43 protein-coding genes and 1 pseudogene are annotated in these 49,137 nt (G+C 61.0%); 15 read left to right on the top strand and 29 right to left on the bottom strand.

From position 1 onward, the window contains the following. Window positions 1-3 precede the first annotated feature (3 nt). From lnt to NA647_RS18095, 11 genes are all read right to left on the bottom strand, one after another. The gene (gene lnt, locus NA647_RS18045; RefSeq protein WP_256058931.1) at window positions 4-1,515 is read right to left on the bottom strand and encodes an apolipoprotein N-acyltransferase; all 1,512 of its coding nucleotides are present in this window, start codon (window positions 1,513-1,515) and stop codon (window positions 4-6) included. 158 nt (window positions 1,516-1,673) lie between these two features. After that, a complete protein-coding gene (locus NA647_RS18050; protein WP_256058932.1) occupies window positions 1,674-2,513 on the bottom strand; it encodes an HlyC/CorC family transporter in 840 nt (279 codons plus the stop codon). A 38-nt stretch (window positions 2,514-2,551) separates the two neighbouring features. After that, window positions 2,552-3,004, bottom strand: a complete 453-nt coding sequence (ybeY, locus tag NA647_RS18055; RefSeq protein WP_256058933.1) for an rRNA maturation RNase YbeY — start codon at window positions 3,002-3,004, stop codon at window positions 2,552-2,554. Beyond that, a complete protein-coding gene (locus NA647_RS18060; protein ID WP_256058934.1) occupies window positions 2,997-4,004 on the bottom strand; it encodes a PhoH family protein in 1,008 nt (335 codons plus the stop codon). The genes ybeY and NA647_RS18060 overlap by 8 nt, the downstream gene beginning before the upstream one ends. A 260-nt stretch (window positions 4,005-4,264) precedes the next feature. Next, entirely contained in the window at window positions 4,265-5,593 is a 1,329-nt protein-coding gene (gene miaB, locus NA647_RS18065; RefSeq protein WP_256058935.1) for a tRNA (N6-isopentenyl adenosine(37)-C2)-methylthiotransferase MiaB, read from the bottom strand. Between the two features lie 273 nt (window positions 5,594-5,866). Beyond that, the gene (locus NA647_RS18070; RefSeq protein ID WP_131649707.1) at window positions 5,867-6,391 is read right to left on the bottom strand and encodes a tetratricopeptide repeat protein; all 525 of its coding nucleotides are present in this window, start codon (window positions 6,389-6,391) and stop codon (window positions 5,867-5,869) included. A 121-nt stretch (window positions 6,392-6,512) separates the two neighbouring features. Next, the gene (locus NA647_RS18075; protein ID WP_256058936.1) at window positions 6,513-7,142 is read right to left on the bottom strand and encodes a hypothetical protein; all 630 of its coding nucleotides are present in this window, start codon (window positions 7,140-7,142) and stop codon (window positions 6,513-6,515) included. Window positions 7,143-7,147: 5 nt separating this feature from the next. Continuing rightward, the gene (gene hemL / locus NA647_RS18080; protein WP_256058937.1) at window positions 7,148-8,431 is read right to left on the bottom strand and encodes a glutamate-1-semialdehyde 2,1-aminomutase; all 1,284 of its coding nucleotides are present in this window, start codon (window positions 8,429-8,431) and stop codon (window positions 7,148-7,150) included. 11 nt (window positions 8,432-8,442) lie between these two features. Beyond that, the gene (locus NA647_RS18085) at window positions 8,443-9,069 is read right to left on the bottom strand and encodes a PIN domain-containing protein (protein WP_256058938.1); all 627 of its coding nucleotides are present in this window, start codon (window positions 9,067-9,069) and stop codon (window positions 8,443-8,445) included. Window positions 9,070-9,087: 18 nt separating this feature from the next. Then, window positions 9,088-9,717 (bottom strand): thiamine phosphate synthase, encoded by a 630-nt coding sequence (thiE, locus tag NA647_RS18090; RefSeq protein ID WP_256058939.1) that lies wholly within the window; start codon window positions 9,715-9,717, stop codon window positions 9,088-9,090. A 13-nt stretch (window positions 9,718-9,730) separates the two neighbouring features. Then, the gene (locus NA647_RS18095; protein WP_256058940.1) at window positions 9,731-10,525 is read right to left on the bottom strand and encodes a hydroxymethylpyrimidine/phosphomethylpyrimidine kinase; all 795 of its coding nucleotides are present in this window, start codon (window positions 10,523-10,525) and stop codon (window positions 9,731-9,733) included. 238 nt (window positions 10,526-10,763) lie between these two features. Here NA647_RS18095 and NA647_RS18100 point away from each other — a divergent pair, with 238 nt between their 5' ends. Both NA647_RS18100 and NA647_RS18105 read left to right on the top strand, forming a co-directional pair. Next, window positions 10,764-12,707 (top strand): sensor histidine kinase, encoded by a 1,944-nt coding sequence (locus NA647_RS18100; RefSeq protein ID WP_423836493.1) that lies wholly within the window; start codon window positions 10,764-10,766, stop codon window positions 12,705-12,707. 210 nt (window positions 12,708-12,917) lie between these two features. Beyond that, window positions 12,918-14,567 carry an acyl-CoA dehydrogenase family protein gene (locus tag NA647_RS18105; RefSeq protein WP_256058941.1) on the top strand — a complete coding sequence of 550 codons (1,650 nt, stop codon included), beginning with the start codon at window positions 12,918-12,920 and terminating at the stop codon, window positions 14,565-14,567. A 77-nt stretch (window positions 14,568-14,644) separates the two neighbouring features. Here NA647_RS18105 and NA647_RS18110 read toward each other — a convergent pair whose 3' ends face one another. From NA647_RS18110 to NA647_RS18130, 5 genes are read right to left on the bottom strand one after another with little or no spacing between them, the layout of a single operon-like run. Continuing rightward, a complete protein-coding gene (locus NA647_RS18110; RefSeq protein WP_256058942.1) occupies window positions 14,645-15,361 on the bottom strand; it encodes a M48 family metallopeptidase in 717 nt (238 codons plus the stop codon). Further along, window positions 15,361-18,474 carry a type I restriction endonuclease subunit R gene (locus NA647_RS18115; RefSeq protein ID WP_256058943.1) on the bottom strand — a complete coding sequence of 1,038 codons (3,114 nt, stop codon included), beginning with the start codon at window positions 18,472-18,474 and terminating at the stop codon, window positions 15,361-15,363. The genes NA647_RS18110 and NA647_RS18115 overlap by 1 nt, the downstream gene beginning before the upstream one ends. After that, the gene (locus NA647_RS18120) at window positions 18,471-19,862 is read right to left on the bottom strand and encodes an ATP-binding protein (protein ID WP_256058944.1); all 1,392 of its coding nucleotides are present in this window, start codon (window positions 19,860-19,862) and stop codon (window positions 18,471-18,473) included. Before NA647_RS18120 ends, NA647_RS18115 begins: the two co-directional genes overlap by 4 nt. Further along, window positions 19,859-21,136 (bottom strand): restriction endonuclease subunit S, encoded by a 1,278-nt coding sequence (locus tag NA647_RS18125; protein ID WP_256058945.1) that lies wholly within the window; start codon window positions 21,134-21,136, stop codon window positions 19,859-19,861. The genes NA647_RS18120 and NA647_RS18125 overlap by 4 nt, the downstream gene beginning before the upstream one ends. Continuing rightward, window positions 21,127-23,538 carry a type I restriction-modification system subunit M gene (locus NA647_RS18130; protein WP_256058946.1) on the bottom strand — a complete coding sequence of 804 codons (2,412 nt, stop codon included), beginning with the start codon at window positions 23,536-23,538 and terminating at the stop codon, window positions 21,127-21,129. The genes NA647_RS18125 and NA647_RS18130 overlap by 10 nt, the downstream gene beginning before the upstream one ends. A gap of 232 nt (window positions 23,539-23,770) precedes the next feature. Here NA647_RS18130 and amn point away from each other — a divergent pair, with 232 nt between their 5' ends. Then, window positions 23,771-25,243, top strand: coding sequence for an AMP nucleosidase (amn, locus tag NA647_RS18135; RefSeq protein WP_256058947.1), 1,473 nt, complete (start codon window positions 23,771-23,773; stop codon window positions 25,241-25,243). A gap of 235 nt (window positions 25,244-25,478) precedes the next feature. Here amn and NA647_RS18140 read toward each other — a convergent pair whose 3' ends face one another. Next, entirely contained in the window at window positions 25,479-25,961 is a 483-nt protein-coding gene (locus tag NA647_RS18140; protein WP_256058969.1) for a GNAT family N-acetyltransferase, read from the bottom strand. A 275-nt stretch (window positions 25,962-26,236) separates the two neighbouring features. Here NA647_RS18140 and NA647_RS18145 point away from each other — a divergent pair, with 275 nt between their 5' ends. The 3 genes from NA647_RS18145 (at window position 26,237) to NA647_RS18155 (ending at window position 29,255) form a co-directional block, all read left to right on the top strand. Further along, window positions 26,237-27,109, top strand: coding sequence for a DMT family transporter (locus NA647_RS18145; RefSeq protein WP_256058948.1), 873 nt, complete (start codon window positions 26,237-26,239; stop codon window positions 27,107-27,109). Window positions 27,110-27,203: 94 nt separating this feature from the next. Then, the gene (locus tag NA647_RS18150) at window positions 27,204-28,067 is read left to right on the top strand and encodes an isocitrate lyase/PEP mutase family protein (protein WP_256058949.1); all 864 of its coding nucleotides are present in this window, start codon (window positions 27,204-27,206) and stop codon (window positions 28,065-28,067) included. A 36-nt stretch (window positions 28,068-28,103) separates the two neighbouring features. Further along, on the top strand, window positions 28,104-29,255 hold the full coding sequence (locus tag NA647_RS18155; RefSeq protein ID WP_256058950.1) for an MFS transporter: 1,152 nt from the start codon (window positions 28,104-28,106) through the stop codon (window positions 29,253-29,255). A gap of 19 nt (window positions 29,256-29,274) precedes the next feature. Here the strand turns inward: NA647_RS18155 and NA647_RS18160 are convergent, their stop codons facing one another. After that, window positions 29,275-29,994, bottom strand: coding sequence for a TorF family putative porin (locus NA647_RS18160; RefSeq protein ID WP_256058951.1), 720 nt, complete (start codon window positions 29,992-29,994; stop codon window positions 29,275-29,277). 275 nt (window positions 29,995-30,269) lie between these two features. On the opposite strand from NA647_RS18160, the gene NA647_RS18165 reads away from it, so the two are divergent. Beyond that, complete coding sequence (locus NA647_RS18165) at window positions 30,270-30,536, top strand: DksA/TraR family C4-type zinc finger protein (RefSeq protein WP_256058952.1); 267 nt, start codon at window positions 30,270-30,272, stop codon at window positions 30,534-30,536. A gap of 147 nt (window positions 30,537-30,683) precedes the next feature. Here the strand turns inward: NA647_RS18165 and NA647_RS18170 are convergent, their stop codons facing one another. Together NA647_RS18170 and NA647_RS18175 are read right to left on the bottom strand one after the other, a co-directional pair. Further along, window positions 30,684-31,193, bottom strand: a complete 510-nt coding sequence (locus tag NA647_RS18170; protein ID WP_256058953.1) for a GNAT family N-acetyltransferase — start codon at window positions 31,191-31,193, stop codon at window positions 30,684-30,686. Beyond that, on the bottom strand, window positions 31,180-31,386 hold the full coding sequence (locus NA647_RS18175) for a hypothetical protein (protein WP_256058954.1): 207 nt from the start codon (window positions 31,384-31,386) through the stop codon (window positions 31,180-31,182). Before NA647_RS18175 ends, NA647_RS18170 begins: the two co-directional genes overlap by 14 nt. A gap of 88 nt (window positions 31,387-31,474) precedes the next feature. Between NA647_RS18175 and NA647_RS18180 the strand changes: the two genes are divergently transcribed. From NA647_RS18180 to NA647_RS18190, 3 genes are all read left to right on the top strand, one after another. Continuing rightward, window positions 31,475-33,145, top strand: a complete 1,671-nt coding sequence (locus tag NA647_RS18180) for a methyl-accepting chemotaxis protein (RefSeq protein WP_256058955.1) — start codon at window positions 31,475-31,477, stop codon at window positions 33,143-33,145. Continuing rightward, on the top strand, window positions 33,142-33,468 hold the full coding sequence (locus tag NA647_RS18185) for a hypothetical protein (RefSeq protein WP_256058956.1): 327 nt from the start codon (window positions 33,142-33,144) through the stop codon (window positions 33,466-33,468). The genes NA647_RS18180 and NA647_RS18185 overlap by 4 nt, the downstream gene beginning before the upstream one ends. A 113-nt stretch (window positions 33,469-33,581) precedes the next feature. Then, on the top strand, window positions 33,582-34,205 hold the full coding sequence (locus tag NA647_RS18190; protein WP_272889759.1) for a pseudouridine synthase: 624 nt from the start codon (window positions 33,582-33,584) through the stop codon (window positions 34,203-34,205). 13 nt (window positions 34,206-34,218) lie between these two features. Here the strand turns inward: NA647_RS18190 and NA647_RS18195 are convergent, their stop codons facing one another. Genes NA647_RS18195 through NA647_RS18210 form a run of 4 tightly spaced genes read right to left on the bottom strand, consistent with a single transcriptional unit; the run spans window position 34,219 to window position 37,194 of the window. After that, window positions 34,219-34,932: a DUF4198 domain-containing protein gene (locus NA647_RS18195; protein ID WP_256058957.1), complete on the bottom strand. Its 714-nt coding sequence runs from the start codon at window positions 34,930-34,932 to the stop codon at window positions 34,219-34,221. Window positions 34,933-34,946: 14 nt separating this feature from the next. Then, window positions 34,947-35,270, bottom strand: coding sequence for a DUF3325 domain-containing protein (locus NA647_RS18200; RefSeq protein WP_256058958.1), 324 nt, complete (start codon window positions 35,268-35,270; stop codon window positions 34,947-34,949). Further along, window positions 35,267-36,880 carry a PepSY-associated TM helix domain-containing protein gene (locus tag NA647_RS18205; RefSeq protein WP_256058959.1) on the bottom strand — a complete coding sequence of 538 codons (1,614 nt, stop codon included), beginning with the start codon at window positions 36,878-36,880 and terminating at the stop codon, window positions 35,267-35,269. Before NA647_RS18205 ends, NA647_RS18200 begins: the two co-directional genes overlap by 4 nt. Next, complete coding sequence (locus NA647_RS18210; RefSeq protein ID WP_256058960.1) at window positions 36,877-37,194, bottom strand: hypothetical protein; 318 nt, start codon at window positions 37,192-37,194, stop codon at window positions 36,877-36,879. The genes NA647_RS18205 and NA647_RS18210 overlap by 4 nt, the downstream gene beginning before the upstream one ends. Window positions 37,195-37,348: 154 nt before the next feature. On the opposite strand from NA647_RS18210, the gene NA647_RS18215 reads away from it, so the two are divergent. Beyond that, on the top strand, window positions 37,349-38,029 hold the full coding sequence (locus NA647_RS18215; RefSeq protein ID WP_256058961.1) for a response regulator: 681 nt from the start codon (window positions 37,349-37,351) through the stop codon (window positions 38,027-38,029). An 8-nt stretch (window positions 38,030-38,037) separates the two neighbouring features. Here the strand turns inward: NA647_RS18215 and NA647_RS18220 are convergent, their stop codons facing one another. Then, a complete protein-coding gene (locus NA647_RS18220) occupies window positions 38,038-40,029 on the bottom strand; it encodes a TonB-dependent receptor domain-containing protein (RefSeq protein WP_256058962.1) in 1,992 nt (663 codons plus the stop codon). A 90-nt stretch (window positions 40,030-40,119) separates the two neighbouring features. Between NA647_RS18220 and NA647_RS18225 the strand changes: the two genes are divergently transcribed. Then, window positions 40,120-41,442, top strand: a complete 1,323-nt coding sequence (locus NA647_RS18225; protein WP_256058963.1) for a sensor histidine kinase — start codon at window positions 40,120-40,122, stop codon at window positions 41,440-41,442. 14 nt (window positions 41,443-41,456) lie between these two features. Here NA647_RS18225 and NA647_RS18230 read toward each other — a convergent pair whose 3' ends face one another. The 4 genes from NA647_RS18230 to NA647_RS18245 form a co-directional block, all read right to left on the bottom strand. Then, window positions 41,457-41,675 carry a DUF2788 domain-containing protein gene (locus NA647_RS18230; RefSeq protein ID WP_131649723.1) on the bottom strand — a complete coding sequence of 73 codons (219 nt, stop codon included), beginning with the start codon at window positions 41,673-41,675 and terminating at the stop codon, window positions 41,457-41,459. A 207-nt stretch (window positions 41,676-41,882) separates the two neighbouring features. Then, complete coding sequence (locus NA647_RS18235) at window positions 41,883-42,362, bottom strand: Lrp/AsnC family transcriptional regulator (protein ID WP_256058964.1); 480 nt, start codon at window positions 42,360-42,362, stop codon at window positions 41,883-41,885. A 303-nt stretch (window positions 42,363-42,665) separates the two neighbouring features. After that, window positions 42,666-43,604 (bottom strand): cation diffusion facilitator family transporter, encoded by a 939-nt coding sequence (locus tag NA647_RS18240; RefSeq protein WP_256058965.1) that lies wholly within the window; start codon window positions 43,602-43,604, stop codon window positions 42,666-42,668. Then, complete coding sequence (locus NA647_RS18245; protein ID WP_256058966.1) at window positions 43,604-44,020, bottom strand: polyribonucleotide nucleotidyltransferase; 417 nt, start codon at window positions 44,018-44,020, stop codon at window positions 43,604-43,606. The genes NA647_RS18240 and NA647_RS18245 overlap by 1 nt, the downstream gene beginning before the upstream one ends. Window positions 44,021-44,234: 214 nt before the next feature. Between NA647_RS18245 and hrpB the strand changes: the two genes are divergently transcribed. The 3 genes and pseudogenes from hrpB to NA647_RS18260 all read left to right on the top strand — a co-directional run. Continuing rightward, window positions 44,235-46,733, top strand: coding sequence for an ATP-dependent helicase HrpB (gene hrpB, locus NA647_RS18250; protein WP_256058967.1), 2,499 nt, complete (start codon window positions 44,235-44,237; stop codon window positions 46,731-46,733). Between the two features lie 411 nt (window positions 46,734-47,144). Continuing rightward, entirely contained in the window at window positions 47,145-48,506 is a 1,362-nt protein-coding gene (locus NA647_RS18255; RefSeq protein WP_256058968.1) for a site-specific integrase, read from the top strand. Then, window positions 48,499-49,137, top strand: a pseudogene (locus tag NA647_RS18260) (hypothetical protein); the annotation flags it as partial. The gene NA647_RS18255 and the pseudogene NA647_RS18260, both read left to right, overlap by 8 nt.

Below are 49,137 nucleotides of genomic sequence, written 5' to 3' on the forward strand. Positions count from 1 at the left end.
CTGTTAGCGGCCTCTTCGCCTCAACGACGCGTAGCCCAATAGCAGCACGCAAACGATGATCAGCGGCCACGAGCGCCACTGCAGGTATGGCGTCAGCCCCTGCATAGGCGTGACTTCGCCATAGAGCACAGCTTCTTCGAATGCCGGAATCTGCTCGACGATGCGGCCCTGCGGGTCGATCAGTACCGTGACGCCATTGTTGGTGGCGCGAATCATCCAACGTCCGGCTTCCAGTGCGCGCATCTGCGCCATCTGCAAATGCTGCAATGGGCCGATGGAATGACCGAACCAGGCGTCGTTGCTGACGGTGAGCAGAATGTCGCTCTGTGCCGCGAGGCTGGCGGCGAACTCAGGGTAGACGACCTCGTAGCAGATGAAAGGCGCGATCTGATAACCCTTCGCCTGCAGCAATGCCTGCCCTGGCGAGCCACGGGCGAAATCGGACATCGGCAGATCGAAGAAGGCGATCAGGCCGCGCAACAGATCCTGCAGGGGCACGTATTCGCCAAAGGGCACCAGTTTCTGTTTCAGATAGGTACCTTGCGCTTCGCCAGCGGTGGTCAGGCCGTTGTAGTAGCGCAGTTCGCCGTCGGCGTTGGGCTGGCGCACCGGCACCCCGGTGATCAGCGCCGACTGCCGCTGTTGGGCGAAGCGATTCATCATCGTCAGGTAGCCTTCGGCGTGTTCCTTGAGGATGGGCACCGCGGTTTCGGGCCAGACGATGAGGTCGGTAGGACGGCTGTGGAAGGTCATGTCGCGGTAGAGCAGCAGCTGCATCTCGAGTTTCTTGGGATCCCACTTGATGCTTTGGGCAACGTTGCCCTGCATCGCGGCAACCGTGAGGGGCTCGCCCTTGGTCTGCGTCCAGGCGTGCTGTCCGATGCCCATCGCGCTGCCCCAGAGTGCCGCCAGAACCACCAGCGAACCGATCAGCGCACCCTTGTGCGCAAACAGCCGAGGCAATTCGATCAGCAGCGCCGCAGTCAGCACGACGGCGAAGCTGAGCAGCCAGACCCCACCAAGCGGTGCAAGCGACGCCAAGGGGCCTTCGAGTTGGCTGTAGCCGGCATAGAGCCAGGGGAAGCCTGTCAGCACCCAGCCACGCAACGCGTCCAGCGCCAGCCACAACGCGGCGAACGCCAGGGCGCTGAGCAGGGGCGAGTCTTGTGGCCGCAGCCAGCGCGACCAGAGCCAGCCGAGCAGGGCGAAGAACAATGCCAGGCCGGCGACGAAGCCCAGCGTTAGCGCGCCCGCCAGCACAGGCGGCGCCGCACCGAAGTCATGGATACTGACGTAAACCCAGCTCACGCCCGAGGCGAACAGGCCGAAGCCGTAGCACCAGCCGCGTCCAGCCGCCTGTTTCGGTGTCAGCTCGCGCAGGCCCATGTAGATCAGTCCGATCGACAGCAGAGCCAGCGGCCAGATATCGAAGGGCGCAAGCGACAGGGTTGTCAGGGCGCCAGCGACTAGCGCCAGCAGGTTACCCGGCCAGCCGGAGCGGGTTATCCAGTGCATCGGAATCCTTTAAAGACGATAAAAGCAGCTTGAAGCCGAAAGCTTGAAGCTTGAAGGAAAAGCTTGACGGCATTGATACGACAGCCCCGATATTGACCAGCTTCCAGCTTCCAGCTTCCAGCTTCCAGCTTCCAGCTTCCAGCTTCCAGCTTCCAGCTTCAGCCGCTGATCCGGCTGACTCGCAGCATGTGCAACCGGCGGCTGTCGGCGTTCAGTACCCGGAAGCGGAACCCGTCGATCTCGGTAACCTCGTTGCGCTTGGGTAGATGACCGAATGTACTCATGACCAGTCCTGCAACGGTGTCGAATTCTTCGTCGGGAAACTCGCTCTCGAAGAATTCGTTGAAACTGTCGATCGGCGTCAGCGCCTTGACCAGGAAGTCGCCGCTGGGCAATGGGCGGATGTAGCTGTCTTCCTCGATGTCGTGCTCATCTTCGATGTCGCCGACGATCTGCTCCAGCACGTCTTCGATGGTCACCAGGCCGGCGACTCCGCCGTATTCGTCGATGACGATGGCCATGTGGCTGTGGTTGGCGCGGAATTCGCGCAGCAGCACGTTAAGGCGCTTGGACTCCGGCACGAACGTGGCGGGGCGCAGCAGGTCCTTGATGTCGAAATTCTGATGGTCGTCCTGCAGGATCAGAGGGAGCAGATCCTTGGCCAGCAGTACGCCGATCACTTCGTCGAGGCTGTCGCCGACGACCGGATAGCGCGAGTGCGCGGCGGAAATGATCGCCGGCAGGAACTCCTTAGGCGTCTGGTCGGCCCGGATGCTCATCACTTGCGAGCGCGGCACCATGATGTCGCGCACCTGCAGGTCAGCGACCTGAATGGCGCCCTCGACGATGGCCAGGGCTTCGTTATCCAGCAGTTTGTTCTGATGGGCACCGCGCAGGACGTCCAACAGCTCCTCGCGGTTTTTCGGCTCTTGGGCAAAAGCTTGGGTGATTTTCCCAAACCAGGACTTCTGCCCGTTGCTCGATTGGTCTTCGCTCATGTCTTTGACTCGATGGTCCTTGCAGTTGCCCGTACGGGCTATTCGGTGGCGTAGGGGTCGGCATGACCCAGTTCCGCCAGTAGGTGGCGCTCGATGCTTTCCATTTCTTCGGCTTCGTCGTCGTCGATGTGATCGTAGCCGAGCAGGTGCAGGCAGCCATGAATGACGAGATGCGCCCAGTGCGCCTGCGGCGTCTTGCCCTGTTCGGCCGCTTCGCGCTCGACTACCGGTACGCAGATCACCAGATCGCCCAGAAGCGGGATATCCAATAACTCGTCCGGCACATCAGCGGGAAAGGAAAGCACGTTGGTGGCGTAGTCTTTCTGCCGCCAGGTGCGATTCAGCTCGCGGCCTTCGGGTTCGTCGACCAGGCGAATGGTCAGTTCCGAATCCCCGCTGCGCTGGCGCAGCGCCAGCTCACACCAGCGGCGCAGGTCCGCTTCATCAGGCACCGCGCCATTGCTGGCGCATTGCACGTCAAGTTCAATCACTGTCGCGGTCCTGGGCGTTGCGCTTGCCCGGCTGGGGCTGCTTGTCCTCGAAGGCCTCGTACGCCTCGACGATGCGCTGCACCAGTGGGTGACGCACCACATCCTTGGGCTTGAAGTGAGTGAAGCTGATGCCGTTGACGTCCTTGAGCACCTCGATTACATGCGCCAGCCCGCTCTTGGTGCCGCGCGGCAGGTCGACCTGGGTGATGTCGCCAGTGATCACGGCGGTCGAGCCGAAGCCGATACGCGTCAGGAACATCTTCATCTGTTCCAGCGTGGTGTTCTGGCTTTCGTCGAGAATGATGAAGCTATTGTTTAACGTCCGGCCGCGCATGTACGCCAGCGGTGCGATCTCGATCACCTGTTTTTCGATCAATCGCGCCACGTGCTCGAAGCCGAGCATTTCGTACAGCGCGTCGTACAGCGGACGCAGATAGGGATCGATCTTCTGTGCCAGGTCACCCGGCAGGAAGCCTAGCTTTTCACCAGCCTCGACCGCCGGACGCACCAGAAGAATGCGGCGAATCTGCTCGCGTTCGAGGGCATCGACGGCGCAGGCGACGGCCAGATAGGTTTTGCCGGTACCGGCCGGGCCTATGCCGAAGTTGATGTCGTTGTCGAGGATGGATTGCACGTAGCGCTGCTGGTTGGCACCGCGCGGGCGAATGTTGCCCTTGCGTGTGCGCAGCGAGATGTTCGGCGTGGTGGAAGGATTGGCAAACTCCTCCATGCCCGATTCCTGCAGGAACAGATGAACCATGTCTGGCGAGAGCTCGGTGCTCTTGGTCTCGCGATACAGGCGTCGCAGGAGGTTTTCGGCGGATTTCGCCGCATCGGCTGGCCCGATCAGTTCGAACTGATTGCCACGGTTGCGGATTTCCAGCTCGAGGCGCTGCTCGATCAGGCGCAGATGCTCGTCGAACTGACCGCATAAATTGGCGAAGCGGTTGGCTTCAAAGGGCTCGAGGGTAAAACGATGAGGCTCTGTAGGGGCGTTCAAGGGCTTTTAATTGACCTGCTTTGATAAGGGGTTGGGTGAGAATAGCGCCGCGCAGCGAAAAAAGCAGCGGCCGAAAGCAGCTGTAAAAAGTCGAAAGATGACTAAAAACGCTGGAAGCTGGAGGGCTGGACGAAAAAGTCGCGGTGACGCAGGGCGGTGAAATCCGCCGAACGGAGCTGGCTTCGCGCATGCCTGGCGGGTATCGGCCCTCCGGTTTTTCCCGTAGGGCCGAAACGCAATAGCGCCGACTCGGTCCGGATTCAGCTGATCAAACTACCGCGCAACGAATGCGGCAGGGCATCGTCTATGTAAACCTCGACGAACTGACCGATCAGGCGGGGATTGTCGCAGCGGAAGTTGACGATGCGGTTGTGCTCGGTGCGGCCCTGAAGCATGCCGGGGTCTTTCTTGGAATAGTCCGTGACTAGGATGCGCTGGGTGGTACCAGCCATCCGTCGGCTGTTTTCGAAGCCCTGCTGGTTGATCCGCTGTTGCAGAATCGCCAAGCGCTGCTTCTTCACGTCTTCCGGGGTCTCGTCGACCAGATCCGCCGCCGGTGTACCGGGGCGCGAGCTGTAGACGAAGGAGTAGGAGAAGTCGAAGCCGACATCTTCGATCAGCTTCATGGTCTGCTCGAAATCTTTTTCCGTCTCGCCCGGGAAGCCAACGATGAAGTCAGAGCTGATCAGGATGTCCGGTACCGCAGCCTTGAGCTTACGGATGCGCGATTTGTATTCCAGCGCGGTGTGGTTGCGTTTCATGCCGGCGAGCACGCGGTCCGAGCCGGACTGCACGGGCAGGTGCAGATATTTCACCAGTTCCGGCACCTCGGCGTGGGCCTGGATCAGGGCATCGGAAAACTCAAGCGGATGGCTGGTGGTGTAGCGAATACGGTCGATGCCGTCGATAGCCGCCACCACACGTATCAGCTCGGCCAGATCGGCTGTTTGCCCGTCATGGGTTGCGCCACGGTATCCGTTGACGTTCTGGCCGAGCAGCGTCACCTCACGGACGCCGTTCTCGGCCAGGTGGATCACCTCGGCGATCACGTCGTCGAAGGGGCGGCTGACCTCTTCACCGCGGGTATAGGGCACTACGCAGAAGGTGCAGTATTTGCTGCAGCCTTCCATGACCGAGACGAAGGCGGTCGGACCGTCGACGCGCGGCTCGGGCAGGCGATCGAATTTCTCGATTTCGGGGAAGGAAATATCGACCTGCGGCTGTTTCGTTGTGCGTGCCGCGTCGATCATCTCCGGCAGGCGATGCAGAGTTTGCGGGCCGAAAACGACATCTACGTAGGGCGCACGGTCGCGAATCGCCGCGCCTTCCTGGCTCGCCACGCAGCCGCCGACGCCGATGACCAGTTGCGGGTTTTCCAGTTTCAGCTCACGCCAGCGACCCAGCTGAGAGAACACCTTCTCCTGCGCCTTTTCGCGAATCGAGCAGGTGTTGAGCAGAATCACGTCGGCATCCGCCGGGTTCGCAGTGATTTCGAGGGGTTGCTGCTCACCCAGCAGGTCGACCATGCGCGAGCTGTCGTACTCGTTCATCTGGCAGCCGTGGGTTTCGATATAGAGCTTGCGGGTCATGTTACGGGCCGGCGTTGTGCAAAAAATGACCGGCGATTATAGGCGCAGGACGAGGGGGAGAAAAGCGGAAGAGCAGCGGCAAGCTTCAAGCCACAAGCTTCAAGTAAAAAGCCGAAACGCTTTACGCGCATTTCGCACAGGCCACACGCTGATTTCGCTTGCAGCTTGCAGCTTGCAGCTTGCAGCTTGCAGCTTGCAGCTTGCAGCTTGCAGCTTGCAGCTTGCAGCTTGCAGCTTGCAGCTTGCAGCTTGCAGCTTGCAGCTTGCAGCTTGCTATTCCCCCGCCGTCTGCAGATCCATCAGATAGTCGCGAAATATCTGCCCCAAGACCTGAGTGGCGATTTCCAGTTCGTCGCGGCGCATCTGGGCCGAGACGCGATCAGCGGTGTCCAGCGCGTCTTCCGCGCCATTGACCGCCGACATCTTCAGCACCACGTAGGCTTGCACGTTGTTGGCCGGCACGCCTTCGCCACGAAAGAACATCACGCCGAGCCGGTGCTGGGCCAGTGCGTGCCCCTGCAGTGAAGCCTGCTCGAACCAGTGCAGCGCTTTGGCCAGGTCGCGCGGCGCGCGGCGGCCATCGTAGTGGTACTCGCCAAGCTCGTAGGCCGCTTGCAGATCGCCTTCGCCAGCGGCCCGCTCGCACGCGCGCAGGGCTTCATGCATTTCTTCCGGCACGGTATTGAGGGCGCAGCGTGAAGTTGCGGGAATCAGCAGCGAGTTGCCGCCCGCCATGGCCAGCATGGGCGAGAGGAGCAGCAGGCAGCCAAGGGCGAGGCTGCGACCGGTGCGAGTCATGGATCAAAGCGCCTCGGAGATCAGGGCGGTGATTGAAGGTACGGCGCAAAACGAGCCGACGGTCACATTATGGATAAGCCGTTGCCTGCTTACAAAGGCTTTGATCGCGCTGCCGGGCTTTTTACGCGGCCGCGCTGCCTGCCTCGCGAGGATTGCCAGGGAGATTGAGTAGCAGCCAGGCTGTGACTGGGCAGGCCAGCGCGAGCCAGAGTTGCTGAAAGGCACCGAGCGGGTTGGGTCCGATCGGCGGCCCGGTCCAGGGCAGCGCAATCAGCACCAGGGCGCCACCGATCACGCCAGCGCTGGCTTGCAGGCGCGCGGGCCATTGCAGCAGGCCGGCGTAAAGCACCAGCAGCGCACTGATCAGACCCAGAGCGAATTCATAAGGCGCGCTCCAGCCGAGCTGCCTGGCGAGTTCGAAAAAGACGCACAGTCCCAGTACGACTCGGCCCCAGTTCGGGCGGCTCCAACGCCATCTGCGACTCAGGGTCAACGCCGCCACGCCGACCAGCGGTAGCCCGAGTAGCATAGTCGCCTGCAGTAACCAGCGCTCTGCTTCGAGGGTGTCGTGGCCAAGCGCCAATCTCGCCACGGCACAGGCCCCGGTGCCGGCCGCCAGGCTGAAGGCGAGCAGGGCGCAGAACAGCGCTGGCTGCTCCGGCTCGTCATAAGCGCGGCGGGCCTTACCGATCCAGACTGCGCTGACCAGCGCGGCCAGCGTCAACAGGGTGGCTTGCAGCAGCTCGGACATCGGGCTCACTTCAATTGAGCGAAGGCGCGCTCGGCGGCATCGAGGGTTATCTGCAATTCCTTATCGCCATGGGCGATGGAGGTGAAACCGGCCTCGAACGCGCTGGGCGCCAGGTACACGCCGCCATCGAGCATGGCGTGGAAGAATTGCTTGAAGCGCTCGGCGTCGCTCGCCATCACGTCTTCGAAGGTGACGATGTCGTCTGCGTCGCTGAAGTACAGACCGAACATGCCGCCCACCTGAGTGGTGACGAGCGGGATGCCGGCCGCCACCGCGCGCTCCTTCAGGCCTTGCAGCATGCGTGTGGTGTAGTCGGTGAGCTCGGCATGGAAACCCGGGCGTTTTATCAAGTTCAGCGTGGTCAGGCCGGCAGCCATCGCCAGCGGGTTACCGGAGAGTGTGCCGGCCTGGTAGACCGGGCCCAACGGTGCGATGCGTTCCATGATGGCGCGCTTGCCGCCAAAGCAGCCGACCGGCATGCCGCCGCCGATGATCTTGCCGAAGGTGGTCAGGTCCGGCGTGACGCCGTAGTGAGCCTGGGCGCCGCCGAGCGCGACGCGAAAGCCCGTCATCACCTCGTCGAAGATCAGCACCACGCCGTGCTTGTCGCACTGCTCGCGCAGACCCTGCAGATAGCCGGGTGCCGGCGGCACGCAGTTCATGTTGCCGGCGACCGGCTCGACGATGATGCAGGCGACCTCGTTGCCGACTTCCGCGAGCATCTGCTCGACCGCGGCCAGATCGTTGAACGGCAGCGTCAGGGTGTGCTTAGCGAATGCCGCCGGCACGCCCGCGGAACTGGGTACGCCCTGGGTCAGTGCGCCGGAGCCGGCCTTGACCAGCAGGCTATCGGAATGGCCGTGGTAGCAGCCCTCGAATTTGATGATGCTGTCGCGGCCGGTATAGCCGCGAGCCAGACGGATGGCGCTCATGGTCGCCTCGGTGCCGGAGCTGACCATGCGCACCATTTCCATTGACGGCACCAAGCTGCAGACCAGCTCGGCCATCTCGGTTTCCATGGCGGTCGGCGCGCCATACGACAGGCCGTGGGCCAGTTGACGCCGTACCGCGTCGAGAACTTCTGGATGGCTGTGGCCGAGAATCATCGGCCCCCAGGAACCGACGTAATCGACATAGCGCTTGTCATCCTCGTCCGTGACGTAGGCACCTTCGGCGTGCTTGAGGAACAGTGGCGTGCCGCCGACGCTGCGGAAGGCGCGCACCGGCGAGTTGACGCCGCCCGGGATGTGGTTCTGAGCGCTGGCAAAGAGGGTTTCGGAACGGGACATAACAAGTACCTTTAGGCGATGAGCTTGTAGGTGATCGACCCCTGGTTGTTGATCACAACACCTTGTTTGGTGAGCTCATTAATTAGATCAGTGATAGCAAGCTCGCCCAGCTTTTTTTGGAAGGCTGAGGATAGAGCCGTTACTAGCGTTTTGTGTTTTGCCGGTTTGGCTTTCCCTGCTTTCTGCAGGTGTTGTCTGGCGAACTGCACGCGCTCAGCCATGGACATCTGTGCCGGCGATTTTTTGCAGGCTGCGATGGCTGGCTTGGCAGGTTGGATCGACGGCGTTGTAGCAGCGCCGCTACGGTTGGCTTTGATTCCCCTGTCGCGCATGTGCTTGAGCAGTGGGTCGTAGCCGCTGTCTTTTGATACGACCAGAAACTGGCAATCGGTTTCGCTGCTGGAAAGTTGCCCCATGTAGAAAGCGATGTGGAAGTCGAGTGCATTCTTCCCGCTGTGCTGCAACCGGATGTACTGGGCGTTATCACCGAATTGTTGGATTTCTTCTGCCAGCTCTACGTTTATCTTCGACTGGTTAGCTCCGACGAATACTCTGAGCTGATATCCCTCGGCTTTGATCTTATGCAAGGAGGAGGGCTGGACGTTTTCCAAATCAATTAGTGCGTACTTGTTGCTCACGATGGCCCGTCCTTGGGATCAAAACAGCCCGCTGAATGCCCGCGCGCGGCGTTCGACCTCGCTGGCCGAATCCGCCGCAAACAGGGCATGCACGACAGCAACCAGGCTGGCGCCGCGAGCGATCAGGTCAGGTGCGTTCTTCAGGGTCACGCCGCCGATCACGGTGATCGGTTGGCTGAAACGCTGGCGTGCCTGTTCGAGCATTTCGACGGTGGCGGCCGGGGCGCCGGGTTTGGTGTTGGAGTCGAAAAATCTGCCGAAGGCGACATAGCTCGCCCCTTCGTCGATTGCCTGTTCGGCCAGATCCAGCCGCGCATGGCAGGTCGCGCCAATGATCGCCCGGCGGCCGAGCAGGGCACGGGCAGCGGACAGCGAGCCGTCTCCCTGGCCCAGATGCAGGCCGACGTCGAGGCGTGCGGCCAGTTCGGCGTCGTCGTTGATGATCAGTTGCGCGCCATGGCGATGGCAGAGGTCGCGCAATGCTTCGGCTTCGCGTAGGCGCCGGGCCGCGTCATCGGATTTGTCGCGGTATTGCAGCAGGCGCGCGCCGCCCTTCAACGCCGCTTCGGCGTACGGCAGCAGGCGCCCATCGGCCAGCAGCGTGCTGTCGGTGATGGCGTAGAGGCCGCGCAACTCGGTGCCTTTCATGGCAACCCTCCAATCAAGCCAGATCCAACGGCAGGCGACGGGGAATGTATTGCCCGCGCCCTGGCGCTTCGGCATCGCGCAATGTACGCCATGTGTAATCCAGGGCGGACTTCACGGCGCTGACGATGTTTTCGCCAAGAGCCAGACGGCCCGCGAGCGCGCTGGCCAGGGTGCAGCCGGAACCGTGATAGCTGCCTGGCAGGCGCTGACAGCTGAAGTCGTGACGGTCGCCGTCGCGTGAGTACAGGCGGTTATGCACTTCGGTCTCATCGCCATGTCCGCCGGTGATCAGCAGGTAGCGAATGTAGGGCAGCAGTTTCTCGGAGCATTCGTCGGCGCTGCCTTCGGGCAGTCCGGCGAGAATTCGCGCTTCCGGCAGGTTTGGGGTGGCGATGGTCGATACCGGGAAAAGCCGCTCGCGCATGGCATAGCCGACTTCGTCCTTGCCCAGCGCGCCGCCACCGCCGGCACGCAGCACCGGGTCGCACACCAATGGCACGCCGGGCAGTTTCTGCATGATTTCAATGACGGTCTCGACCATTTCCACCGAGCCGAGCATGCCCAGTTTGACCGCGGCAACCGGCAGGTCGGCGATGACGGCGTGGGCCTGAGCCAACACCCAGTCGCGATCCAGTACACGGAAATCAGACACGTCGACGGTGTCCTGCACGGTCAGTGCGGTGACGGCAGGGGCAGCGTGGCAACCCTGGGCGATTAGCGCCTCGATGTCCGCCTGCAACCCGGCGCCCCCGCTCGGGTCGTGGCCGGAAAGGCAGAGAACGACAGGACGGGAGCAAGGGCCGGACATCAATGAGTTCCCCGAATAAAGAGTGTGATGGCGCTAGGCAGCCAGATTTAAGGCGTGCGAGCTTATCACCAATCGATCCGTGCGGCTTGCCAGGGCGACCGTCGCGCGTGCGGCGTGACGCCTGCAGAACTCTGCGTGCCGGTCTGCTGGATCATGCTAAAGTGCCATCCATTTCGAGTGGCGCATGTTTTAGGGGAGCCGGGTTCTCCTGGCGCGGCTCGGCGGGGCGTTCGCAGTTATGCGCCAGATATTGTTGTTCTTATTCAGTCTACTGCCAGCATTGGCCAGTGCTGTCGACTTCGACGATAAAACCCGGCGTCTTCCGCTGGGTCAGGTCATGGCCGTGCTGGAAGATTCTGAGCGGGACGCCAGCATCGAGGAGGTGCTCGCACGCGATGCGGCCGGGCACTTCGTCCGTCATGACGAGGACGTGCTCAACGCCGGTTATTCGCGTTCGGCGTTCTGGCTGCGCATCGACCTGCATTACCGAACTGACCGTTCCCGTGAGCTTAGCCGATGGTGGCTGGAGCTGGCCTATCCGCCGCTGGATCATCTGGATCTGTATCTACCCGACGGCCAGGGCGGCTACCGTCTGGCGCAAGCGAGTGGCGACGCGCTGCCTTTCGGCGAGCGGCAAATCCAGCACCGCAATCATTTGTTCGAGCTGGAGCTGCCGCCCAATCAGCCGCAGCGAATCTACCTGCGGCTGGAAAGCCAGGGTTCGATCCAGGTTCCGTTGACCCTGTGGGCACCAGCGGCTTATCTGGAAGCGCAATCGGCACACATCTATATGCTAGCGATCATTTACGGCGCGCTGCTGGTGATGCTGGTCTACAACCTGTTCATCTTCCTCAGCGTGCGTGATCGCAGTTATCTCTACTACATCTTCTATATCGCCTCGTTCGGCCTATACCAGGTCTCGGTCAATGGGCTGGGCGTCCAGTTTCTGTGGCCGGATTCGCCGTGGTGGGCCAATGTCTCGACACCGTTCCTGATCGGCGCGGCGGGCGTCTTCGGTTGCCAGTTCGCCCGTAGTTTCCTGCATACGGGCAAGCACAGCCCCTGGATCGACACTGCGTTATTGATGCTGGTGGGGTTAGGCGCGCTGACCATGGTGTTGTCGTTGACCGCCGATTATGCGCTGGCGCTGCGGTTGGCGACGTTCATGGCGCTCTGGTTCATCCTGGTCATCTTCGTCGCTGGTAGCGTTGCCTGGTACCGCGGCATGCGGGTCGCGCGCTATTTCATGATTGCCTGGACGACCTTTCTGGTCGGTGGGCAGATCAACACCCTAATGGTCCTGGGCTATCTGCCGCACAACTTCTTCACCATGTATGCCGGGCAGATCGGCTCCGCGATCGAGGTGGCGCTGCTGTCGCTGGCATTGGCCGACCGCATCAATGCGATGAAGGAAGAGCGCGCCAAGGTGCTGCAGGAGACAGGTCGCAAACTTGAGGAAATGAACCGGGAACTGGCCGAAAGCAACCGACTCAAGGATCAGTTTCTGGCCAACGTAACCCATGAGCTGCGCACGCCGATGCACGGCGTTCTTGGCAGCCTCGACTTGATGCGAACGCTGGAACTGAGTGGCGAGCTGGAACAGTACCAGCGCATCGCAACCGGCTCGGCGCGCGACATGATGCGATTGGTCAATGACATTCTTGCGCTGACCGAACTGCAGGCCGGCAAGTTGCAGCTGCGCAACGAGTCGTTCGGGGTGCGCGCTTTGATCGACGAGCTGGACGTAATTTATGGCGCCCGTGCGACGAAGCGTGGATTGACCTTCTCGGTCGAAACCAGCAACGAGCTGCCTCGTATCCTGGTGGGCGATGCCGGCAAGCTGAAACAGAGCCTTGGCTATCTGCTCGACAACGCCATCAAGTTCACCGTGACGGGCAGCGTGACGCTGGCGCTGGCCGGGCATGATGACGAGGACTCCGGGTTCGTTCTGGCGGTGGACGTGATCGATACCGGCGTGGGTTTCGAAGCGCCGGCCGATGGCTCGCTTTATCAATACTTCCGCCAGCTCGATGGCAGCATGACTCGCCCATACGGCGGCCTGGGCATTGGCCTTTCGCTATGCCGGCAGCTGGTCGAGTTGCAGGGCGGCAGTATTTCCTGCCAATCCACGCCTGGCCGCGGGACTCATTTCCAGGTGCGCGTGCCGCTACAGATTATCTGAGCGCTTCCGCCCGTCATCCGGTTACCGTGCCGTGCGGGTTTGCGCGCGTGGTTTGGCTGAAACCCCGCTTTTTCCATGCAAACATGCGTGCTTCACTTCTTCTCGTGGGCCGACCGGATGCCGGCCCGCATCGACCCGGCGAACTGTGAAGGGCGCTGAGAACGCATCTTCAATCAGGTCGTCGCCACTTCGCCTGCCGAGGAGATCGCCATGAGCCTGCACCCTTACGCTGAAACCCACGAGGTGCTGAACCAGGTGCCGTCACTCGATGGCGCCAACCTGTACCGTCTCGATCTGCCATTGCAGCAATGGGTCCATCGTTACCAGGGCAGCTGGGCCGAATCGCGGCTGGATGCCTATGGCGCGCTGGCGGGCGGGCCACTGATGGCTGCAGGCTTTCTCGCCAATGAGAACAAACCGGTCTTCAAGAGCCATGACCGCTATGGTCATCGCATCGATCTGGTGGAGTTCCATCCCGCCTACCACGAGCTGATGCACGCGGCCATCGCCCACGGCATCCCATCGCTGCCCTGGACAGACCCGCAACCCGGTGCCCATGTCGCCCGCGCGGGGCTGATGTATTTGCACAACCAGGCCGAGGCCGGCAGCAGTTGCCCGTTGACCATGACCTTCGCCAGCGTGCCGGCGCTGAGGCTACAGCCGGACATCGCCGAGCAATGGCTACCCAGCGTACTGGCGACCGAATATGACCCACGCAACCTGCCTGTGATGCAAAAGACCGGCGCGACCATCGGCATGGCCATGACCGAGAAGCAGGGCGGCACCGACGTGCGTGCCAATACCACTCGCGCTTATCCGGTCGGCGCGAGCGGCCCGGGACAGGCCTACGAGCTGGTCGGGCATAAATGGTTCTGCTCGGCGCCTATGTGCGACGCCTTTCTGACCCTGGCGCAGACCGACCAGGGCCTGTCCTGTTTTCTGCTGCCGCGCCATCGCCCCGACGGCAGCCGCAACCAGTTCTATATCCAGCGACTGAAGAACAAGCTCGGCAACTGGGCTAACGCGTCCAGTGAAGTTGAATACCGTGGCGCCCTGGCCTGGATGATCGGCGAGGAAGGGCGCGGCGTGCCGACCATCATCGAAATGGTCGGCATGACCCGCTTCGACTGCATGATCGGCTCCAGCTCGCTGATGCGTCAGGCGCTGACCCAGGCCATGCACCACTGCACGCATCGCCATGTCGGCGGCCGGGCGCTGATCGAACAGCCGCTGATGCGCAACGTGCTGGCCGATCTCGCCCTGGAAAGCGAAGCCGCGCTGGCGCTGACCATGCGCATGGGCCGCGCGCTGGATAATCTGCAGGACGAGCACGAAGCCAGGTTCGCCCGCCTGGTCACCGCGATCGGCAAATACTGGATCTGCAAGCGCGCGCCGGAAATGATCGCCGAAGCCAGCGAATGCCTCGGCGGCGCCGGCTACGTCGAAGAGACCATTCTGCCGCGGCTGTACCGCGAGGCGCCCGTCAACTCCATCTGGGAAGGCTCCGGCAACGTGCAATGCCTCGACGTGCTGCGCGCCTTGTCGAAGGAGCCCGGCGTGCTCGACACCCTGTTCGCCGAACTGGGCGACGGCCACGGCGATGCGCGACTTCAGGTGCATATCGGCCAGCTGCAAGCCGCATTCCGCGACACCGATGACATCCAATACCGCGCCCGCCAACTCACCGAAGACCTCGCCGTCACGTTGCAGGCCAAGCTGCTGCTCGAAGCCGGAAACAGCACGGTATCGGATGCCTTCATCGCCAGTCGCCTGGAGGGGCATGGGCGGGTATTCGGTACCTTGCCGAGAGGGCTGGATATCAGCGCGCTGCTGGCGCGCAGTGCGCCTTTTATTGACTAGTTCACTGGATAGCTGCGCTGTCGGCGAGCAGTGCTAAGTAATGCTGGATTTGGCTCAATCCGACCGGCGACCGCATCTCAACATTCCCAATTCTCATGCCGCACGGGCAGGCGATTCAGTGCATCTTTAAGCTGCCGCCAGTTCGGAATGAACCTGTCCATCAAGCTCAGAAAACGCGGGTTGTGAGTCGACTCGATCAGGTGCGCCAGTTCATGCACCAGTATGTATTCCAGGTACTCCGGCGGTTTTTTTGCCAGATCGGTATTCAATCGGATGCTCCCTGCAGCCGAGTTGCAGCTACCCCAGCGGGTTTTCATGCGCTGCACGAAAATGCGTCTGACCTCGACTCCCATCAACGGCTGCCATTTGGCCAGAAGAGCGGGCAGCTTCGCCCGCAGCTGTTCGCGATACCAGCTTTCAAGTAATGCCTGTCGGCGAGCATCGTCACTTCCCGGCCGGACGTACAAGATCAGCGTGGAATGCTTCAGCTCGACGGCCGGCGCAGCATCCACTTCGATCACCTTCAGCAAATATCGCCGGCCCCACACCTGATGGCTTTCTCGGTTCAGGTACTCGTGCTCCGGCTCGCGCAGTTGCGTGCGCATCTGGTGTTGTTGCGCCTTGATCCAGCTCAGTCGGGAAATGGCGAACGCACGCAGCGCATCCAGCCCCATGTGCATCGGCGCGGAAATATGCACCCGACCTTCGGGCGGATACACGTATAGATGCGCGTGCTTGTTGTTCTTTCGCTGAACCTCGACCCGGATGCCACCGAGGTCAATATGTTCGGCCATCAGTATTCCTGGTGAGTCACGACGATAGGGAACAGCCGCTCGACTTCTTCCACGCTGTTCAACACCTGATACATGGCTTGTTTGACCGTCATCTCCTTGGCCTGCACACCTCGCCAGCCATCTGGTCTCGCTTGTTTCACTGCGCTATCGAGCTTCAGCGCAAGTTCCAGCATGTTGTCCTTGGCGGGCTCACCGTATGGCGCCCTCGTTTCGGCAGTTCGATTGGACGACAGGTTGTTGTACAGCGCCAGCTTGCCCGCTGTATTCAGCGCTGGCGGTGTGTCTTCAGCCTTGCCGGCCTGCACTCGGGCCGCCAGCTCGCCGATGCGCTTGAGATACTCCTCGTATTCGATCGCCCTTTCCTTGCGCAGCTTGATGATTTCATCGAGCAAGGCTGACATGTTCTCGAAGTAGGCGGGGTCGGTAAGGTTTTCCTTGATGATCTTGCTGCGCACGTTGTTCTCGATGGTTTCGGCAACGGCGCCCGGATTGCCTTTCATCTCGCCCAATTTCTGAGCGATGGCCTCGGCGATCCCGGTGTTCACGATCAGTTCCAGCAGCCCGATGTTGTCGAAGGGGGAAATCTTGCGCGGTTCGCTGGCCTCGATATAGGTATCGATCAGATGCCGCATGTCCGCCTCGAACGGCTTGATATCGAGTGTCTCGCCGCTGGCCTTGCGGATGATTTCACGCAGCGCCAGATACCGCTCCAGCGTCCGCTTGATCTGCTCGACTTGCGCCGGGCTGTAGCCTGCCGCTTCCATTTCGTCGGCTACGTTCGCATAGGCACGCAGCAGCGCCACCACCGCTCTGTACAGCGCGACGCGCTGCGGCTCGCGGTTGCGCAGGTCGTCGGCTATTTCGGTATTGCCGCAAAAGTAATGGATATGCGCCAACTCATCCTTTGGCGGAGCCACCGGCTCGCATAGCAGCTCCAGCGCTTCGAGGGCATCGTCCAGGCGTTCCTTGCTCTGCTTCAGACGATCATGCAACAGCACGTCCGGATCGGCGCCGCCGGCGCTGAGATCGAGTTCCGATGTGTAGACCGCAATGGCGTTTTCGACGCGCTTGAACAGATCCTTGTAGTCGACGATGTAACCGAAGTCTTTGTCTTCACCATCCAGGCGGTTGGTCCGGCAGATGGCCTGGAACAGGCCGTGGTCCTGCATCGACTTGTCGATATACAAGTAGCTGCAAGGCGGTGCGTCGAAACCGGTGAGCAGCTTGTCCACCACCACCAGCAACTTCATGTTGGCCGGCTCCTTGATGAACAGCGCCTTTGCACGCTCTTCATAGGTTTCGGTTTTGGAAATGCCCGGCTTGGCTTGAAGGTTCTCCAGCAGTTCGGTGTAAGTGTTGTAGATGAACTGCTTGTCGGTTTCGGTATTGGCGCCGGTTTCCTCCAGCGTCACGTCCTTGGCCAGCGGGTTGTAGGAAGTGATGACCGCGCACTTGCCCTTGAACATCGTCTTGTTGAACAGGGTGAAGTACTTGCATGCTTCATAAATGCTGGACGCCACCAGAATCGCGTTGCCGCGTTGGCTCGAGAGGCGCCGCTTGGTGCTGAAGTCGAAAATGATGTCCGCCACCACGCGATCCATGCGCGATCTGGAACTGAGCACGTTCTGCATGGTGCCCCACTGTTTCTTCAGCTCGTCCTTCTGCCAATTGTTCAAGGCCTTGGTGCTGTTCTCGAACCATTGGTCGATCCTGTCCGAGGAACCCAGCCGGGTGTCGATGTCCCGCGCCTCATAGAGCAGGTCGAGCACCACGCCATCTTCCACCGCTTCGCTGAATTTGTAGGTGTGGATGTAGCCACCGAACACCTCCAGGCTGGTGGCCTTGTCTTTTTTCAATAAAGGCGTGCCGGTAAAGCCGATGAATACCGCGTTGGGCATCAGCGCTTTCATCACCCGGTTGAGCCGGCCGCTTTGTGTCCGGTGGCACTCGTCGACAAACACGAACACCTCGCCCACGGTCGGGCTGGGCTGGGCCTGCAACTCCTCGATAAAGGCCTCGAAGGCCTTGTCATCCTTACCTTTGGCCGAGCCGCCGAACTTGTGCACCAGCGAGCACAGCAGGCGTGGCCGGGGTTGGCTGAGCTGACGCATCAGCTCCCGTCCGCTGCCGGTGCGGCAGATGGCTTCACCGGCATCGTTGAATACCCGCTCGATCTGTTTATCCAGTTCGTCGCGGTCAGTGATGATGGCCACGCGGGCGTTCGGGTTGTTTTCCAGAATCCACTTGGCCAGCAACACCATCAGAATGCTTTTGCCGGCACCCTGGGTGTGCCAGATGATGCCGCCCTGGCGCTGCTGGACATGCGCCTGCGCCGCCTTGATGCCGAAGTATTGATGCACCCGCGGCAGCTTTTTCCAGCCGCCGTCGAACAGCACGAAATCATGAATCAGCTCGATCAGGCGGGTCTTTTCACACATCTTTAGCAGGTATTTGTCCAGCTTGTAGCGGCTGTTGTCTGCTTCGTCTTCCTTCCAGGTCAGGAAGTACTTTTCCTGCGTGCCGGTGGTGCCGTATTGCAAACCTTCGGAATCGTTGCCGGCAAAAACGAACTGCACGGTGCTGAAAAACCAGGCATTGAACTCCGGCTGCTGGTTGGACAGGCTCTGGCGAATGCCGTCGCCTAGGCTGACGCGGCTGTTCTTGAGTTCCAAGACACCGATGGCGATGCCGTTGACGTACAGCACGATATCCGGCCGCCGCTCCAACTTGCCCTCGAGGGTGACCTCCTCGGCAATAGCGAAATGGTTGTTCAGGGGTTCGGCCCAGTTGATCAGGTGCACGGTCTCGGTCACCTTTCCGGCCTCGGTCTTTACCGGCACGCCGTAGCGCAGTAATTGATAAACCGCCTGATTGTTGCCGTATGGGCTGCGCTCGGGGTGGCCTGCTTCGGTCTGTAGCTTGTACAGCGCAGCATTGATCTGCCCGGAACTGTAGCCCGCACCGCTCAGGTAATCACGCAGCAGCTGGCTTTCGATGTTGCTGTTGTTGGCCCGCTCGGCCCAGTCGCCAAGGTGCGTATAGCCCAGCTCCTCGGTAAACAGCCTGGCTACACGATCCTGCGTTACACGCTCGGCTTTGCCTATGTCGGTCATTTGAGTACTTCCCAGCGGCCTGTTTTGCGTGGGCCGACAAACCTCAAACGACCCTCCTTGACCAGTTTGGCCGCCGCGCGCTCGACCGCGCTGGTGGACTTACCGATCGCTTGTGCCACAACCTCTAGCGTCCATTCCGGGTTGGCGCCAAGTACCGCCAGAATACGTTCCGGAGTTTTGACGGGTGTTTCTACCGGCGTTTCTGCCTGCGTTTCTACCGGCGTTTCTACCAGCGCTTCCCCCAGCAAGGGCCGCGCCGCATTCCCCAACGCCTCGGCCAGCTGCGCCGGGTGGGCGTGGAAGGTCAGCATCAGCCCCGAAAGGCTGGTATCGAACAGCGGCGGCGGAATGCCGTGCTTACGGCACTCGCTCAGAATTTTCTCGATGCCCCGGCCCCAGGACTCTACATAGCCGGCACGAAAGAACGCCGAAGCCAGCAGCGGGTTGAAGGGGTGCGATGGATGCTTGGCCAGCAATTGCTGCTGCGTCCAGTGCTCCGGCAACTGGCCGGGGTTCCAGATGACGATCTGATGCTCATAGACGCTGATCTGGATCGGAATGCCGCTGGCGTAGTCCTTGTGGATCACCGCGTTGAGCAGCGCTTCGCGCAGGGCCTGCAGGGGGAACAGATAGCGCTCCACGCGCTGGATGCCTTCATAGCGGATATACGCCTTGAGGTATTTGCTATGCAGCAACTCAAGTGCCTTTTCAACCTGGGTGAACAGGTCGCCGTGGAGTTCATCCTGATAGCGCAGGTCATCATCGGTGACGAAAAAGCCCAGCTTGATATAGGCGCCGGGCACGTAACGCTCCGGCTCAGTACCGAACAATAACGCCGTAGCGCGCTTCAGATACTGGCCTTCTTCCAGTTGCAGGCTGGCCAGCAGCGCGGCATCGCTGTCTTCGAGTACCGCTTCGTCCACTCGCCCACTTCTGGCGGCGCGGTTGCGGAACCCTTGCAACGCAGCCGGTCGGCAATCTTCAAGCGTCAGGCCCGGCAGCGGCACGCCGTCCCAGTGCAAACCCTGCTTGCGCAGCAGAAAGCGCGACAGCGCCGCGCCTTTCAGTTCCTGCTTGGTACTGCCGCTGCGGTAGTGGTATTCGCCCTTGTAGCTGACCGGACTGGGGTAGGCCGGCACGACGATTTCCAGCAGCGCCTTGCCTGCTTCTTCGCGCAGGTTCACATCCAACATGATGCCCAGCACGTCGCGCACCTTGTTGGGGATTTCCTCCAGCAGCCGTGCCGCATCAGCCACGCCGACCGGTGCGCCGTCATCGCTGCGGCCGATCTCCAGCACGCCGCCTTCAGCATTGGCGAAACCGCATATCCATTTCAGATATTCGTCGCGCCATCCGGCCTTCCATTCCCGCTGCTGGTGTTCGCTCATACCAATCGAATCCTTCCTGTGAGAAGTTCCTGCATCATGCCCTGTTTGATAAGGCGGGCTTTTTGGAGTTGGGTTTCGAGGGAGGTGATTTCGTTGTCCATTGCGGAGAGAACCGAGGCGATGGCAGATTGCTCATTAAGCGCTGGAAGCTTGATTCGTATACGCCCGAGCGCACCGCGTGATATGCGCTTATGAGTAGTGCCTCCGCTTCTATCACTAACAGCTTGGAACCAGCAGGGCATCGAAAGAAGATTTACTAAGAACGCTCGATCAACAGCGCTTTGCGGTGGGCGGAAAATAGTGACATCAACTGATGTCACTATTTTCTCTTCCCCGATATTGGGAAGAAGGCAGGCGCGGCCAGCTGGCTCCGCCAATCGGCAGATGAGTAAATCGCCTTCAACTACTTCCTTGCAACGCAAGGAAGCAAATGAAGTTTCGTAAATATATTTCCTCTCGGGTTTATCGAGATATTTGCCAATGCCGATATTTCCAGTCTGAACGAGACGAATGCCGTCTGAAGTAATATGTTCAGACTCAATCCAATCGCCGTCATCAAAAAGATCCTTACGTCCGCCTGCAAGCTCAAGAAGTGAACTATCCATCCATTCCCCACTAAAGCCCGGCAGCCGACGCTCGCCCGTAAGCAGTTCCTGCATCGCACCTTGCTTGATCTGGCGCTTTTTGGTCAGCAGTTGCTCCAGCGATTCGATCAGCGCATCCGCATCGCACAGGGCTTTGGCGATGGCTCGTTGTTCTGTTGGAGAAGGAAGAGGAATATGCAGCTTTACTAAATCACGACCATATATTGCAGCAACGCTTGTTGTTCCAGTTGCAATGCCGCGCAACGTGGAGATAAAAAACGGCGTATTAAGCGCATAATTAATATAGCGCTTGGACGCGACTCGCCTCTGATCGAATTCTATCCTCGCAATATTGGAGTTGAAGTAGGCCTCGGGAAGCTCGCTCCGCCATATTGAAACCTTTCCGACCAAATCTAAAGTGTTTCTTGTATTGAAGAGAATGTCGCCTTTTTTCAATAAATCGCGCGCGGCGGGTGTTTGCGCGGAGTTAATGAACTCAACTCGATTGAGTTTAATTTCGCCTCGCCCAAGGTTGCCCATTTTAATAAGCGGCCAATCTGTCTGGCGCTCATCGTTTTTGTAATTTCCACCTAATTGCATGGAAGAAACAATATCTCCAAGGAAAGGTGTATCCCAATCCTCCGGAATTACCCCCACCCCCGTCTGCTTATATCCCGGCTTCAGCTCCATACAAACCCCATCTTCTGCAGATGCGCCGCCACCTTGGCTTCCAGCTCGCTGACACGCTGCGTCAATTGCGGTAAGGGCGTTTCGTAGCGCTCGGCCAGCTCTTTCACGCGCCGGGTCAGGGTCTGGCTGACGCGATCCATCTCACCGCTGGCGGCGGTTTGCAGAGCGGCCAGCCATTTGGCGTCCACCGCCAGGGTTTTGATTTCGTCTTCGCTCAGTTTCGGATACTGCTTATAGGCCTTGTCATCCAGTTCGGCCTCCAGCTCTCTGAGCTGTTTTTTTAACGCAGTTTCGCTGACGGCCAGCGCTTGCCATTGCTTGAGCACGGCCAGCTCCTCGGTCGCATCGGCGTCCTTACCGATTTCCTTGATGCGCGCTTTTACGGCGGCGTTGACTTTATCGAAGTCAGCGAATGCCGCATCTTCGCCGCTGTGTTCTTCCTCCAGCTCGGCCAGGGCGGCGCTGGCGGCTTCCAGGTCGGCGCTGGTCTGGTCGATGGCGGTCTGTTCGGCCGCGAAATAGCGGGCGACGATCAGGTGTTTAGGCAGCAGGTCGCAGGCCCAGCCCTTGTCCTTTTCCTTGCCCTTCTTGTCTTTTTCGATGATGCGGTAGGTTTCAGCCTTCCAGCCGTCGGCGGCAATCAGGTAAGCATCGTCCTGCATGACGTCGGCCCAGTAGTCCAGCAGATGCTGGTACACATCGTAGGCGTTGATCAGCGGCTTGCCTCGAAAGTGCTGCAGCAGGCTTTCAGCGACTTCATGGATCAGTTGCTTGGGATGAAAGCCCGGCTGCATCGCCTTGAGCTTTTCTGCTGTCAGCTGGCGCCACGTAGCGAAATGCTCGGCCATGCCGCCGATGAAACAGGCGAACTCGGGGTGCCCGTAAATGGCGGTCTTGATCGCCGCCTTGTCCACAGCCAGGTCGAAGTAACCGGGGCGGTTGGCGTTGAATAGCGCTGTTTTCAGCTGCGGGCACACCGCCCAGTAGCTATCCAGCGCCTCGATATCGGCGGCGGGAATGCCGCCCCTCAGATGGCCTTCGATATCCTGGCGGTCCTCGGCCTGGCTGCTGTCGATATAGCGCGGCAGGTTCAGGTTGAAGTCGTTCTTCTCGATTTCTTCATAGCCCACCATGCGCGCATAGGACGGCTCGCTGTCGTCCTGGCGGGTGAAGGCGTCGACGATGCGGTGAACGTCTTGCTCGCGCAGACGGTTCTTGGGGCCGTCCTTGATGAAGCCGGCGCTGGCGTCGAGCATGAAGATACCCTTGCGCCCAGCCGCGTTAGCCTTGTCGATAACGATGATGCAGGCCGGGATGCCGGTGCCGTAGAACAGGTTGGCAGGCAGGCCGATGATGCCCTTGATATAGCCGTGGCGGATCAGGTTGCGGCGAATCTCGGCCTCGGCGTTGCCGCGAAACAGCACGCCGTGGGGCAGGATGCACGCAGCGGTGCCGGTGCTTTTCAGCGAACGGATGATGTGCAGCAGGTAGGCGTAGTCACCCTGCTTGGCCGGCGGTGCGCCGAATGTCTCGAAGCGCCCGTGCGGGTCATTCTGCGGATCGAGACCGGTGCTCCAGCGCTTGTCGGAGAAGGGTGGATTGGCCACCACGTAATCGAAGGTCTTGAGCAGATCATGCCCACCCGCACTCACCGTGAACCTGGGGTCGGTCAGGGTGTTGCCTTGGGCGATCAGCGCGGTGGGGTTGTTGTGCAGGATCATGTTCATGCGCGCCAGGCTGCTGGTGGCCGAATCCTTCTCCTGGCCGTAAAGCGAGACCGGCGTACCGGCCTCATCGGCGACCTTGAGCAATAGCGAGCCAGACCCGCAGGTCGGGTCATACACGCTGGTCTCGGCGCTGGTCTGCGCGGCACCGATACCGATGATGCTGGCGACCACGCGGCTGACTTCGGACGGAGTGTAGAACTGCCCCTTGCTCTTGCCCGAATCCTTGGCGAAGTGTTGCATCAGGAACTCGTAGGCGTCGCCGAGAATGTCGTCATGCTCGGCGCGGTTCTTCGAGAAATCCAGCGCAGGGTTCTCGAAGATGGCGATCAGGTTGGTGAGGCGCTCGACCATCTCCTTGCCGGTACCGAGCTTGTTGGCATCATTGAAGTCCGGCAAATCAGCGAGTTTGTTGGCCTCGGCCAGTGGCGCAATGATCTTCTTGTTGATCTGGTCGCCGATATCGCTCTTGCCCTTGAGCGCCACCATATCGGCAAAGCTCGCACCCGCCGGGATGGTGATGGGGGCGAAAGGCTGGCCGGCGTACTTGTCGCTGATGTACTTGATGAACAGCAGTACCAGTACGTAATCCTTGTACTGGCTGGCATCCATGCCGCCACGCAGCTCGTCGCATGATGCCCAGAGGGATGAATAGAGTTCGGATTTCTTGATGGCCATGCCTGGGGGGTTCCGTCGTACCGGGTGCAGCGATGATGCATGCACAATTGCAGAATGTTTGTGCGCACATGGGCTGCGCAGCGGTCGTGCCGCCCATGTTCGGGTGCTGGACATTGTCTCTAGCTACTTAGCGTACCGCTAGGTTTCATTGGTCATGGAATCGCTTTTCTAGCCATGCCTTCGCAATCAAAACGAGGCAAGATGAGCGAAAGCAAAAAGCAAGGGCTCTGATATGAATGACATTTCCGAAGGTTTCGCCATTGCCACCAGCGCTGAAGAGGCCGTGGACCACCTTGCCGAGCTGCATCACGGCGCCACTACGGCGCTGAACCAGGCGCTGAAGCGTTACGTGGCCAGCCGCAGCGAGCCGAGTGCATCCGAGCGTGCGTCGTTTCGCTATCCCGAACTGCGCTTGACCTACGAATGCCATGGCGAAGTTCCGGCTTCGACCCGCGCCTATGCCAAGGTGCAGGCGCCGGGCGTCTACAGCGTTACGGTGACTCATCCGGCGGCGTTTCGCAGTTATCTGCTCGATCAGCTGCAGCCGTTGATGCATGACTTTGGCGTGAAGGTGGAAGTCGGGATCAGCGACCGCAACATTCCTTATCCCTATGTAATCGAGCAGGGCGACGAGCTGGCCGGCTCCGGTGTGACCGCAGCTGAGCTGGCGCGGGTGTTTCCCAGCACCGACTTGTCTGCCGCCACCGACGATATTGCCGACGGGCTCTACGACTGGGAGCACGCCGACCCCTTTCCGCTGGCCCTGTTCGACGGTGCGCGAATGGATTTCTCGCTGCGCCGGCTGGTGCATTACACCGGCAGCGACTGGCGGCATGTGCAGCCGTGGATCTTGCTGACCAACTATCACCGTTACGTCGATCAGTTCATCCGCCATGGCCTCGACATGCTGCGCGACGACACCCGTTTCGTGCGCATGGTGCTGCCGGGAAACACCATCATCGAACGTGGTATGGAGGAGGGCGAGGCCCAGGCGATCATCGGCGGCGTGCTCTGGCACCGCTATCAGATGCCGGCCTACCACCTGATCGCCGAGGATGGCGACGGCGTCACCCTGGTCAACATCGGCGTCGGGCCTTCGAACGCCAAGAACATCACCGATCACCTGGCTGTGCTGCGCCCCCATTGCTGGCTAATGATCGGTCATTGCGGCGGCCTGCGGCAGTCACAATCGATCGGTGACTACGTGCTGGCTCACGCCTATATGCGTCGCGATGGCATCCTCGACCGGGTGCTGCCGCCTCATATTCCGCTGCCGGCATTGGCCGAGGTGCAGCAGGCGTTGCAGGAGGCCGCCGCGCAGGTCACCGGCGATAAAGGCGAGGCGCTGAAGCGGCGTTTGCGCACCGGCACCGTGCTGACTTACGACGACCGCAATTGGGAGCTGCGCTGGGCGCAGGAACGGCCGCTGATCAATCTGTCGCGAGCCGTGGCGGTGGATATGGAAAGCGGCACCATCGCCGCTCAGGGCTATCGCCTGCGTGTGCCTTACGGGACGTTGCTATGCGTATCGGACAAGCCGCTGCACAGTGAAATCAAGTTGCCGGGCTCGGCCAATGCCTTCTATGAGCGCGCCGTGACCCAGCACCTGAAAATCGGCATCGCCGCGCTCGATCTGCTTCGTAATCAGCTCAACTCGCTGCACTCGCGCAAGCTGCGCAGCTTCGACGAGCCGCCGTTCCGGTAGGGGCAGCGGCAAGCTGCAAGGAAAAGCCGGAGGTTAGCCCGCAATGCTGTTCGCAGGCGCCATCAGCTCAGGCACGCCTTCGTTTCGGTAGGCCTGCGGCCTATTCGCCGCGAGGTCGCGCCTCCCACTGGAGCGGGTGTGCACCTGCTTCTTCTTAGGAGGCTCTCGGAGCAAACATGATTAAGTGACAGCGTTGCGAAGTCAGTTCGGGCTTCTTTGAAGCTTGCCGCTTCGCTCAATGCAGTGCGCGCACCATGTACACGGCCGGGATCTGGTAGCTGGCCAGATTGCTGGCCTGCGGCTGATCCAGTTCGTCATGCGCGGCGTAGCCGAGGCGCGCCCAGAACGCTTCTGAATCCTGTACCGAAACCAGCGCCGAATAACGCAGCTGCTGAGTTCGGGCCTGTTCCAAATTCTTCTGCACCAGCGCCGGGCCGATGCCACGACCGCTGGCGCGACGGGCTACGGCGAGGTCGTGCAGATAGAGGCAATCGGCTTCGGCGTGGGACTGGAATTCGCCGTCCAGCGGCGTCACCTTGCCAACCCGCGAATGATAGGCGAAGAGGTAGGCGCAGAGGCCAAGGGTATCTTCGGCGACCCAGGCCAGTTGCGGGCACGCGGCAAGGCGGGTGCGGATCACCGCTTCGTCTTCAAGGACTTCGGCAGCATAGGATTCTTCCTGAATCGACATCACGGCAGGAATATCGCGCGCCTGCATCGCTCTCAACTTGAACATCTGGGCTACTCGAACGGACTCGGGCCGGCTGTGTGGCCTGCAACGGGCCGGCGATCATACGCGATCGGCGGCGCAAGGGTGAGCCAGGCGACGAGGGGCGTGGCGGCGCGATGCCGCACCTGCCGATAGCGTTGTCGCCGCCGTCTCGAATGGCGCCAGCGCAGGCGGTCGGAGGATGCCAAGTCGCGACTGACGGCCTCGCGTTTTGCGGGCATAATGCATCGTTAGTTAGCTAGCTATCCCTCTGGTTTTTCTCCTTGAACAATTCACACCAGCCGTTGCTCGGCGTCCTGCTCATTCTCATCTCGTGCCTGGTTCTTGCCTCGCACGACGGGCTGTCCAAGCACCTGACGCTGATTTATCCGGTGTTCCTGGTCATCTGGGCGCGCTACATGGCGCAGACGGTATTGATGGCCGCGCTGTTCGCGCCGCGCATGGGGCGCCGCGTGTTCCATACGCTGCGGCCCGGATTGCAGCTATGCCGTGGCTTGAGTCTGGTGAGCGTGAGCATGCTGTTCATCAGCGGCCTGAGTTTCATCCCGCTGGCCGAGGCCACGGCGGTGATCTTTCTGACGCCGTTGCTGGTGACTGTCGCCTCTGCGTTGCTGGGCGAACACGTCAGCCGCAGCCAGTGGCTGGCGGTGGGTTGCGGGCTGATCGGGGTGATGATCATCGTGAGGCCAGGCGGGGCGCTGTTCACTCCAGCGATCCTGCTGCCGTTCGGCGCGGCGGTCAGTTTCACGCTCTACCAGCTGGTGACGCGTCGGCTCAGCGCTACCGACCACCCAGTGACCAGCAACTTCCTCACCAGTGTGGTCGGTAGTTTGGTGATGAGCGTGCTGGTGATTTTCAACTGGCAGACACCGACGCTGCACGACGCTTTGCTGATGGCGGCACTTGGCGCCATGGCGATGAGCGGCCATCTTCTACTGACCAATGCGTTCCGTTTCGCCAGCGCGGCGACCCTGGCCCCCTTTACCTATGCGCAGATCATCTTCGCCGGTGTCGTGGGCTTCTTCGCCTTCGGCCACGTGCCGGATCTCGGCGCGATCCTGGGCATGGCTATCATCATTGCCAGCGGCCTATGCATGGCCTGGGTGCAGGGGCGCGCACCGCGTCCCCGGCTCTGATTACACCGCGGATGTGCCGTCGGGCCGTCCGCGTCGCTCCAGCATCGACCAACAAGGGCGACTCGACCCTTGCGTGCTTTATTCAGGAAAAATCATGCAAAGAATTTCACATCACACCTTGCGCAACGAATTCCGCCAACTGCTGGCATCCGACCGCTGCTATCACACCGCTTCGGTGTTCGACCCGATGTCGGCGCGCATCGCTGCCGACCTCGAATTCGAAGTAGGCATTCTCGGCGGCTCGGTCGCCTCGCTGCAGGTGTTGGCGGCACCGGATTTCGCGTTGATCACCCTGAGCGAATTCGTCGAGCAGGCCACGCGTATCGGCCGCGTGTCGCGCCTGCCGATCATCGCCGATGCCGATCACGGCTACGGCAACGCGCTCAACGTGATGCGCACGGTGGTGGAACTGGAGCGCGCCGGAATCGCCGCGCTGACCATCGAAGACACCCTGCTGCCGGCCAAATTCGGCCGCAAGTCCACGGACCTGATTGGTATGTTCGAAGCGGTCGGCAAGATTAAGGCAGCGCTCGAAGCGCGTATTGACCCCGCGCTCGCCATCATTGCCCGCACCAATGCCGGCGTGATCGGCCTGGAAGAGGTGATCGCCCGGGTCCAGGCCTACGAGGCGGCGGGTGCCGATGGCATCTGCCTGGTCGGCATTGAGGATTTCGAGCAGCTCGAGCAGGTCGCCGAAAAACTTAGCGTGCCGTTGATGCTGGTGGCCTATGGCAACCCACGCCTGCGTGACAACGAGCGGCTGGCTGCGCTCGGCGTGCGCATCGTGGTCAACGGACACGCCGCCTACTTCGCCGCGATCAAAGCGACCTACGACTGCCTGCGCGAACAACGTCAGATCGACGCATCGGACCTCAACGCATCGCAGCTCTCGGTCAAATACTCGACCGCCGACGAATACATGGCCTGGGCCGAAGACTTCATGCAGGTCAAGGAATAACTGCTGCGCCGGCTCTTTCATCGATCGGGGAATCCAATGAGCCCACGCCTGCTGACCTTCATGGTGGCTTTCGCCGCGTTCCTCGGGCCGTTCACCCAGACCGTCTACGCGCCGATTCTGCCGGAGCTGGGAGCGGCGCTGGCGACCACGCCGCTGATGATCAATCTCAGCATCTCGATTTTCACCTTCGTGCTGGCGTTCATGCAGATCGTCTACGGCCCGCTGGTCGACCGTCGAGGTCGCAAGCGCACGCTGCTGGCGGGGTTGGCGATCTATGTCGGCGCTTCGCTGGGCTGCTTTCTGGCGCCGAATATCGAGACGCTGCTGGTGTTTCGAGCGCTGCAGGCGGTGGGTATCGCCGCCGGTGCGGTGGTGGCGGTCACGGTGATTGGCGATCGTTTCGAAGGGGCGGAGCGTGGCCGGGCGATGGGCTCGTTTCAGATGATGGTGGCGTTGGGGCCGGTGGTAGGGCCGGTAGTCGGCGGCTTCGTCGGCGAGCACCTGGACTTCCATTACGTGTTTCTGCTGTTGGCGATAGTCGGCGCCGCCGCATTGCTGACCAATGCCATCTGGCTTCAGGAAACGCGCCCCGCCGGGACCACGCCCAAGGCTTTCCATCCCGCCGACTATCTGGATGTGCTGCGCAACCATCAGGGGCTGGCGATCATGCTGCTGAGTTTCGTGCAGTACTATGCCTTCTATAACTACCTGGTGTTCATGCCGCGTGTGCTGGACACGAGCTACGGCCTTAGCGCCAGCGAAAAGGGCTTGGTCTTCCTGCCGCTGTCGATTGCCGTGGTGATCGGCAGCTTCGCTGGCGGTCGGCTGCTGGGACGCTGGCGGGCACGCCCGACGTTGCTGGTGACGGCCGGGTTGAATGCCCTCAGTGTGCTGCTGTTTCTCGCCGTTGCGCAGTGGTCGCTCTCGGCGCTTGTCGTGGCGGTGAGCGCCTTCGGGTTGTTTCTCGGCCTGTCGCTGCCTGTGCAGACCAGCCTGCTGATGGATCTCTACCCGAGTAATCGCGCCACCGCCGTTGGCAGCTACAATTTCTTTCGTTTCATGGGCATGGCCACCGGGCCGGTGCTGGGGTCCTGGCTGTTTCAGCATGGAAATCTAGCGCTGCTGTACGGCTTCGCGGCTGCGGTATTTCTGCTGGCGGTGCTGCATGCGCAAAGACGCTTTCGCTAGCGCAGACCGCCGGGCTCGCTCAGAACAGCTGACGCTCGGCCTTGAACATGAAATAGCTCTCGCAGTGCGCGTTCAGCCCCGAATACACGCCGCACTGCTCGCCCCGCAGGCTGGAGTCGGTGTAGGACAGATCCATATGCATGCCGAGCAGCGGGCGGGACAGGTTCAGCGACCAATCGTTGAACACCCGCACGCTGCCGCCGGGGTGATACATAGGGCTGTCCATCGAGTGGCTGGCGTATTTCAGCCGAACCCCGACATCGAACGGCCGGACCGATCCTAGCTCCAGGAATAACGTCCCGTCGGTGCGCCCTGGCGCGCTGCGTAACGCGCCTCCCAGGCGGCTGCCGGCCAGATTGATGCCCGCGTAGTACTCGTGGCGATCGTGGTTTTCAAGTTCGGGAAAGCTGTAGCGAATCACGCCGAGCTCGAAGCCGGGCGTCTCGTCGATATAGGGCTGGGCATAGCCGACATAGCTATTCAACTCCAATGGTTTGCCGTCAAGAATGCCCATGCTTGGCGCCCAATGCCCCACGTACACGCCACCGGCATGAGTAAGGTCCAGCCCGCCGCGAAAGGTACTGGCGGCGGTCGGGTTGACCAGGCCTTGCGCCATGCTCCGGGTTGGGGTCGTGCCGAGCTTGAGATCGAACTGGCCAACCTCGTGTTCGACGACGTCCGGTTGACTGGCGCATCCGCTCAGAGCGAGCGTCAGGGCCATCAGGGTATTTTTGTTCATACACCGTTTCGCTGGTGGATAGTTGTGCCAGCCGTACGTACATAAAGCGCATTAGCAGAGCAGCTGCGGGGTTCGGCTTGGCCGTCGATCGGCTGGAAAGGTTAGTGCATATGCTCGTGGCTCAAGCCCCGCTCGTCGTTTTGACGCCAAGCAAACGACAGGCGGTGCCGAGGAAATGGCGGACAATGACACAGCTTGTGTGGGCTGAACCGCTGACGCTGCGGCGGTTCAAACTTGAACAGTGATTGCTCTGCTCGAACAGGCAGGAGGTTGCGATGGCCACCGGTTGGGCGAACGAAGGCGCGGTGCAGGACCAGATCGACAGCACGATCGAGGACGCCGTTCAGCGCGCACGCAGCAAATTGGGGCGGGGCGAAAGCCTGACGCATTGTGAAGAGTGCGACGCCAAGATTCCCGAGGCGCGGCGGCAAGCGGTCCCTGGCGTACGGTTGTGCGTGAAGTGCCAGTCCGAACAGGACAAGCGAGAAGCCGCATACACCGGCTATAACCGCCGCGGCAGTAAAGACAGCCAGCTGCGTTGAGGCAGTGGAAGCGTCTGCAGATACTGACAGGCCGGCGGAATGCCGCGGGTTCGAGGGGGAAAGCTTTGGCGTTCCGCTCTACCTAGTCGTAGGGTTTATTCGAGCCGGGTGACATTGAGCCCGAAGTCACTCGCCTGACCTTGAGTATCACGGGTTGGCTGCCCTGTGCAGCGTCAGCTGCATGACCGTCAGATCCAACCAGCGGCCGAACTTGCAACCGACCTGTCGCATCTGCCCGACGTGGATGAAGCCCAGTTGCTGGTGCATATGAATCGAGGCGCGGTTCTCGCTCTCGATGGCCGCGACCATTACATGCTTGTCCAACTGCCGGGCGCGCTGGATCAGCGCCTGCATCAGGCTGCGCCCGATGCCGCTACCACGCTGACCGGGACCCACGTAGACCGAATTTTCCACCGTGTGGCGGAAACCATCGTGCGGGCGCCAAGGGCCGAAAGATGCGTAACCTGCGACCCGCTGCTCGTCGTCGACGGCAACCAATACCGGATAGCGCTGTTCATGGCGTTCGGCCAGCCAGGCGCGGCGATTGGCGAGGTCGACGGTCCGGTCGTTCCAGATCGCTGTGCTGTTCTGCACCGCGTCGTTGTATATCTGCAGGATGCCGTCGAGGTCGGCGTCCAGGGCGTCACGTATCTGCACGTTGAAATCCTTCAAAGCAGTTCTGAGTGATGGCGGCGATGGCCGCAACAGTCATTGACTCGTTCTCGCGGGATTGGTTGATGCTGGGCAGCCGCTCGGGTGCCATCTCGGCCCTTTCGATCGAACCAAAACGCCTATCGTTTTTCCGATCGAGCACGGTTCGATCGTGCTGCCGCTCGTCGTTTCCAGCCATGGGGCGCTCAATGTGCGGGGCGGGCGGCCGTAATGCTACATAACCCAGTTCCATGGTGACGCAGTCCCTTGGTGATGGAGTTTGTAGCATGTCTCTCCTGCCTACCCGGATCGCGCCACGCATGACGCTGGGCGTTCTGGTTCTTCTGGTGCTTACCGCTCTGGCTATCTTCGGGGTCATGACCCTGGGTGGCAAACCGAGGCTGGTGGCCACGGGAACCGCCGCCGCTGAGCAGTCGGCCAGCGCATTGGCCCGTCAGCTTGCGCTGCAGCTCAGCCGCATCGAAGGCACCACCGCCGCCATGGCGCATCTGGCTGAAAGGATGCCCAATGACGAAGCGTTAGTGCTGTCGACCCTGCCCAACCTGATCGATAGCCAGGGCGACGCCGCTATCGCTGGCGGCGGGCTGTGGCCGGAACCGAATGCATTCACGCCTGGCATCGAGCGGCGCAGCTTCTTCTGGGCGCGCAACGCCAGCGGCGGGCTGGATTATTCGGAGGAATACAACGCGGCGCAGACGTCCGCCTACCATGCCGAATCCTGGTACAGCGGGGCTCGCGCGGCGGCGCCGGGACGTTGCGTCTGGTCGGACGGCTATCAGGACGCGGTCAGCGGCGTGGCGATGACTACCTGCAGCGTGCCCTACACTCGTGACGGCGCGTTTGCCGGCGTTGCGACCCTCGATCTCAAGCTCGATGGCTTGGCCCGCTTCCTCGAGGCGAACGGCGGCGTGACCGGCGGCTACGCCTTTGTGGTCGATCAGGCTGGTAATCTGCTGTTTTTTCCGGGCGCCAAGGGCAACGGTGGGTTGCCGGCCATGGCCGATCTGGTGCGTGAGCAATCCTGGCTCAAACCAGTCGCCGACGCCGTTGCCGCTCGCGGCGCGGAAGATGCCGTGCTGTTCCTGGAGCACGACGGCCTGGTCGACGGCGCGGCTTACGTGACGCTGGAAACCATGGACGGCACGGGGTGGCGCGTTGGCTTGGTTACGCCGGAGGCGAACGTGACCGGCCTTGCCGACGAGCTGACGCAACAAATCCTGCTGCTTCTGTTGCCGCTGCTGGCGTTGCTGCTTGGCATCGCCTGGCTGGCAGGCAAGCGTCTGTTGGCACAGCTCGAGGAAACCACCGGACAGATCGAGCGGCTGGGGCAGGGCGGTGGGCATGACGGTGCTCAGCTGGAGATTCACCGCGCCGACGAACTCGGGGCGCTGCGCGGCGCCGTCAATCATTACGCCGGTTCGCTGCGTGACATGCTGCGCCGCATCGGCGAGGAATCGGCAAGCCTGGAGCGGCAGGCCGACGAACTGGCCCGTCTTTCCGTTGGGCTGGCCGATCGTGCCGAAGCCCAGCGACAGGACAACACTTTGCTGGCGACCGCGATAACCGAGATGTCAGCCAGCGCGGCCGAGGTTGCGCAGAACACAACCGACTGTTCCGACACCGCTCGCCAGTCACTTGCCGAAGCCGAGCAGGGGCAGGGTCAAGTGCAGCGCAACAGCGAAGTGATCGTCGGGCTGGCTGGCGATATATCCGATGCCGCCTCGGCCATCACCCAGCTCGGCGAGGATATCGAGCGCGTTGGCGGGGTGCTGGACGTCATTAAATCCATTTCGGAACAGACCAATCTGCTGGCGCTCAATGCGGCGATCGAGGCGGCGCGTGCCGGCGAGCAGGGACGCGGATTCGCGGTCGTGGCCGACGAGGTGCGGACCCTGGCGGGACGCGCGCAGAGTTCACCGATGAAATTCAACAGATGATCACCCAGTTGCGTCAGGCCTCGGCCCAGGCGGTTTCGACCATGCAGGCCGGCGCCCAACGCACCGATGAAGCGGTACGGCAGGCTGACGGTGTGGCCGGTACGCTGGGCAACACGGTGAGCAGCTTCGATGGCATCGTCCAGCGGGCGCAGCAGATTGCCGTGGCGGCGCAGGAGCAGAGTCATGTCGCCCAGGAAATCAACGAGCTGGCTGTGCGCATTCACACCGCAAGCGAAGAAGGGGCCCGTGATGCGGCGACGCTGCGCGAACTCGGCCAGGGCATGCAGGCGATATCGCAGCGGCTGGCCGGTATGAGCCGCTGACCGATAGACGCTGGGCTGGCTTTCGTCATGGCGCGCCGCGAGCTACTGGACGATAGCTTGCGAGGTCGGGATCGCCGCCCTAGCATGGCCGCCCCGACCTGGAGCCACTTGTCATGCCCCGCCCTTCCACTCCGCGCCCGCAGCGCCCGGCCGGCAAGCCCCGCCGCGTGGCCAAGGTGCCGCCGGCCGAGCCGCGCCTGTTGCTACTGAACAAACCCTTCGACGTGCTTACCCAGTTCAACGATTCCGATGGACGCGCCACGCTTAAGGATTTCGTGCCAGTAGCGGGCGTCTATCCCGCCGGCCGCCTGGATCGGGACAGTGAGGGCCTGTTGCTGCTGACCAATGACGGGCAATTGCAGGCGCGGATCGCCGATCCCAGGCACAAACTGGCAAAAACCTACTGGGTGCAGGTCGAAGGCGAGGTGACGGACGAGCAATTGCAGCGCCTGTGCGCAGGGGTCGAACTCAACGACGGCATGACGCTGCCAGCTGAAGCCCGCGCCATTGATGAGCCATCGCTGTGGCCGCGCAATCCGCCGGTGCGCTTTCGCAAAAGCGTGCCGACTTGCTGGCTGGAATTGGTAATTCGTGAGGGACGCAATCGTCAGGTTAGGCGAATGACCGCAGCGGTGGGGCTGCCAACGCTTCGGCTGGTGCGGGTCAGGGTTGGTCACTGGACTTTGGATGGGCTGCAGCCAGGCGAATGGCGTGAGGTGCCCGCTCAGCTGAACTGAACGGGCTTATCACTCAATCGATCGCGAAAACCAGATTGGCGCTTGCTTCGTAGCGGGCGCTGCGCGCGTCTGCTTCGTCACTGTGGTGGCTGCTGCGCACGACCCAGACGCCGGCGGTCGGCAATTCCAGACTGGCGATACCCTCGGCATCGGTATTAGCGACGATGCGCTCGCGGCCTGGGCTCAGCGCTTGCACTTTGCCCGCCAGCGGCTCGCCGTCGAAAAGCACCTGAACGCGCAATGCCTTGCCGGTACTTAGGCTGTTGGGATTGTCCAGCGCGATCAGCTCCAGGCGATCACCGCTGCGCGCGCGAAAGGCGTCACCGTCACCGTTCGGATTGACCAATGCCTTGGAGAAACTTTCGATTCGCAACATTTTCGCCGGGTCGTCAGTCTTTTCCTTCTTGTCGATTGGGCGATAGCGGGGCGCGGCTCGCGCCACAAGCAGTGCATTATCTTTCGGCGCGGCGGCTTCACCACGCAGAGCCTTGGCGGCCTCGTCGGCTTCAAGTTTCAGCGGCGTCGTTTTACCGTCCTGCAGCAGCTGCACCTCCACCTGCCGAGGATCAAGCAGGCGCTCGCCCTGAAAGAGTTTTTCGGTCATCAGCACCGAGAATTGCAGCGGCTCGCCGGGATTGGCTGTAACGCTGTCTGGCTTGACCAGGAAGGTATGGGCCTGGGTGAACAACGGAACCAGCAATAGCGCCAGCGCAACGGGTTTGAACATGATCGACTCCATTTTTAGAACAGCAGCAGGGGAAGCGTGAGCGACGGCGCGCCGAACGCCAGCGGAACGATAAGGCGCGGTGCGTAAGTGAGCAGCAGCACTTGGGCGAGGGCGGCGACGCTGAGCAGAGCGGTCCATAGCGCCAGACCGACCGAGACACCGAATGGGTTGATGCAGGGCGCGGCAGCCGCCGCCAGAGCCAGCCAGCCGGCGGCACGCAGGAGCTGGCGTACCGCCGCGGGCGGGCGCTTGCCCAGAATCTGCTCATGATGTCGATCGACGCTCAGGCACAGCGCGACGAAGCCGCTGAAGCACAGCGCCAGGCTCAGCCAGATCATGCTGCGAGCTCCTTCACATCTGTACACGCAACGCTCCGCCGTGGCGCTCGCACGGTGGGGCGATGGGTGGCGACCTTCCAGGCTGCGCCGGCAAACACCGCAGCGAACGCCCAGAGCGTCAAGTCGACACCGGCAACCAACCATTGCCCACGGCCGAGCGTGTTCAGTACATGGCTGTTTGGCAACAGCAGGGCGAACAGCGGCAACGCGGCGAACAGCACCGCGTTGGCACCCAGTTGCTCAACCCAGGCGCGACGGTGCGGGCGGGACAGCGCATGCAGCAGGCTGACTAGCCAAATTGCGAAGAAGCAGCGTATTTCCCATTCGACGCGCCCGTTCAGCGCGGCCGGCAACAGTCGATTGGCCCAGAAATAAGCGGCGATCGCCAAGGGCAAGCCGGCAAGCGTGGCGACGTTGAGAATTTCCACCAATCGATGGCCGAAAGGCGTGCGGCCAAGCTTCTGCCGCTCGGGCAGGCGTTTGTTCACCCATAGCACCATTCCAGTGACGATCATCGCTGTGCCAAGCAGGCCGCTTACGAAAAAAGCCCAGCGCAGCGGTGCACCGGCGAAGCGCAGCAGGTGCAGGCTGGTCAGTACGTTATAGGTTGCGTTAGCCCCGCTGATTGGAGCGCTTACGGGGCCGTTCAGCTGTTCGCCCGTGACACCGTTGAAGCGCAGGCGCTCGCTGCTGCCTCGGTCGATCAGGCTGTCACCACCATGCTCGCGCAGCTCTATGACTGCGTCGGCGGTGCCTGGCTGGCTGACTTGTACGCTGCCGGTACCGCGTGGCCAGTGTTGCTCAGCGATTTCCAGCAGGGGGCGCAGGTCGGTCAGTGGCGCGACTTGGACATCGCTGCCGGGCGCGGCCTCACTGCCGGCGTTGCGCCCGCCACCGCCGCGTCCGCCGCTCTCGGCGAAAAACGCCTGGGCGTCGCCGCGGTAGGCGCTCTCGATGCCCCACGGCATCAGCATGAACATCAATAACAGCAGGCCGCTGTAGGTGATCATCAGGTGGAATGGCAGCGCCAGCACCGCCGTTACGTTGTGCGCATCCAGCCAGGAACGCTGCCCCTTACGCGGGCGAAAGGTGAAGAAGTCCTTGAAGATTTTCTTGTGGGTGATCACGCCACTGACGATCGCCACCAGCATGACCAGCGTGGCGATGCCGACAATCCAGCGCGCAACGATGCGCGGCATGCCGTACAGCTCGAAATGGAAGCGGTAGAGAAAGCCGCCGCCGCGGGTTTCGCGCACATTGATCGGCTCGGCACTGGTGGCGTCGAGGACACGGCGCTGGCCGCCCCCTTTGCCTTGGCGCTCGCCTTGTTCGAACCATTGCACGCGTACCGCGCTGTTGCGTTCCGACGGTAGATTGATGTTCCACACGGCGGCGTTGGGTGCCAGCGTCTGCATCTGTTCGATCACCCGAACAGCGGTATCGGGCTGCGCCATCGAGGCGTGCTGTTCGGGCTGCATCCAGAAGCTGATCTCGTCCTGAAAGAAGCTCAGTGTGCCGGTGAGAAAGATTGCGTAGAGCAGCCAGCCGAGCAGCAGGCCGACCCAGGTGTGCAGCCAGGCGTTGGCCTGACGGAAACCGAGCGCTTTCATGGCTGAACTCCGATCAGCAGCAGATGTGCTGCCGGTAGGCTGCACAGCGCGACGGTCACCCACCACGCGCGACCTGCGCTGGCGGCTGCAAACGCCCAGATCACCACGGCGCAGTACAGGACGAACGACAGCAAGGTGGCGGTGAGGACCGCCTGTGGTCTAGGCAACGGCAGTGCAAGTGCCAGGCTCGCGGTGGCCAGCGCGGCGAACGCATAGCCACCAAAAATGGCCAGGATCGCCCGCGATGCGATGACCAAACGATGACGTGCGCTAGCAGAGGCCGTCCAGGCGAGGTGCTTGGTTACCGGCGGCATGATGCGTGCTGCCTGGTCGCCAAAGGAAAATATGTCTGATGAGTATTAGAACATTGCGCGGTAATCATAATATATTTCAATTGAGGTTGATTCTTATCTACTATCTCAGGCTTGGCTGACCGTAGCCTGACGCCAGCCTGTCGCGGTGAAACTCATGAAGTTGCTTGTCGTTGAAGATCATTCAGTACTGCGTGGGTTGCTGGTGAAGCATCTGGAGCGGGCCGGTTTTGTTGTTGATGCCGCCGAACATGGCCGTGAGGCACAGGCGATGCTGGGGCTGAGCCGCTACGATGCGATGATTCTCGACCTCGGTTTGCCTGACATGGACGGTCTGTCATTGCTCGCCGCCCGCGCTGCGACACTCAACGGCGACCTGCCGTGCATCATCCTCACCGCCTGTGATGCATTGGAAAGCCGAGTCGCAGGGCTCGATGCCGGTGCCGATGATTATTTGCTCAAGCCCTTCGAAATGGCTGAGTTGGAGGCGCGTTTGCGCGCGGTGCTGCGGCGTCCAGGTACGCGGAGTGCTCGGAGCCTGCAGCTGGGCAACCTCAGCCTCTGCTTGGACTCCCGTTGCGTGCAGGTCGCGCAGTGCCCGCTGATCCTTTCCAAGCGAGAAATGGCGCTGCTCGGCGAGCTGTTGCGCAGCGCGCCGAGGGTAGTCATCAAGGATCATCTCGAAGAACGCCTGTATTCGCTTGACGCGGCTGTTACGCCGAACGCCATCGAGGCGCTGGTCTCGAGACTGCGACGCAAGCTGATGGCGGCCGGAGCCGACAGCAGCATCGAGACCTTGCGCGGGCTGGGTTACCGGCTGACGCCGAACGCTTCGTAAACACCGCTTTAGAAATTCAGCGCTACGCCGACGTTGAGCCGACGGCCATCCAGCGTCTTACCGTAGTCGGAGTTGGAAATTTCCTTGTCGAACACGTTGTACAGGCCGGCATAGACATCCATGTTTTCGCTAACCCGGTACAGGCCGCCGAGGTCGACCATGGTGTAAGCCGGGCGCTGCTCCAGATCTTCATCCGATACGGTTTCGCTCTTGTAACGTGCTTTCGCCCAGAGTTTCAGGGTCTCTGTGGTGCGCCAGTCCAGGCCAACGTTGAGCATGTGCTTGGGCAGGTTGTTGAACGGTTTACCGACGTCTTCCGGGGAAGCCTCCGACTCGGTGATCTCACTGTCGGAGTAGGTGTAGTTAGTCTTCAGATCCAGCGATGCGGTGAGCGGTACGTTGAAGAAGGTTTCCACGCCCTGCAGTTCGGCAGCGTCCTGGTTGATGTACTGGTTGATTGTCTGGCGCGGTGCGATGCCATTGACGGTACAGGCAGGTGCCGAAGCGGGGCTGGTACAGAACAGGCGTTTGCCGATCTTGTCTTCGAATTCGGTATAGAACACCGTCACGCCCGAACGGATACCGTTGGCTGCATCCCACATCAGACCCATTTCATAGTTGACGCTGTTTTCCGGTTTCAAAGCCGAGTTGCCCATGTCATAGGATCTTCCGCGACCGGCATTTTCGACGATGCTGGTATCGGCCTGTTTCAGGGTCGGCGTTTTGTAGCCACCGCTGACGCCACCCTTCAATACCAATTCGTCGGTGAGGCGATAGACGCCATACAGACGCGGGGTGAGCTCTTCGCCGTAGTGCTCGTTTTCGTCATAACGCAGCCCTGCGGTTACCGACAGCGCATCGGTGACGTAAAACTCGTCTTCGACAAACAGTGCGCGCTGCCAGCGTTCAAGTTCCATGTCGGCACCGTAAAAGCGGCCGACATCGTGGTCGGTGGTTTCCCATTTGTACTCGCCGCCCAGAGTCATGGTGTGGCGATCGAACGGAAGCACGGTCTTGCTGTTGAGGATGGTGGCCGAATACTCCGAATAGGCGGTGCCGTTCTCAATCTCAACTTTTTCGTTGGTGAGGAAGGTGTCGGTTCTGAAGCTGTTGCCCCAGTTCAGCGCGTGGCTGACGCCGTAATGAGTGCGGACGTTGTCCATTTCGCCGGTAGCGCCACTCTTTTCAGTGCGTTCGTTGTCGCTTTCGCCACGGCCGGCTTCGAACTGGAAGCTGTGCATGTCGTTGAGCACGATGTCGAGCAGCGCGGTGTTGTCAATGCTGGTCTTTTCCGCGTAGCCACCCTCGATTTCATCTTCGTCACGATGGTTGCGCGAGCCATACAAGCTCAACGCCAGATGATCCTGTATCAGCGGTCCGCTTAGGTAGTAGCGGGCCTGATTGGCAGGACCAGCGTCGCTATTCTCGTGGAACAGTCGGTCGTAGCTAACGGTGCCTGACCATTCGCGGGCAGTGGCTTTCTTTGTGATGATGTTGATCACGCCGGCCAGCGCGCTGGAACCATACAGAGAAGACATCGGGCCGCGGATCACCTCGATGCGTTCGATGGCCGACATCGGTGGCAGCCAGCCGAACCGGGTGGCGCTGCCGAAACCGTTGTAGTAGGCCTCGCTAGAGCTGCCCAGCGGCCTGCCATTGACCAGGAACAGGGTGTAATCCTCGCCCAAACCACGAATGTTGATCGAGGTGGATTCCAGCTTGCCACCGGCGCCACCCTCGATGGACACACCAGGAATGTCCTGCAGCGCATCTGTTACGTCGCGGTAGTATTTGCCCTCCAGTTGTTCCTTGCTAATGACCGTTATCGAAGCTGGCGCGTCGATCAATTGCTGTTCGTAGCCCGCCGCGGTGACAACGATGTCCTTGAGACCGACTGCCTTGGAATCATCAGCTGGCGCGTACGGAGCTACGACCCCGGCGATGGCCATGGCAAGTGTGGTCTGGAGAAAATAGTGGCGGCGCATACGCAATGCAGACATGAAAAAGCAAGCTCCCTGTGAATAACTCTCAAACGTTAATAAATCTCATTAAGGACAACTATGTCATTAAGACCTGACACGAACCTGACGATGCCGAAACGGCGCAGCCTGCATCGGCGGGTGCTGATCGCACTGTTAGTCGTGTTCGTGCTGGGCTTCGGCAATGTTGCCGTGCACCTGTACGGCACTCGCGACGAGTTGCGCCGCGTGGTGCTGTCAATCCAGGCGCGGGCTATCAGCGAGGGAATGCGCAGCGATAGCGACTTCACCGCGCTGCCGCGAAACTCCGGCGGCGCTGAGCTGGGCTACACCCTGTACTCAGCCGAAGGACAATTGCTGTGGTTTTCAGAAAACCTGGAGCGGCCACGGCGGCTGCGCACCGCGTTGTTGGAGCGTGAGCCGGGCTGGTGGCGCTGGAGCCCTTATGGTGGGGCCGTGATCAATGTCCCGGTACGTCTGGAGGACGGCGCGATTCTGATGGTTTCGCGCAATGACGCTGCCGAGCGTGGAATGCTTGACGACCTGTTAAAGGATCGGCTGCGCCAGAGCATGGTGATCATGCTGCCGCTGGGGCTGGTGTCGGTAGCGCTGATCCTCCTGCTTCTTAACTGGACGCTGCGCCCGGTGCGCCGCGCCGCTGTGCTTGCACGTGAGATTGGTCCGGATGAGCCCCAGCGGCGCATTGCGCTGGACGATTTACCGCAGGAAATCCATCCGCTGGCCGAAGCGGCGAATAATGCGCTCGACCGGCTCGCTTCGGCCTATGCCGCCGAGCGACGTTTCGTCGCCGATGCTGCTCACGAATTGCGCACACCGCTGACGGTGCTTGATTTGCGCCTTCAGGATGCCCACCAAAGTGGTCAGCCCGATTGGCCCGCGCTGGGTATGGAAATGCGTCAGATGCGCAGGTTGGTAGCGCAATTGCTGGAGCTTGCGCGGCAGGATGGCGCAGCTGTGGAATGCTGCAACGGATCGGCACAGCGGGCGAATATTTCACGTGTAGTGCGTGAATCCTCGGCGGCTCTGCTGCCACTATTCGAAGCACAGCAGCGTGTTATCGAAGTTGATATTACCGATGATCTGGAATGCCGCGGCAACGCCGACCAGTTGCGTGAGGCTCTGACCAACCTGCTGGAAAACGCACTGGTGCACGGGATCGGCGAGGTACGGGTGACGTTAAGCGCGGAGGGTGCGGTCCTGCACTTGGATGTTGTCGATCAGGGCGATGGCGTACCGCCGGAGGAACAAGAGGCGATGTTTCAGCGCTTTCGTAAAGGACGCCAGGGCAGCGAGGGGACCGGGCTGGGCCTGGCCATCGTCCGACGAATCGTCGAGAACGCTGGCGGACGGGTGGGGTTCGTCATTGGGCGGCCAAGCCTGGTGCGCGTCGTGTTGCAGAGAGTCGGTGTGTAGGGCTGCGCAGACGCTTAGTGCGGAATACCCTGCGTCACTTCGATGATGTAGCCGATGATCGGTTTGGCGATGAATGCGAACAGGCACAGGCCCAGCCCCAGAAACAGAATGGTCGTACCGAGTCGGCCGGCTTTGGATTTCTTGGCCAGGTCCCAGATGATGAACGCCATGAAGGCGATCAGGCCGCCAACCAGGACGATCATCATCCACTTTTCGAAAACTTCGGGCTCCATCGATTACTCCGCTTGGTTAGGCCTGTATGAAAACGTAGCGAGCGCAGTGCTTTCACATGGCCTGAGTCGATACAGCTATGACAGCCGGCGAACGTTTATCGACGAGCGAGACGCTATTTCTATAAGTGGTGCGCGCGGGGGCATAGCAAGGCGGCGGCGATTATACGCCAAGTCCGGCAGCGTCGATGCCCGGCGCGGCAATGGGTCTCAGGCGCGCAGGTGATCCAGCGGCAGTTCAGTACTGGACGACACCTGACGCAGCACGAAACTCGAACGCACGCTGGAGACGCCTTCGATGCGGGTCAGCGTGCCGAGCAGAAAGGCCTGATAGTGCTCCATGTCGGGCACCACGACCTTGAGCTGGTAATCGGCGTCCATCCCGGTGACCAGGCTGCATTCCAGCACTTGCGCGCATTTGCCGATCACCCCTTCGAAATGTTCGAAGCGCTCCGGCGTGTGCCGATCCATGCCGATCAATACGTACGCAGTCAGGGTCAGGCCGAGCTTTTTGCGATCCAGTAGCGCCACTTGGCGAGCGATGTACCCGTCGTCCTCGAGCTGTTTGACCCGCCGCGAGCAGGGTGACGGCGACAAGCCGATACGCTCGGCCAGGTCCTGATTGGAGATGCGTGCGTCGTGCTGCAATTCGGCAAGAATCCGCAGGTCATGGCGGTCGAGTTTGCTCATTTCGAATAGCTCGCGTGGTTTGATTGCGTGGAACTATGCTCTTCTCCGTAAGAATTGCGCAACACATATGGATTTGAGCAATCTTCGCAAACATCTGCCGGCATGCGGGGCGTAAGCTTTATCCAACTTCAGCCCCCGGCAGAACTGACGCGGTACTTATCCCGCCGCGCCAACCGCCGACCTTATCGAGGTCATCGGTCCGGGCCAGCACCGCCCATAAGGCGCTGCCGAAGATCCCGCCACACGCGGTCAGCGAATTCAGCAGTATTGAAAAAAGACCACGTCTCGCCACGTGGTCTTTTTTTATGGGTGGCCGGCAGGTTCCGACGCTGGGCGCGGTCTTACTACTTCAAGCGGGTCGGCATGGACCAGCACTTCGGCACGCGGGTAGCGGTCCTGAATAGCCCACTCGACCGCTTCGCAAAGTGTATGGGCCTCAATCAACGGCAGCTGTCCCGGCAATTCCAGGTGCAGCTGCACGAACCAGCGGGTGCCCGAAACACGGGTCCGCAGGTCATGACAGCCAACCACGCCAGGCACAGCACAGGCCAGTCGATGCATATCCTCGCTGACGTCCGGCGGCAGTTCGGTGTCCATCAGCACCGCGCCGGCTTCGCGCACGATGCTCAGCGCGCTCCAGAAGATGTACACCGCGATGGCGATGCCGAAGACCGCATCCAGGCGATCCCAGCCATACCCGGCGAGGATCAGTGCCACGAGAATGCTGCTGTTGAGCAAAAGGTCGGATCGGTAGTGCAGCGAGTCGGCGCGGATCGCCGTGGAGCCGGTTTCGCGCACCACATGACGCTGGTAAGCCAGCAGCGCCACAGTCAGCACCAATGACAACACCATCACGGCGATGCCGAGGGTCGGCGCGCCCAACGGCTGTGGATGCAGCATGCGGTCGACACCCTGAACGCAGACCAGGATCGCGCTCACCGAAATGAATGCACCCTGGCCAAGCCCGGCCAGCGCTTCGGCCTTGCCGTGCCCGTAGCGATGATCGTCATCGGCGGGGCGCAGCGAGTAGTGCACCGCCAAGAGGTTGAGCAGCGAGGCAGCGCCGTCCAGCAGCGAATCGGTAAGACCGGCCAGCAGGCTGACCGAACCGCTCATCCACCAGGCCAGCGCCTTGCTTGCCGCCAACGTCAGCGCCACGGCCAACGCCAGACGCGTGGCGCGGCGCATCAGCCTCGCGTGCTCGGCGCTGACGCCCTTGCGCCGTTCGCTGGTGTGCTGCATCAGGCTGCGGGACGCAATCCAAAGGCGGCCAGTTGCTCGATGCTGCCGTTGTGCTGAATCAGCCGTGGATCGTCCAACGGCAGGCTGCGGCCGGTTTCCGCTTCGATGATGGCCTTGAGTCTGGCCTGGTCGATAACGCCGTCGGCGCCGATGGCTTCCTGAAGCTTTTCCGGGGCCATCGAATATTCGTTGTCGGGCAGGTAGATCGCGCCGGTGGCGAAGTCGATGCCGAAGGCGATCAGGCCGGGAATCACATAGAACAGCAGGCCGACGGCATTGGCGATCGCGATGGCCGGGTCGATCTTGCCGTCGATCTGCCCGCGCCGGTCGGGGTAGAACAGCGTGCCGCAGGCGGTCAGCTGGGTGAACAGGGAGACGGCCAGCACGCCGCCGATAACACGGGAACGAGTACGCATAAGGACCTCCGGAAAAGTGGGCGCAACTATACAAGGGCCGTGTGATGTTTTCTCGACATCAGACTGTCTTGCCTGGGTGACCGTTCGCCACGTCCTGCATTGGAGGCGGGAGCTGAGGGAAAAGGCGACCGAGTTGCCTTGTCGTCTAGCTTTCCAGTCTCCAGCGCTTTTCCCTTCTTTACCTTTACAATCTTCGCCCTCACGCGGAGTGCCCATGATTTCCCTGCCGATCGATCAAGCCCTGCCGGCGCTGCGCCAGGCCCTACGAATCCGTAACGAAGCGGTGCTCGAAGCACCACCTGGCGCGGGCAAGACCACCCGCGTTCCGCTGGCGTTGTTGGACGAGCCGTGGCTGGCCGGGCAAACCATCCTGATGCTGGAGCCACGGCGGCTGGCCGCTCGTGCCGCGGCCGAACGGTTGGCCAGTGAGCTGGGCGAGAAGGTCGGCGAGACTGTCGGTTATCGCATCCGTCTGGACAGCAAGGTCGGGCCGAATACCCGTATCGAAGTGGTTACCGAAGGTATTCTGGCGCGCCGACTGCAGGACGATCCGGCGCTCGAAGGCGTGGGGTTGGTGATCTTCGATGAATTCCACGAGCGCAGCCTGGACGCCGATCTGGCGCTGGCGCTGACCCTCAATGCGCGCGTGCTGCTGCGCGATGAGCCGCTCAAACTGCTGCTGATGTCCGCCACACTGGAAGGCGCGCGGCTGTCGAGCCTGCTCGACGATGCGCCGGTGGTGCGCAGCGAGGGGCGCATGTATCCGGTCGCTCAGCGTTGGGGACGGCCGTTCCAGCCCGGCGAGCGCATCGAGCCAAGAGTGGTGCAAACGGTCCTGCAAGCGCTGGATGAGGAACCCGGCAGCGTGCTGGTCTTCTTGCCGGGACAGGCCGAAATCCGCCGCGTGAACGATATTCTGGCCGAGCAACTGGCGGAGCGGGACGAGGTAATGCTGTGCCCGCTGCACGGCGAACTGGAGCTGAGCGCCCAGCGTGCGGCCATCGAACCGGCGCCGGACGGCAAGCGCAAGGTGGTGCTGGCGACTAACATCGCCGAAACCAGCCTGACCATCGAAGGCGTGCGGGTGGTGGTCGATGCCGGCTTGGCGCGGGTGCCGCGGTTCGATCCCGGCAGCGGCATGACCCGTCTGGAAACCCGTCGCATCTCCCGCGCCTCGGCGACTCAGCGGGCCGGTCGCGCCGGGCGTCTGGAGCCAGGGACCTGCTATCGGCTGTGGTCCGAAGATCAGCACGCGCAACTGGCGGCCTATGGCGAAGCGGAAATCCTCCAGGCCGATCTGGCCGGGGTGGCGCTGCAACTGGCGCGATGGGGCGTCGAGCCGGATGAGCTGAGCTGGTTGGACGCGCCGCCTGTGGCCGCTTATGCGCAGGCGCAGGATCTGCTGCAGCGCCTCGGCGCGCTCAGCCGTAACGCCCGCGGCGGTTGGCAGCTGACCGCTCACGGCCAGGCCATGGCCGAACTGCCGGCGCATCCGCGCATCGCCCATATGTTGCTGCGCGGCCAGGCGCTGGGGCTTGGTCCGCTGGCGGCCGATCTCGCTGCATTGCTGGTAGAGCGCGACATTCAGCGCGGCGGCAGCGATATCTTCACCCGCCTCGGAATGCTCGCCGGCAGCGCGGGTCGGCATGCCGGCGCGCAGCGGGTACGTCAGCTGGCCCGGCAGTTTCGCGGTCTGTTGCGCGGCCCGGCGGGCGATGCTCCGACTGATGTAGATGATCAGCGCTGGCATGGCGCGCTGCTGGCCTTCGCTTATCCCGACCGAATCGCCCGGCAGCGCCGCGAGGGCGGTGGCGAGTACCGTCTGGCCAATGGGCGGGGCGCGGTGTTCGGCGAGCCGGATGCGCTGATGAAGGAGCCTTGGTTGGTGATCGCCGAACTGGGCAGCCGTCAAGGTCAGCGCGAAGAGCGCATCTATCGTGCCGCAGCACTGGACCCGACGCTGTTCGACGAGGTGCTGGCCGAGCAGGCGAGCCAACACGACGCGCTGGAATGGGACGAACGCGAAGGCGTGCTGCGCGCCGAACGGCAGCGGCGGGTCGGCGAACTAGTACTCAGCCGTGAACCCTTGCCGGGGCTGGATGAAGAGGGGCGTGGTCGAGCCCTGCTCGGGCTGGTGCAGCGCAAGGGGCTGGAATTGCTGCCCTGGACGCCAGAGATTCGCCAATGGCAGGCGCGCATCGCCCTGCTTCGGCAGATCGATCGGGATGCGGGCGGCGCCAGCGAATGGCCGGATGTCAGCGACACGGCGTTGCTCGACCGTCTCGAAGATTGGCTGCTGCCTTATCTGGGCAAGGTTTCACGGCTAGCCCACTTCGCTCAGCTGGACCTGAAAAGCATGCTGGCAACATTGCTGCCCTGGCCGTTGCCGCAGCGGCTCGACGAGCTGGCCCCGGTCGCCATCACCGTGCCTTCTGGTTCGCGGGTACGGCTGGATTACAGCGAGTCGCCGCCGGTGCTGGCGGTACGTCTGCAAGAACTGTTCGGATTGGCCGACACGCCGCGCATTGCCGGCGGGAGGCAGGCGGTGAAGCTGCACCTGCTTTCCCCGGCGCGCCGTCCGGTGCAGGTGACGCAGGATCTCGCAAGCTTCTGGGCCAACACCTACAGCGAGGTGAAAAAGGATCTGAAGGGCCGCTACCCCAAGCTATTCCATAAGTTGGACCCATGGGTGGAGTCGCTTAACAAGAAGTGATTGACAGTTTTCGCAGAGACCTCCCTCTGTAACATGGATCGTTGACAGATCACCTCTGAAAATCCGAGTGAGCGGGGATACAGCCTGAGAAGTGATCGCCCGGATAGGGCTTTGCTGCTCGTCATCTCAAGCTCTTTGTGCATAGCCGCGCTACCGGCTGCTTTGAGGTAGAAGGCGTCTACTGCGGCTTCAGTTGCAATGCTGCCTTAAACTCCACTGCGGCGGGGTGAGAAAGTGCAGCGACTTGAGATGCATCGTAAACGCCTAATCGCTAGTGTCGACTCATCTAAGTTAAGGGTGAGTCATGTCCTATCGAAATCCTCTGCACGAAGCGCGCCTGGTTCTTCTTCCGGCCCTTCGAAACGCCTTCTCAGGTCTGCGCATCAGTGAAGTGCCAGGCGCAAAAAAATTATGCTGGAAGGGAGCGCCTCTGAAATTGTGTATCAGGTTGGTGAAGTTGGCGGAGATAACTACCCTGATTTATATAATTTCCCGTTTCTGTTTCACTCAAATGGAGATCCGTGGAAAGAGACTAACGATTATCTGCTGAGCCTAATGCGTGACAAGGCTCCGATCAATCGGCGCACTGACGATGTTCGGCGGCGAGCCAGCAAACTGATTGATTACCTGTTGTTCTGTGAGGATAACAACCTTGATTGGCTCGACTTCTCCGGTGCTCGGCCTCCGCTTCGTCCGACATACAAATACTTCTACCACCTGATTAACGAAGGCACTCGCAGTAATCAGGTAATCAATCAATACACCGGAGTTGTCTATCACTTTTACAAGTACGTTTCCGAGCATTGGCATGATCTCGACATGAAGCGTGTCGATACGATCAAGCAGGTACGGTTCATCGTGAAGGGATATAAAGGCGTCAAGGTCGTAGAAGCAGAAAAGCGCAGTCAAACGCAGCGCACACCGCCGGTTAGTTCAGTGCCGCTGGGGTTCGTGCGGGAAGACGGCGAGGATCTTAGGCCGCTTTCTAATCGTGAGTTGGGTGCGTTTCTTTCCGCCGTTCGCAATGAAAAAGAATGGTCTGCGGTTGAGCGATTGATCCTGATGGCCTCGCTAATGACGGGTGCCCGAAAGCAAACCGTTCTGACCATGCGCTTGAAGCATTTGAAGGGTTTTACAGATGACAAGCTGGAGCGGGAGGGCGCCTATAAATTACATGCCGGCCCCCGGACAGGCATTGATACGAAATACGACAAACCGCAAGTCCTGTACGTTCCGAAGCAACTTGCCGAAGAGCTGGTCACGCTTGCCAAAAGCCCGATGATGAAGAAGCGGCGGGAGAAGTTCAGTGCTCAGTTAGAGTCCAGTCATCCCGGCCTGTCGGTCGCCGAAGACAATATGTATTTGTTTCTCTCCGATCAAGGCAACTGCTATTACATGGCCAAAAGCGATCCGCGCTATACGATTGTGAAGTCCCCGCAGGCAGGACAGGTAACGGAAACGATTAAGCGCAAGTTGATCCTAAAAGCCTCTAGCCCATTCCCGAAAGACTTTTCATATCACTGGCTGCGAGCGACCTTTGCCTATCAACTCTACCAGCGCTTGCAGGTATTGGTTCAGGAAGGGGCGTTGAAACCGGGCGAAGACATTGACTTTATTCAGAAGCGGATGCACCACGAGTCCAGGGAAACGACAGAGAACTACCTAAAATTGTTCAAGATGACTCACGAAAAGGTCATGGCCCAAGAGATTTGGGAGGGCAAGTTGTTCAATGGCGGTTACGCGGTGCTGAAGGTGGCTGCGCACGATGAATAGTCGTCAGCACTTCGAGCATCGTGGCAATACGCAAATTATTACGCTGAGTGAAGTCACCCGTGAGTTTGCCGAGCCTGAGCTCTTGCGTTTGAAACTGTCTCCGAAGGTGATAAAGAAGCCGTTGGATATTGGCAGTTTTGCATACTTGCTGCGTGGTAAGAATGAAAAAACTCAGGATGATCGCGGCACGCCGGTAGGGATTGAGTCTTTTGTTGAAAGCCGTCGTGAACTGATTGTGAGGCTTCTGGAGTCCTTTGCCGGTCTGCGTGATAAGACAGTCCTATTGCGAATGGTACTTACTGAATACTTTATCGACTGGCTGAACGCGCAAGGTTACAGGGAAATTTTTGCCAGTGCAGCGCAAGCCCAGCAAGCCTATCGAGACTATACCGCGCACCTGAATCATCAAATAGCCCATCAGGTATTGAGGCCCATCAGTGCGAGAAATAGTCAGTTTAATGTTTCTAGGATTATTGAACTGCTTTACCCAGAAGACAGGCACCATATTCTAGCGGGTGCGCCCCTGATCATTGCCGAAAAAGGCTCTGAGGCAGCCAGCGCTGTCCATGTTGAGGTGTGCCGGGACGTTTATTTGGCGATTGCCCAGCAATGCAGCGTTTTCGTCCTAAGG

It is taken from the genome of Stutzerimonas stutzeri (genome assembly GCF_024448985.1).
GTDB lineage: Bacteria > Pseudomonadota > Gammaproteobacteria > Pseudomonadales > Pseudomonadaceae > Stutzerimonas > Stutzerimonas stutzeri_AP.

Coding starts and splice junctions, on each gene's coding strand:
- lnt (WP_256058931.1), bottom strand. CDS start 1,515: ATGCACTGGATAACCCGCTCCGGCTGGCCGGGTAACCTGCTGGCGCTA.
- NA647_RS18050 (WP_256058932.1), bottom strand. CDS start 2,513: ATGAGCGAAGACCAATCGAGCAACGGGCAGAAGTCCTGGTTTGGGAAA.
- miaB (WP_256058935.1), bottom strand. CDS start 5,593: ATGACCCGCAAGCTCTATATCGAAACCCACGGCTGCCAGATGAACGAG.
- NA647_RS18070 (WP_131649707.1), bottom strand. CDS start 6,391: ATGACTCGCACCGGTCGCAGCCTCGCCCTTGGCTGCCTGCTGCTCCTC.
- NA647_RS18075 (WP_256058936.1), bottom strand. CDS start 7,142: ATGTCCGAGCTGCTGCAAGCCACCCTGTTGACGCTGGCCGCGCTGGTC.
- hemL (WP_256058937.1), bottom strand. CDS start 8,431: ATGTCCCGTTCCGAAACCCTCTTTGCCAGCGCTCAGAACCACATCCCG.
- thiE (WP_256058939.1), bottom strand. CDS start 9,717: ATGAAAGGCACCGAGTTGCGCGGCCTCTACGCCATCACCGACAGCACG.
- NA647_RS18095 (WP_256058940.1), bottom strand. CDS start 10,525: ATGTCCGGCCCTTGCTCCCGTCCTGTCGTTCTCTGCCTTTCCGGCCAC.
- NA647_RS18100 (WP_423836493.1), top strand. CDS start 10,764: ATGCGCCAGATATTGTTGTTCTTATTCAGTCTACTGCCAGCATTGGCC.
- NA647_RS18105 (WP_256058941.1), top strand. CDS start 12,918: ATGAGCCTGCACCCTTACGCTGAAACCCACGAGGTGCTGAACCAGGTG.
- NA647_RS18110 (WP_256058942.1), bottom strand. CDS start 15,361: ATGGCCGAACATATTGACCTCGGTGGCATCCGGGTCGAGGTTCAGCGA.
- NA647_RS18115 (WP_256058943.1), bottom strand. CDS start 18,474: ATGACCGACATAGGCAAAGCCGAGCGTGTAACGCAGGATCGTGTAGCC.
- NA647_RS18120 (WP_256058944.1), bottom strand. CDS start 19,862: ATGAGCGAACACCAGCAGCGGGAATGGAAGGCCGGATGGCGCGACGAA.
- NA647_RS18125 (WP_256058945.1), bottom strand. CDS start 21,136: ATGGAGCTGAAGCCGGGATATAAGCAGACGGGGGTGGGGGTAATTCCG.
- NA647_RS18130 (WP_256058946.1), bottom strand. CDS start 23,538: ATGGCCATCAAGAAATCCGAACTCTATTCATCCCTCTGGGCATCATGC.
- amn (WP_256058947.1), top strand. CDS start 23,771: ATGAATGACATTTCCGAAGGTTTCGCCATTGCCACCAGCGCTGAAGAG.
- NA647_RS18140 (WP_256058969.1), bottom strand. CDS start 25,961: ATGCAGGCGCGCGATATTCCTGCCGTGATGTCGATTCAGGAAGAATCC.
- NA647_RS18150 (WP_256058949.1), top strand. CDS start 27,204: ATGCAAAGAATTTCACATCACACCTTGCGCAACGAATTCCGCCAACTG.
- NA647_RS18155 (WP_256058950.1), top strand. CDS start 28,104: ATGAGCCCACGCCTGCTGACCTTCATGGTGGCTTTCGCCGCGTTCCTC.
- NA647_RS18160 (WP_256058951.1), bottom strand. CDS start 29,994: ATGAACAAAAATACCCTGATGGCCCTGACGCTCGCTCTGAGCGGATGC.
- NA647_RS18165 (WP_256058952.1), top strand. CDS start 30,270: ATGGCCACCGGTTGGGCGAACGAAGGCGCGGTGCAGGACCAGATCGAC.
- NA647_RS18175 (WP_256058954.1), bottom strand. CDS start 31,386: ATGGCTGGAAACGACGAGCGGCAGCACGATCGAACCGTGCTCGATCGG.
- NA647_RS18180 (WP_256058955.1), top strand. CDS start 31,475: ATGTCTCTCCTGCCTACCCGGATCGCGCCACGCATGACGCTGGGCGTT.
- NA647_RS18185 (WP_256058956.1), top strand. CDS start 33,142: ATGATCACCCAGTTGCGTCAGGCCTCGGCCCAGGCGGTTTCGACCATG.
- NA647_RS18190 (WP_272889759.1), top strand. CDS start 33,582: ATGCCCCGCCCTTCCACTCCGCGCCCGCAGCGCCCGGCCGGCAAGCCC.
- NA647_RS18195 (WP_256058957.1), bottom strand. CDS start 34,932: ATGTTCAAACCCGTTGCGCTGGCGCTATTGCTGGTTCCGTTGTTCACC.
- NA647_RS18200 (WP_256058958.1), bottom strand. CDS start 35,270: ATGATCTGGCTGAGCCTGGCGCTGTGCTTCAGCGGCTTCGTCGCGCTG.
- NA647_RS18205 (WP_256058959.1), bottom strand. CDS start 36,880: ATGAAAGCGCTCGGTTTCCGTCAGGCCAACGCCTGGCTGCACACCTGG.
- NA647_RS18210 (WP_256058960.1), bottom strand. CDS start 37,194: ATGCCGCCGGTAACCAAGCACCTCGCCTGGACGGCCTCTGCTAGCGCA.
- NA647_RS18215 (WP_256058961.1), top strand. CDS start 37,349: ATGAAGTTGCTTGTCGTTGAAGATCATTCAGTACTGCGTGGGTTGCTG.
- NA647_RS18220 (WP_256058962.1), bottom strand. CDS start 40,029: ATGTCTGCATTGCGTATGCGCCGCCACTATTTTCTCCAGACCACACTT.
- NA647_RS18225 (WP_256058963.1), top strand. CDS start 40,120: ATGCCGAAACGGCGCAGCCTGCATCGGCGGGTGCTGATCGCACTGTTA.
- NA647_RS18230 (WP_131649723.1), bottom strand. CDS start 41,675: ATGGAGCCCGAAGTTTTCGAAAAGTGGATGATGATCGTCCTGGTTGGC.
- NA647_RS18235 (WP_256058964.1), bottom strand. CDS start 42,362: ATGAGCAAACTCGACCGCCATGACCTGCGGATTCTTGCCGAATTGCAG.
- NA647_RS18240 (WP_256058965.1), bottom strand. CDS start 43,604: ATGCAGCACACCAGCGAACGGCGCAAGGGCGTCAGCGCCGAGCACGCG.
- NA647_RS18245 (WP_256058966.1), bottom strand. CDS start 44,020: ATGCGTACTCGTTCCCGTGTTATCGGCGGCGTGCTGGCCGTCTCCCTG.
- hrpB (WP_256058967.1), top strand. CDS start 44,235: ATGATTTCCCTGCCGATCGATCAAGCCCTGCCGGCGCTGCGCCAGGCC.
- NA647_RS18255 (WP_256058968.1), top strand. CDS start 47,145: ATGCTGGAAGGGAGCGCCTCTGAAATTGTGTATCAGGTTGGTGAAGTT.